Below are 56,621 nucleotides of genomic sequence, written 5' to 3'. Positions count from 1 at the left end.
TCAATTTTATTAAGCTGCACCAGCTCTTCTCTGATTTCGTTGGCTTCCACTTCAGGAAAATATTGAAATCCCATATCACCAATGGCAAAGCCAATATCTGATGGCGCTACGTGGATCAGGTAAATTCTGCCGTTAAGCTGTTTTGCAAATTTTATGGCACCGTCTACCAATTGGTCTGTCTTGTCCCCAAAATCTACGGGTAATACAATATTTATCATAACCTCTAATTTTGTTACCTAAAGATAGGAAAAATTTGTCAGACTTTGATGTTAAATACTTATAATATTCGGATATCAAGGATTTTTTCCTCTTCAAGGTAAGCTTCCAGAATATCATTTTCATCTACTTTTCCAACCCCTTTTGGAGTTCCTGTGAAAATAAGGTCACCTACTCTTAATGTAAAATACTGAGAGGCAAAAGCTACAATATCATCAAAGTTGAACATCATATCTTTCGTATTGCCATCCTGTACTTTCTCTTTATTTTTTAACAATGAAAACTGAAGGTTCTCAAGGCTGAAGTTCTCTTTTTTAAAGAAACTGCTTACCACAGCAGAACCATCGAAACCTTTGGCAAGCTCCCATGGAAGCCCTTTTGATTTCAGTTCACTCTGAAGATCTCTGGCTGTAAAATCGATTCCAAGACCAATTTCTTCGTAATGTTTGTGTGCTGTTTCTTTCTGAATGTATTTTCCACCTTTTGAAATTTTTAATACCACTTCAAGTTCGTAGTGAATATCATTGGAGAATTCGGGAATATAAAAATCATTGCCTTTTAAAACAGCGGTATCCGGTTTCATAAAGATAACAGGATTCTCAGGAATTTCATTTCCCAATTCTTTCGCGTGTTCACTGTAGTTTCTTCCTATGCAGATTATTTTCATAACTCTTTTTATTTATTTTTTAACCTCGTCATTGCGAGGGACGACGCAATCTTTTAGATGTGTTAAAGGCTATTTATCCTTAATAGATTAATGCGTAAACTCATTCCCGCAATAGTAACATTTGAATTTGTGACTCGTCAGAAATGAAATTCCAAAGAAGCTGGTAGCGCTGTCATCCCTGTAAATATGGTTGGAGCCACATTTTGGACAGACAAAATCAAACTCGGGATCTTCAATGGTATGTTCTACTTCCAGCGAATATTGCTCGTTGTCTTTATAATCCTGCAGGATTTGCTGAGCCTTTTCCAAATCTTCTTCAAACACCTGAAGCTGTATGCCTCCTACAGCCTGTGACAGAAGCCAATCCGACTGGATAAGCTGCTCATTCGCAATGAAACTATTGATACTGTTTTCAGCCAATATCTGTTTGTCCCTGTTAGCTTCAAGGGCAGTTTCATAAAATTTAAAACGAACCAGGTCAGACATATTTAAAATCTACTTGATAATTGAATCTTTGTAAAAACTTTCTTGGTATATAATGGAAAGTCAGCATTCTGAAGCCATCCGAAATATCCTAAGTCTTTTTGGAATACCGCTTTCACGCCCTGGCCTTTATATTTTCCAAAGTTGAAAACCTCTTCCATTTTTTCATTATATCCGATAAATCCGGCAAGATCTGCATTCTTATTATGGAATGTGAATTCACTTAACGGCGCTATTTCATTCGGGATATCATCATATTTTCCAACCTGAGCATCCAGAACTTCAAATGTAGCCAATACATCAGCTTCTGCAGAGTGTGCATTTTCCAATGTTTTTCCACAGTAGAACTGGTAAGCAGCACCTAAGTTTCTAGGCTCTTTTTTATGGAAAATAGTTTGTGCATCTACCAATCTGAATTTACTCAGATCAAAATCCATTCCTACTCTTAAAAGTTCTTCAGCCAAAAGCGGAACATCAAATCGGTTGGAGTTAAATCCTCCCAAATCACTGCCGGTAATCATTTCCATTACTTTAGAAGCAATGTCTCTGAAGGTAGGAGCATCTTTTACATCTTCATCATAAATCCCGTGGATCTCACTGCTTTCTTTAGGAATAAGCATTTCCGGGTTTACACGCCATGTTTTGCTTTCTCTGGAAGCATCCGGATTTACTTTTAAGATACAGATTTCAACAATTCTGTCTTTTCCTATGTTGGTTCCTGTGGTTTCCAGGTCAAAAATACAAAGTGGTTTATGGAGCTTTAAATTCATGTTGATTATTAATAATTTGAAACGTGTTTTATTTAAATGAGTTTATTTTAATTGTGCCTGAAAAATAAGAGACACCAATATATAATAAATAACAAGCATTGGAATTCCAACAACCTGGAATATCGCAAGAATAGCAATTCCTCCCACCAGTAATACAACTTTAGGGTAATTATCTTTTAATTGTTTGGATTTGAATTTCATCGCCATCATCTTGATCGGGCTGATCAGAAGCCATGACGTAAGAAGAGTCAGCAGAACCAATAGCAATTCGTTATCAAACAGGAAGCTGAAAGTTCCGGTTTCTTTAAAGGCATAATAAAGACCGAACAGTAAAACGGTGTTGGTAGGTGTATTCAATCCTTTAAAATAATAACGCTGTTCTTCATCAAGGTTAAAGATCGCAAGTCTCAGACAGGAAAATACGGTAACAATTAATCCCAGATACTTGATCTCAAATGGAAAATGCATTCCAAGCAGTTCTGAACCGAAAGGTTCAAGGGTTTTGTACATCGTAAGTCCCGGAATTACTCCAAAGCTTACCATATCTGCAAGAGAATCCAGCTGAAGTCCAAGATTAGAGTTTGATTTTACTGCTCTGGCTACAAAGCCATCAAAAAAATCGAAGATAGAAGAGAGAATAAGACAGATTGCTGTTGTCTGATAATCTCCTAAAATTAAATGTATTGCACCTACACAACCTGCAAATAAGTTAGCCAGGGTTAAGGCATTGGCAAGATTATTCTTTATAAAATCCATAAGCACAAAATTACAGTTTTTAAAAATTCTAACTCAAAATAATATGAACTAAAAAATGCATTAAAGTGATTTTGATGTAAATTTGCTCCATGAAATTTTTAAAAGGATTTAGAAAACAGGAAGTTCTGGCATTGGTTTACAGGATTTTTTTAGCCTATGTTTTTTATCAGATTGCCAGGCTTTTATTCTGGTATTTTAATAAAGATCTGATTAAAGTTGACTCTGTTTCAGAATATATAAAGCTGGCTTTCCATGGTACAGCTTTCGATACTACAGCTATTTTATATGTCAATGCACTATTCATCCTCTTGAGTTTATTGCCATTGGTGATCAATACAAAGAAAGTTTTTCAGAAGATTCTTTTCTGGCTGTATTTCATTACCAACGGGATTGCTTATGCCATGAATTTCGGAGATTTTATTTACTATAAATTTTCGCAGGCAAGACTTACTTCAGCCGTATTTCAAGTGGCAGAACATGAATCCAATGTTTCCAAAACATTGACGATCTCTGTGGGAGAACATCCTTTTGTACTCATTTGGTACGTGGTGTTGATGATCTTATGGGTTTTCCTTTACAAAAGGGTGAAAGTAGAAGATACAAAACCTGTGAAACTGCTTCCTTACTTTATCACTTCCATTCTTACGCTGTGTATTACAGCGGTGTTGGTTGTAGGAGGAATCAGAGGCGATTTTAAACATAGTACAAGACCTATTAATATGGTGGATGCAACCCGTTTTGTGACAAATCCACTTCAGGGAAATATGGTACTCAACAGTACATTCTCTTTTTTCAGGACGTTAAATACCAATAATTTTAAAGAAGTTCATTTTGTAGATGAAAAATATATTGAAGATTATGTACAGCCTTATAAAGTATACGACAGAAAAGTGGAGAACCGTCCCAATATTGTTATTTTCATTGTAGAATCTTTCGGAAGAGAATATTCGGGAGCTTTCAATAAAGATAAAAATATCAAAGACTACGTTTCTTACACTCCGTTTATGGATAGTCTGGCTGGACAAAGTCTTATTTTTCCGAATACTTTTGCAAACGGAAGACAGTCTATTCATGGGATGAGCAGTGTGTTGGCCGGAATTCCGAGTCTTACCGATGCATTTACAGGATCTCCATATTCCAATCAGAAAATTCAGTCTATTGTTTCTGTGTGTAATGATCTTGGTTATGATACATCTTTTTATCACGGTGCTCCAAATGGCTCTATGGGATTCCTTGGTTTCGGAAATATCTTAGGATTTAAACATTATTTCGGGAAAACAGAATACAATCATGATGAAGATTTTGACGGAATGTGGGCGATCTGGGACGAACCTTTCCTTCAGTACTTCGCAAAGAATGTTGGAAAGAAACAACCTTTTATGACGACTGTATTTACAGCATCATCACATCACCCTTTTAAAATACCTGAAAAATATAACGGGAAATTTAAAAAAGGAAAAATAGAAATCCATGAGCCGATGCAGTATACGGATTATGCGATCAAAAAATATTTTGAAACGGCTAAAAAGCAACCTTGGTACAATAATACCATCTTTGTTTTCACGGGAGACCATACCAATCAGGTGTATTATCCGGAATATGAAAGAGCAATGAATCGTTATGCTGTTCCGTTGGTTTTCTATTCTCCGAATCCTGCTTATCAACTAAAAGGAGTAAGCGAGGAAATTGCCCAACAGGCAGACATCTATCCTACATTGGCTGATCTTATCGGGTACAACAAACCGATCAGAAGTTGGGGGAGAAGCTTGGTGAGTGATAAAAAATACCCTTTTATTGTCGTAAACTCGGATGGAAGTACAGATCAGTTCATGATCGGAAATTATATTTACCGCTTTGATGGAAAAGAAATCATCGGAGTCTATGATAAATCTGATTTAAGTCTTGAAAAAAATATCATGAATGAAGCTAAAAACCCAGAAATAGAACAAGGAAAGAAAACCGCAAAGGCCTGGTACCAGGATTATATGGATAGGGTGATTAACAGAAAGCTTTATTAAGAAGAAAGAGGCGGCTTTGGATTGATTTTTTTGCTTTTCTTTACCTCTTTATGCTTTGTATAATAAAAGTTTTTGTTCGTTGAAAATTAATTTATATTTTTATCAATACGTAGATAAGAATATTATATAAAATTAAAACTATAAGAAATATGAAAAAAATATTGTTAACGTTCGCACTTTCTTTATGTGGTGTACTTACATTTGCACAGATAGAAGGTAAGTGGAAAACGATAGATGATGAGACAAAACAGGCAAAATCTATTGTTGAAGTATTCAAGAAATCAGACGGAAAATACTATGGAAAAGTTTCTCAGTTATTGATAAAACCAGCTGATCCAAACTGTACAGCTTGTAAAGATGACAGAAAAGGAAAACCAATTTTAGGATTGGAGATCATCAGAGGATTGAAAAAAGACGGTGATGAGTTCACAGGAGGAACTATCACAGACCCTAAAACAGGAAAAACATACAAATGTACCATTACAAGAAGCGGTGATAAACTGAACGTAAGAGGGTACTTAGGATTATCTTTATTAGGAAGAACCCAGGTTTGGGAGAAAGCTAATTAATATAAGTTTAAATAGAATTTTAGATGACATTTCAGAAATGGGATGTCATTTTTTGTGGATAAAAATTCTGTGAAAATTCTTCGGAACATAAAAAAGCCATAATAAGGAAGCATTTAAGAAGGAAAATTAATTTTAAATACAGTTAATATTATGACTTCTCATGGAAATGAAGAGCGTTTTTATGATGTGTATAATAAAAAAACACTATTTTTGTAGTCTAAATTTTTCGAATAAATATGGCAGAATATACTTTTCGTGAGGTAATTGCACAGGCAATGAGCGAGGAAATGCGTAAAGACGAATCCATCTTTTTAATGGGGGAGGAAGTAGCAGAATACAATGGTGCATATAAAGCTTCAAAAGGAATGTTGGATGAGTTTGGTCCTAAAAGAGTAATCGATACCCCAATTGCTGAACTTGGTTTTACAGGGATTGCTGTGGGTGCTGCGATGAATGGTAACAGACCCATCGTAGAGTATATGACATTCAATTTCTCATTGGTAGGAATTGATCAGATTATCAATAATGCTGCAAAAATCCGTCAGATGAGTGGTGGACAATGGAATTGTCCAATCGTTTTCCGTGGTCCTACAGCTTCTGCAGGTCAATTAGGTGCTACTCACTCTCAGGCTTTTGAAAACTGGTTTGCAAACATTCCTGGTCTTAAAGTAGTGGTTCCTTCAAATCCTTACGATGCGAAAGGGTTGTTGAAAACTGCAATTCAGGATAATGATCCGGTTATTTTCATGGAATCTGAGCAGATGTATGGAGATAAAATGGAAATTCCTGAAGAAGAATACTACTTACCATTAGGAAAAGCAGATATCAAGAGAGAAGGTACGGATGTTACTTTAGTTTCTTTTGGTAAGATCATGAAGCTGGCTTTACAGGCTGCTGAAGATATGGCGAAAGAAGGAATCTCTGTAGAAGTTATCGATCTTAGAACAGTTCGTCCTCTGGATTTTGATACTGTTTTAGCTTCCGTTAAGAAAACAAACAGATTGGTTATTTTAGAAGAAGCTTGGCCATTTGCTTCTATTTCTTCTGAAATTACTTATATGGTACAGCAAAAAGCATTTGATTACTTAGATGCTCCTATCAAGAGAATTACTACTCCTGATGCACCTGCACCTTACTCTGCTGCATTATTTGCAGAATGGTTCCCTAAACTTGAAAAAGTGAAAGAGGAAATCAAAAAAGCGATGTACGTAAAATAATTATAGAATAGTTATAGAAAAAAACTTCCGAAAGGAAGTTTTTTCATTTATTATATTCATGAAGAAAAATTCTTGACGTCATAAAATTAGTATAAATTTGCGCCTTTAAAATAAATTAAGCTGATATGGCAGAAGTTACAGAAGATGGCTACCACTTCGACATAAAGAAACTTTCCTTTATAGGAGTTTTAGTGTCTCTAGGAATTGTTTTTGGAGATATTGGTACCTCTCCGCTTTACGTAATGAAAGCAATTGTGAATGCAAGATCCCAAGGGAGCAATATGCCTTTCAATGAATACATAGAAGGAGCTCTTTCCTGTATTATTTGGACCCTTACCCTGCAGACCACGATAAAATATGTGATCATTGCTTTAAGAGCAGATAACAAAGGTGAAGGTGGTATCCTTGCTTTGTTTTCATTGGTAAGAAACCTTAAGAAGGGATGGTTGTATCTCATCGCGATTGTAGGAGCAGCAGCTCTTATTGCAGACGGAGTTATTACACCATCATTGACGGTTATGTCAGCTATTGAAGGTCTTGAAATTTATAACCCACACACACCTGTGGTACCTATCACCATTGGAATCCTGATTGCCATTTTTGTGGTACAGCAATTCGGAACCAGCTTTATCGGGAAATTCTTTGGTCCTGTAATGGTAGTTTGGTTCTTGGTATTAGGAGGTTTAGGTGTAATGCATTTAAGTGAAAACTTTGAGATTTTAAGATCTTTCAATCCTTACTATGCTTACAAACTTATTGTCAACTCTCCGAGTGCTATTGTGATCTTAGGAGCAGTTTTCCTTTGTACAACCGGAGCAGAAGCACTATATTCTGATTTAGGACACTGTGGTGCTAAAAATATCAGAATAAGCTGGGCATTCGTTAAGATTATGCTTATTCTTAACTATCTTGGACAGGGAGCATGGCTTTTAACCAATTATAACAAACCTGGGTTTTCTGTAGTGAATCCTTTCTTTGGAATCATGGAAGAATGGATGATTATTCCGGGAGTAATTTTGGCAACAGCTGCTGCAATTATTGCCAGCCAGGCGTTAATTACAGGTTCTTTCACCATATTTTCAGAAGCAATGTCTCTTAACCTTTGGCCTAATCAGAAAATTGATTATCCTTCCGGAGTTAAAGGTCAGATGTACATCCCAAGAATCAACTGGGGACTTCTTATCCTGTGTATCATTGTTGTTCTTCACTTCAGAGAATCAGGAAAGATGGAAGCGGCTTACGGACTTTCCATTACCGTAACGATGTTGATGACCACAGTTCTGTTGGTATTCTGGCTACTGAAACACAGAGTAAGCAAGGTCTTGATTCTGTTGTTCGCAATGGTTTATATGGCTATCGAATTAGGTTTCTTCAGTGCCAACATCATCAAATTCATGGAAGGTGGATGGATCACTGTTGTATTAGCAGGCTCTATCGGAGTTTCTATGTATGCATGGTATAACGGAAGACTGATCAAAACAAGATTTATCCAGTTTGTGAAAATAGAAAAATATGTGTCTATTCTTAAAGACATGAAACTGGACGAAACCATTCCAAAATATGCTACCAATCTGGCTTATCTGAGCAGAGCCAAAAGAAATGATGAAGTGGAATCAAAAATTATTTATTCCATCATCAAAAAACAACCGAAAAGAGCAGATCATTACTTTATCCTGAGCATCGTAAACCAGGAAGATCCATATACTTTCAGATATACCGTGGATGAAATTCTTCCGGGAACCGTATATAAAATCAACTTCCTGTTAGGATTTAAAGTAGACCGAAGAATTAACGATTATTTCAATATGGTTCTTAAAGACTTAATGGCAGACGGAACCATTCCTTCAAGAAGCAGCCACCCATCTTTAAGAGCTCATGATATACCACCGGATCTTAAATATGTGATCATAGATAACACCTATATCAACGATATCCTTTTAACTGTTAAACAGAAGATTACTCTTAACATTTATAACTTTGTGAAGTATATCGGAAGTGATGACTTTAAGGCTTGGGGAGTATCTTCACATAACGTAGAGGTAGAATCTGCACCGATCACAGAATTAACAGTTTATGATAATAAGATCGAGCAGTCCGGGTATTTCCGTCACAACTCGTAGCCACTCGTATTTAACCATACTATCTATTTAAATAAAATTCAATAAATTTGTAGATAATTTTTTTAATGGATACAATACAAAAAGAAAAAAATATAGCATTGATCAAGGATGTTTTGAGAAACTACTTATTAGAAAAAGGGTTCAGAAACACACCTGAAAGATATACGATATTGGAAGAGATTTATAATATGGATCATCACTTTAATGTTGATGATCTGTATCTTCTCATGATGCAGAAAAAATATCATGTTTCCAAAGCAACCATTTACAACACTATTGAAATTTTCCTTGATGCAGGCTTAATCCGTAAGCATCAGTTCGGAGAAAAAACATTGACTTCTTCGTCTTATGAAAAGTCTTATTTTGACAAACAGCATGACCATCTGGTGATCTACAAAAAAGACTCTGATAAAGAAATTGAAGAAATTATTGAATTCTGTGACCCAAGAATCCAAGGAATCAAAGAAGCCATTGAAGAAGCTTTTGGCGTAAAAATTGATTCTCATTCGCTATATTTCTATGGCACTAAGAATGACTAATTAATGAGAATAGCCCTTTTTCTGTTAATCTTTATTTCTACGCTCAACTTTGCGCAGGATAAAACTCCTGTGAAGAGAGATCCTTATTTGCAGGCTCCTTCACCGGCTCAGCCCAAACAGGTGAGACCTGAAGATAAAGTAAAGATCATCCATGCGGACGAGATCAAAAAAAGCCCTGAAAAATACGACGGGAATCAATATTTTACCGGAAATGTTCAGATAGAACACCAAGGCTCCATTCTTACAGCAGATGAAGTCGTTTTGTATAATGAAGAGAACTTTGTAAAAGCGATCGGAAATACAAGACTTCAAAATACCGATGGTTCTGTAATCACTGCAGGAGAAATGGAATATGATGCCAATACCCAGAAAGGTGTTGCCAGAAAAAATGTGGTTCTGACTGATCCTAAACAAACCATAAAAACAGATATTCTGTATTATGACAGGCTGGCTAATCAGGCTTATTTTAATACAGGAGGGACGATTTCCGACGGTCAGAATGTAACCTATGCCAAAGTAGGAACTTATTTTCTCAATACAAGAGTGGTGGATCTTACAGGAAATGTAAAAATTGAAACCCCTCAGTATATCATAGAAGGACCCAATATCAAGCAGAATCAGAATACAAAAATTGCTGATTTTCTAGGTCCTACAACCATTACCAGCAAAACCAATCCAAGAAACCGAATCTATACGGAAAAAGGAACTTACAGAATGGATTCCAAGGAGGCTTTTCTAACCAAAAACTCCAGAATCTTTTACAATGAGAAAATCCTTACCGGTGATGATATGTACTACAATCAGATCACAGGGTTTGGTAAAGCAACAGGAAATGTAACCCTTGATGATCCTATAGAAAAAAGATATATAAAAGGAGGTTACGGAGAAATTTTTGAGAAAAAAGACTCCGCCATGATGACGAAAAATCCTTATGCTGTAAAAGTAATGGAAAAAGATTCTATTTATTTTGCTGCAGAAAAAATTATCTCTTATCAAAGACCGGATACATTAGATATCAAAGTCAAAAAAAGCTATCTGAGAGCTTTCAAAAAAGCCCGTATTTTTAAATCCAATGCACAGGGAAGAGCAGATTCTATTGCTTTCAATGAAACAGACGGAATCATGCATATGTATACCAACCCGATTCTTTGGAGTGGTGAAAAGCAGGTTACCGGAGATAAAGTAGAAGCTTACTTCAATACCAAGACAGAAGATATTGACTCTTTAAAAGTAATCGGAAATGCCTTTGCCATCAGTAAAGTAGACTCACTTACCCTGAAAGACGAGTTCAATCAGGTGAAAGGAAAATTCATGACGGTTTACTATGAGAAAAACGCTATTAAAGAAGCAAGGGTTGTTGGAAACGCTCAGTCTATCGTGTATGTTGATGATACTGATCAGGAAACCAAAAAACAGGAAAGAATAGGAATTACGCTTTCTACCTGTGGAATTATCGGAGCATTGTTTGAAGAAAGAGCTTTACAGATTATTTCATGCAGTATCGGTGCAGCTTCAGACACTTATCCGATGAGCATGATAGAACCTTCGAAAAGGAAATTTCCGGATTTCAACTGGAATACCAAGGATAGAATCCGAAAATGGCAGGATATCCTTGTAGATACCCCAAACAACGAAGAAATACAATATACGGCTGATAGCGAATTGTTTGATAAAGCGCAGAAAGCGATTGATGACGAAAAAGCTAAAGAAGAAGCTAAGAAACCTAAACGTACCAGAAAATAATAGAAAAAGACCAGTAAGCACTGGTCTTTTTTGTGGATTAATTTTAACGTTTAATGAATCTTTTATAGCTTTGCTGAAATTTTTGGAGACAATGGAAATGCATAAAGATTTTTTTATATATCAGGCTCAAACCACCCAATTTGCTGCCGGCTTTGAAGTTGAAAAAGCAGTAGGAAGCTACATTTATGGAACAGACGGAAAAAGATATCTTGACTTTGTAGCAGGAGTTTCTGCCAACACTTTGGGGCACTCACATCCTAAAATAGTAGCTGCCATTAAAGAGCAGACCGATAAGTATCTTCACGTAATGGTGTACGGAGAATATGCACAGGAAAAACCTATCGCATTATGCAGACTGCTTGCAGAAGCTACTCCGGATCCACTGGAAGTTACTTACCTTGTAAATAGTGGTGCAGAAGCTATTGATGGAAGCTTAAAACTGGCTAAAAGATATACCGGAAGAGAAGAAATAGTTTCCTTTAAAAACTCTTACCATGGAAATACTCATGGGGCTTTGAGTGTTTCAGGAAATGAAACTCACAAGAGAGAATTCCGTCCCTTATTACCAATGGTTTCTTTTATTGAATTTAACAATGAAGAAGACTTTGATAAGATTACAGAGAAGACGGCTTGTGTTATCCTTGAAACCATTCAGGGAGCAGCAGGGTTTCTGGTTCCAAATAACGACTATCTGATCAAATTAAAAAGAAGATGTGAAGAAGTAGGAGCGCTTTTGATTTTGGACGAAATACAGCCAGGATTTGGAAGAACAGGAAAATTGTTCTCTTTTGAACACTTTGGTATCGTTCCTGATATTCTGGTAATGGGAAAAGGAATGGGAGGAGGAGTTCCTGTGGGAGCTTTTATGAGTTCCAGAGAAATCATGGAAACCCTTTCTCATTCACCAAAGCTTGGTCATATTACCACTTTTGGGGGAAATCCTTTAATTGCAGCAGCAAGTTATGCCACATTAAAAGAAGTTCTGGAAAGCGGTTTGATGAATGAAGTAGAAGAAAAAGAAAAGTTGTTCAGAGAACTTTTGGTTCATCCTAAAATCAAAAATATCAACGGTAAAGGGTTGATGCTTGCCGTGAACTTAGGAACTCCTGAATACACGCTGGAAGTGGCTAAGAAATGTATGGAAAGAGGGCTTGTTGTTTTCTGGCAGTTGTACAGAAATGAATACCTGAGAATCTCTCCGCCTCTTACATTATCCTTGGACGAAATCAGGGAAGGGTGCCAGATTATTCTTGATATACTGAATGAAAATTAAAGATAAAATCTCTCTCTGTAAATGAGAGGTTTTTTTATGTTTTGCATGGTAATTTTTAGCTTTAAAACCTGACATCACAGGGATTTAAATCCAGTGATAAATATCATACAGATTCTATAAAAAAGTAATTGTTTTTTTGCGTAATAAAAAAATTAATTTATATATTGCGGGACGATAAAACAAAGATTATATGGCGAAACATAAAGTCCATTACGAATTTCCAATGCACTGTTTATCAGAGATTTTATATGAATATCTGGCGACTGCAGAGGGATTGTCTGAATGGTTTGCGGATGAGGTAACAGAGAAAGGCGATGATTTCTTTTTTAGCTGGGGTGGAGGACCTGCTGAGAAGGCCACTTTGATCAGATATAAGCCTGAAGGTTTCGTGCGTTTCAGATGGGAAGAAGATGAAGGAACAAAAAATTTCTTTGAAATGACTATCACAATTGATGATATTACAGAAGACCTGGCTTTAAATATTACAGATTTCTGTGAAGAAGGTGATGAAGAGGAAAATGCAATGTATTGGGAAAATCTTATCGAAAACCTGAGAATAAAACTAGGTGCGGCATAATACCGGGCTATATGAAATGATAAAACTGATGAACGATTTATCGTTCATTATTTTTTTGTAAATAAATCACATCAAAAATTGGAAAATCAATATTTTACATCAGACGAGTTAAATGTAAAGAACAGAGCTTTTCTTTGGGGAGACTCAGTAAAAGTATCTTTCTTTGTAAGAAATGGTGGATTGATCATGGACGAAGAATGCTATTTTTTCCTGATGGCTTCCATGAGAAAGATGAGACTGAATATTCCTTTGACTTACACCCTGGAGTTTTTCCAGACCCTTTTTCAAAAAGAAATCATTGAAGGTAAAGGAGTAAAGAATGGAATTATCAATTTCCAGGTGTTCAGAAATAATGATGGAGTGACATTGGCAAAATCTTCTGTTTCCTATTTTTACGAAGTAACAGAAATGGAGGATGTGCTTGCGGTTCATCAAAGACCTTTGGAATTGGATTTGATTAAAGAAATTAACGTTAATAACAACCTTTTGAGCAATATCAGAGTTCACTGTCCGGAAAATATTTATGGAGTGATCTATGCCCAGGAAAATGACCTTGACGACGTGATTCTTCTGAATCCAAACAAAAGAATAGCGCGTACCACTGCCGGAAATCTTCTCTTTTTAGAAGGTGACGTGATTAAAGTACCAAAACAGACTGAAGGAGCTTACATTTCTCCTTTGATGGAAAACTTTGTAACTTTTTTACATAAAAATAACCTTGCTGATATCCAGGAACACGAGATTATCGCATTTGAATCTCAGAAAGCTGAAGAAATTTTAATGATTTCTGACGAGAAAGGTATGTTTTCTGTAGGTAAGATAAGAAACAAGACTTTTGAAACTTCCCGTTTCTCCGAACTGGTAGAAAGCTGGAAGAAAAGTTTTAATGTATAAAAATTGACAAACCCGGTAAACAACAATATTCCAGAAGTCCTTTACCGGGTTTTATTCTGAGTAAATCAGAAATTGTATTTTTTTTTATTTAGTATTCGTTGATAATCTCAACAAATTTTTGTGCGATTTCTTTTTGCCCCTTTTCACTGGTTATATAATTCCTGTTGTCAGAATTATTAATGAAGCCAAGTTCTACCAATACAGCTGGTGCTTTGGTTTCTCTTAGCATGTGAAGATTACTCTCCGATATTTTACGGGCATTGAATTTCTTATAGATTTTTCCGGCTAATTCCTTTGAAACATCAGAATTCTGAACGTAGACTTCAAATCCGTTGTCGGATCTTTCTTTTTCAGGAGAACTGTTCACGTGAAGGGAAATAACCATTTCAGGATTCAGTTTATTAATCTGCTCTGTTCTTTCTGCAAGAGTAGGATAGCTATCGGAATCCCTTGTTAAAATAACTTCATATTTGTCCTGGCTTTCATTGATTTTCCGGATTTCCTTAGCAACGCTTAATGCAATATTTTTTTCCAGAATTTCACCATAAGTGGCCCCAAAATCATTTCCGCCATGTCCGGCATCGATGACAATGTATTTTTTGTTGATAGGAGTAAATGATAAAAAAGCTGTAGAAAATATTGATAAAGCAAGTAATGTAATACCTTTCATATCAGTGATTTTAGTTTTCCAAAGAACGGAAAAACTTTCTTTAAAATTGGTTAAAAGAATCTTAAAGTTTGTTAATTATCAGAGTGATACGAAAAATATACTTTTAGTTTAGTGAAATATCTTCAGGAGAGTTGGCCCAGAGAAGAAATTCTCCTCCAAGATTCTGCATGATAGACTTCCAAAGCGTCTGATCGTTGGGAAGCGTATAATCAAGATTATAAACATCCACTACCGTCCACATTTTCCTCTGAACCTCGGTATCCAGCTGATTAGGAGACCACCCGGAATATCCTGAAAAGATTTTGATATGGTTAATATCCAGTTCACTGCTTAAAACCCCATTAATAATACGCTCAATATCTTCTGTAAGATAGTATTCATCAGTGATGTCTGTATAGATCTCTGTAACTCTTTTGCCTTTTACAATGAAGAATACCTTATCGTTTTCTACAGGCCCTCCATCATATACCTCAATTTTAAAGTCAAAAAAATCTTTGAACTTGCTACTCATCTGGCTGTTTTTTTTATTCAATATCAAACCAAATGCACCACTTTCATTATGTTCAATAACCAATACTACCGATCTTGAAAAAATATCGCCGGAAATGTCAGGTGTCGAGATTAATATTTTACCTTTGTATGAGTGATTCATACTCAAATTTAATAAAAAATATTTATGGAAAACCTGCACGACAAAAGAAAAGTGTACGAGAAATCCCAACTTATTGAAAGTGAGATAAAACAAAATCCAATTGAGCAGTTTAGAGACTGGTTTTTGGAAGCAAATGAGAGTCCGATGATCTCAGAAGCTAATGCTATGGCGGTTTCTACAGTAGAAGAAGATGGGTGTCCGAGAACAAGAATGGTGCTTCTTAAAGCATATACCCATGAAGGATTTATTTTTTATACCAATTATAACAGCAGAAAAGGAAAAGCAATAGAAAGCAATCATAAAGCTTGTTTGCATTTTTTCTGGCCTAATCTTGAAAGACAGATCATAATCAAAGCAGATCTTGAAAAGGTAGCAGAGAACCTTAGTGACGGCTATTTTCATTCAAGACCCAAAGGAAGTCAGCTGGGAGCTGTAGTTTCTCCACAAAGCCAGGTGATCCCCAACAAAGAGTTTTTGGAAGAAAAATTAAAAGAGCTGGAAAAAGAGTACGAAAATACGGAAGTGCCAAGACCTGCCAATTGGGGCGGATACCTGGCAAGACCTTACGAAATTGAATTCTGGCAGGGAAGACCAAACCGCCTTCATGACAGGATTATTTATCAGTTAGAAGATCTGGACTGGAAAATTTCAAGACTGGCTCCTTAATGGGAAAATGAGAAGTTAGAAGTGGCGGTTTTTAATATGAAACAAGCTACTTAAAATATAAACTCTAATTCAATAGAAGCGGGCTTTAGCCCGCTTATTTGTTTAAAAGGCTTTAGCCAAAACTTATTTAGTTTGAACAGAATAATGACAACATATGCTGTATTATATTACCTTTTAAGTTTTGGCTAAAGCCGTGGGAATTGATATTTATTTTTAAACGGGCTAAAGCCCGTTCCTATTGAATGACTATTTTTTCAAATAGATCATAGGTTTCCACTATCAATAGAAGCGGGCTTTAGTCCGCTTATTTTATGATGCATAATGATAGGGGCTTTAGCCAAAACTTATTTAGTTTGACCAGAATAATGACAACATATGTTGTATTATATTACCTTTTAAGTTTTGGCTAAAGCCGTGGGAATTGATATTTATTTTTAAACGGGCTAAAGCCCGTTCCTATTGAATGACTATTTTTTCAAATAGATCATAGGTTTCCACTATCAATAGAAGCGGGCTTTAGCCCGCTTATTTTATGATGCATAATGATAGGGGCTTCAGCCAAAACTTATTTAGTTTGAACAGAATAATGACAACATATGCTGTATTATACTACCTTTTAAGTTTTGGCTAAAGCCGTGGGAATTGATATTTATTTTTAAACGGGCTAAAGCCCGTTCCTATTGAATGACTATTTTTTCAAATAGATCATAGGTTTCCACTATCAATAGAAGCGGGTTTTAGCCCGCTTATTTTATGATACATAATGATAGGGGCTTTAGCCAAAACTTATTTAGTTTGACCAGAATAATGACAACATATGCTGTATTATACTACCTTTTAAGTTTTGGCTAAAGCCGTGGGAATTGATATTTATTTTTAAACGGGCTAAAGCCCGTTCCTATTGAATGACTATTTTTTCAAATAGATCATAGGTTTCCACTATCAATAGAAGCGGGTTTTAGCCCGCTTATTTGTTTACAATAGTAAAAGGCTTTAGCCAAAACTTATTTAGTTTGACCAGAATAATGACAATATATGCTGTATTATACTACCTTTTAAGTTTTGGCTAAAGCCGTGGGAATTGATATTTATTTTTAAACGGGCTAAAGCCCGTTCCTATTGAATGACTATTTTTTCAAATAGATCATAGGTTTCCACTATCAATAGAAGCGGGTTTTAGCCCGCTTATTTTATGATACATAATGATAGGGGCTTTAGCCAAAACTTATTTAGTTTGACCAGAATAATGACAATATATGTTGTATTATATTACCTTTTAAGTTTTGGCTAAAGCCGTGGGAATTGATATTTATTTTTAAACGGGCTAAAGCCCGTTCCTATTGAATGACTATTTTTTCAAATAGATCATAGGTTTCCACTATCAATAGAAGCGGGTTCTAGCCCGCTTATTTTATGATGCATAATGATAGGGGCTTCAGCCAAAACTTATTTAGTTTGACCAGAATAATGACAACATATGTTGTATTATATTACCTTTTAAGTTTTGGCTAAAGCCGTGGGAATTGATATTTATTTTTAAACGGGCTAAAGCCCGTTCCTATTGAATGACTATTTTTTCAAATACATCATAGGTTTCCACTATCAATAGAAGCGGGCTTTAGTCCGCTTATTTTATGATGCATAATGATAGGGACTTTAGCCAAAACTTAATAATTCTTACCCTCTTAAATCTTCTTAATGGTTTAATTTTCTATCACCATTGGAAATAAAAAAAGGCTGCTTCTAAGAAACAGCCCTTGAATTTTTGTAATCTGAATGATTATTTTTTCTTAGCACCTGAAACTGCATTTGATAAATCAGCTCCAGCTTTGAATTTAGCAACTTTTTTAGCAGCAATTTTGATTGGTTTTTTAGTTGCAGGGTTAATACCTTGTCTAGCCGCTCTCTCAGCTACTGAGAAAGTACCGAAACCTACTAAAGAAACTTTTCCGTCTTTTTTCTTTAAAGTAGTTGTAACGTTACCAATGAAAGATTCTAAAGCAGCTTTTGCTGCAACTTTAGTGATACCTGCATCTTTTGCGATTGCGTCGATTAATTCAGACTTGTTCATAATTTTTAATATTAAAGTTAGTTCGTAATTATAGCAAATATAGTACTATTTTCTAATTGTGCAATTTTTTTATTAAAACTTGTAAAATTTTTTTGCTTTTCACTGAAATCAGTTAAAATATGATAATTCCACTTTTCACAGAAAATCTACGTTACAGGTTACTAAAATCATGCCAAATGCTTATGTGTATTGACTTTAGCAAAAAGTTAATATTATTTTTCGTATTTATTAAATCCTAAATTGTGTATAAACAATTAATTTTTTTGACCATATGATTGTTAAATCTATAAGTAATTTTTAAATTTCTTATGTTTTGTGAAATTAAACCCCTGTGTTTGTGGGAGTTTTAAAATGATAATAAAGACCTGTTTTATTAATTTTTATTAATAAATTTGCAGCATGTTAATAGAAGTTTTCAAGTCTAAGATTCATAGGGTGAGAGTAACTGCCTCTGACCTTAATTATATAGGGAGTATAACGATCGATGAAGATCTTATAGAAGCTGCCGGTCTGGTAGTGGGAGAAAGGGTCTATATCGTCAATGTGAATAACGGAGAACGTTTTGATACCTACGTTATCAAAGGAAAAAGAAAATCAGGAGAAGTATGTCTGAATGGTCCTGCGGCAAGAAAAGTACAAAAAGATGATATCATCATCATTATTGCTTATGCTCAGATGACTCCGGAGGAAGCAAAAGACTTCCAGCCGAAGATCGTTTTCCCGGATGAAAAAACAAATCTTCTTACGTAGTACATGGAGAAAACATCAAAAAGTCCGGTAAAATCCATACTAACAATAGTAATATCGCTTGCTTTTGCAGGCTTTTTTTTATGGCTTGCCTTAAGAGGGCTGGATTTTAAAGTCATTCAGAAGTCACTGGCAAAGGCTAACTATATCTGGGTATTATTTGCTTCCGTATTTGGTCTTTTGGCATACTGGTTCAGGGCGATCCGTTGGAATCTTATGCTGGAACCTATGGGACACAGAATTTCAAATTCCAATGCACTTTGGTCCATATCATTTGGTTATCTGATGAATCTTACCATTCCTAGAAGTGGTGAAGTGGCAAGAGCTACTGCTTTGTATGGAGTGGAGAAAGTACCTGTGGATAAATCTTTTGGGACTATCATTTTGGAAAGAGTGGTGGATCTTATTTGTATGATGGGATTTTTAGGACTGACATTATTGTTCAAATATGATGCAATTCTGTCATTCTATAAAAATTCTGGAGTCAATATCAACCCTACTAAAATAATATTGATCCTTTCCATTCTGGTTGTAGGAACAGTCTTATTTTTTGTATTTAGAAAGAAACTGGCGGAAGTTCCGTTTTTAGGGAAAGTAGTCAACTTTATTGATGGTATTTTTCAAGGGATCACTTCCATCTTTAAATTAAAAGAAAAAGGGAAATTCATTCTTTATACATTAGGAATCTGGATTTGTTATTATTTAGCAGCTTACCTGGTATGTTTTGCTCTTCCTGAAACCTCAGCATTTACCTTTGCAGACGGATTTTTCATTATTGTAGTGGGAACACTGGGAATGATTATTCCTGCCAGTGGAGGAATCGGAGCATATAACCTTGCGATGAAGTATGGTTTTATGGCGCTATTCATTTCAGTAGGAAAAAGTGCAGATTTCGGAGGTGAAATGGGGCTTACCTATTCCTTTATTTCTTTACCGCTGCAGATTGTGATTATGCTGGTGATGGGATTAATTTCTATTCCTATGCTCGCAAAAGCAAGAAACAATGCTGTTTCAGATAAAGAATTTGAGAATTAATTCAACATACATTTATACTATACAAGGTTCAATTTTTTAATTGGACCTTTTTTTATAGCCATTTTGTGACTTAAAGAGTTTAAAATTAAGCGGTATGGAACATTTTTTTATCAATAAATTTGGTCAATTCGTAAATCACTTCTATCTTAATGCAAAAAATAATCATAATATAAAACACTATGGCAATTAATCTACAGAAAGGACAAAAGATCGAGATAGGATTGACGAAAATGACGATTGGATTAGGCTGGGATCCGAATGAAGGAACCGGCTACGACTTTGACCTGGATGCTTCTGCAATCATGATTGATTCTGACAGAAAATTAGTAAGCGAAGAATACTTCGTTTTTTACAATAACCTGAATTCTCCGGATGGAGCGCTTACCCATACAGGAGATGACCCGAGTGGTAAAAACAGTGATGGTGACGATGATGAAGCTATTATTATAGATCTTGATAAAGTAGACTCAAGAGTGGAAGAGATTCTTTTCGTGGTAACCATTGAAGACTTTGAAAGAAGAAGACAGAATTTCGGACAGGTACGAAACTCTTATATCAGAGTAGTAGACAATCATTCCAACCAGGAGATTGCAAAATATGAACTGGATGAAGATTTCTCTATTGAAACCGGAGTAGAATTCGGAAGACTGTACAAAAGAAACGGAAGCTGGAAATTTGAAGCTTCAGGAATAGGATACAGAGCAGATTTAGGCTTCTTCCTTGAAAAATACTACAAAGGACAAATCATCAAATAAATCCTCAAATACACAAAAACTATAACTATGGCAATTAATTTACAGAAAGGACAAACAATAGATTTAAGAAAGAATGACCGCGGAGAAAGCGTTTATGATCTTTCAAAAGTAACCATCGGTTTAGGATGGGATGTAAGAAAACAAAGCAGCGGATTCTTCGGTAAACTGTTCAGCAAGGAAGCAGAATATGATCTTGATGCAGTAGCATTTCTTTTAGATGGCAACGGAAAAGTAGCTAATCTTGGAAGAACGGTACAGACCAATGACGGAAGACAAATGGGGCTTTACCAGGGAGATGTGGTTTTCTTCAATTCTATGCAGCATCCAAGCGGAAATGTATGGCTTACCGGAGATAACAGAACCGGAGCAGGTGATGGAGATGATGAGCAGATCATTGTAAGACTGGATCAATTGGATCAGAGCTATCAGAAGATTGTGTTCATTGTTACCATTTATCAGGGAAGAACCAATAATCAGCATTTCGGAATGATCGAAAATGCATTTATCCGTGCGGTAGATGCTTCAGGAAAAGAAATTACAAAATACAGCCTTTCCGGCGATTCAAGTATGAATGGTAAATGTGCAATGGTTTTTGCAGAAGCATACCGTCACAATGGCGACTGGAAATTCCGTGCTGTGGGAGAACCGCATAATACAGATAACTTTATAGATATTCTGAGACAGCAGTACGCTTATTCCAACTAAAATTTAAATTTTTTTCAACTCAAATATAAGCCGGCTTGGAAGTCTCCGACTCCCTCCGCCGGCTTCAGAATTAATACTTGTCTATAATGAGCAGGAGATTATTAGCTTATTTTTTATTAGATACTTCGGGGTCTATGAACGGAGAACCTATTCAGGCACTGAACAATGGTTTCAACGGCCTTATCAGTATGCTTCGTGCAGATCCGCAGGCGATGGACAGCTTGCATTTAAGTGTCATTACCTTTGATAGAGATGTTAAGAATATTATACCCTTAACAGATCTGGCAAGTTTTTATCCAATGGAGATTACTTGTCCGGATAGTGGCCCAACGCATACAGGAGCTGCTTTGGAAATGGTTTCTGAACTGGTTCAGAGGGAGATTGTGAAAGAATCGGCCGATGCAAAAGGAGACTGGCAGCCGTTACTGTTTATATTTACAGATGGAAAACCGTCGGATATTCAGAAGTACAGGCAGATGATTCCTGTAATCAGAGGACTGGAATTTGGGGCTATCGTAGGATGTGCGGCAGGCCCGAAAGCAGATGAGCAATTTTTGAAAGAACTGACCGATCATGTAGTAAAACTGGATACTACCGATGCCATTACCCTTTCTTCTTTTTTCAAATGGGTGAGTTCTTCCATTACTCAGGGAGGGCAATCACAGAATACAGGAGAAAATATCACATTACCTCCGCCACCATCGGAGCTTAATATTATTATTTAAAAAATTGTCTTTACACCATGAGAAGACTGCCTATTTATTTTTTAGTAGATATCTCCGAATCTATGGTAGGAGAACCTATTGAGCAGGTACAGGAAGGTATCGCCAATATCATAAGGGAATTAAAAAAAGATCCTTATTCACTCGAAACCGTTTATATTTCTGTGATAGGTTTTGCAGGAGAAGCTGAAGTGATTACTCCGATGCAGGATATTATCAGTTTTTATCCACCTAAAATTCCTATTGGAAGCGGGACATCACTTTCTCAGGGATTAATTAAAGTGATGGATTGTATCGACAGGGATATTGTGAAAACAACGTATGAAAGAAAAGGAGACTGGAAGCCTATCGTCTTCCTTTTTACAGACGGAGTTCCCACTGATGATGCCACTAAAGCCATTGAAAGATGGAATACCAAATACAACGGAAAATCTAACACCATTGCCGTATCTATAGGAGAAAATACCAATTATAAGCTTCTCGGTTCTCTGGCAGACAATGTTTTACTGTTCAATAATTCTGACGAAAATTCTTATAAAGAGTTTTTCAAATGGGTAACTGATTCTATTAAAACTACCAGCCAGAGTGTAACAGAAGCAAAAAAAGAAGGAATTAATTTGTCTAAAATTGATTCCCTTATTCTGGAGAAAGTAGATCCGGAAATGGAACAGAGATTTCCTGATAATAACTTTGTCGTACTGAACGGAAAATGTCAGGAAACGGAAAAGCTTTATCTGATGAAATTTAAAAAAGCATTTGCCGAATCAAGTATACCAGGCATGGCTACAAGATATTACAGATTGGATGGAGCTTATAAAATTGACGAAAAGGCCTATTACAGACTTTCCTCCAATCAGAAAACGCACCTTAAAATCAATATCGAAGAACTGGACGGAGGAACTTCATGTCCTCACTGTGCTAACCCGATTGCATTAGCTACCTGTTCGTGCGGAGGTATTCACTGCCTTAGGGGAGAAGGATACAGCAAATGTCCATGGTGTGGAACTTCCGATTATTATGGATTTTCCGGAGGAGGATTTGATATTAACAGAACGCTGGGCTAATGATGGGGAAATTTTTCAGGAAGTCAGCTGATGAATCCAAACCAAAAAGTATGGAACAGGCTATTGTTTTTAAAGAAAAGGAAGAATTCAAAGACGTTCATTGGGTGTTGAAAAATGCCAGTGCCAAACAGTTCTATGAATTCAGTTTCGATATGGAAGAGTTTCCCAATATTAAGATTCAGGATATCGGAAACCTGCACGAAACAGGGCTAAGTTTTGAAAATAATACAATCTCAGGAACTCCGGTGACGAATAATATGTACCATCTGGATGTTCAGTTTTATCATACTCATGATCAGAATCAGCTTGAAACCAAAAAAATACAGCTATTTGTCAACGCAGATCCCAAAGACTTATGGAAAAATATTCCAAGTGATATAAACGCTGCTTTTTATAAATCGGAAGAAGACTCATACAAAGGTTCTTTTTCGGAAAAAAAAATTGTTGTAGCTTCCAAAAGAGGACGTTCTCACGCTCATGAAGGCAAATTTCGTGAAGATGATTTCGCAGTAAATACGCTTCCTGAAGGTTGGAATATTATTTCTGTTTCAGATGGAGCAGGTTCAGCAAAGGCAGCCAGAGAAGGTTCAAGACTGGCAACCACAACGATCAATCAGTTTTTCAACTCACAGGAAATTTTAAAACAGATTGAAAATCATATCAATATTCTGTACACTACTCAGCCTTCTGATCAGGAACAGCTTGAAGCGAAACAGAATATCATCAATATTTTATCGGAAAGTGTTTCACATGTTCATCACACATTAGAAAAAACAGCAGTAGAAAATGCTCTTTCTATGAATGATCTGCATGCCACACTTATTTTTACTTTGCTTAAAAAGTTCAGTTTCGGATATATTATTCTGAGTTTTGGAGTGGGTGACTGTCCGATCAATCTGATTAATACAGACTTTTCTGAAGTAAAATTGTTAAACCGGATGGATGTGGGAGAATTTGGTGGTGGTACCCGATTTATCACTATGAAAGAAATTTTTAATGATAGAATGGTTTCCCGTTTCCAAATTACCTGTGTCGAGGATTTTTCCTATCTGGTGCTGATGACAGACGGTATTTATGATCCTAAATTTACCACAGAAAATAAACTGGAAGATACAGAAAGTTGGAAAGCACTTTTTGAAGACCTTGCCGGAAATAATGATGACCGGACGAAAGCCGATTTTATCAACGATGAAAAAATTGATGAAGAACTTTTAATCTGGAGCGATTTCTGGAGCAGAGGAAATCATGATGATCGTACATTGGCCATAATCTATTAATACCATGAAAAAGACCATTAAAGTTGTTTCTGTTCTGGATGCAGCCAAATCCTATGAATATGTAGATGAAAACCCTATCAGGGGCGGAGTGAAAGATGTTTATTTTTCGCCCGATAAAGACTATGTAGTCGCTTTCTACCGAAATCCACTGGATGAAGGACAGAAGGAAAGAATCATGAGAATTGTTTCTACCTATCTGCAAAGTATACAGAGTGGTAATACTTCTGAATATTTTCTGAACGAAATATTCAGATGGCCTTATGATATCGTTGAAAGAAATAAACTCACAGGAATTGTAGTTCCTGTTTATCACCATAAATTTTATTTTGCTAAAGGCTATATTGGTTCAGATAACATCCAGGGACAGGATAAAGTGGGGAAGTGGTTTACCGCTCCCATGTTCAGAAATCAGCAATATCCGTTGAGATTGGATCAGTCAGAATTGGGAGATTGGCTGAGCTATTTCCAGATTGCGGTTAATATCAGCAGAGGCGTGAAAAAGCTCCATCAGATGGGGTTGGCACACTCCGATTTGTCTTATAACAATATTCTGGTAGATCCTGTGACAAAATCTGCCTGTATCATCGATATTGACGGTCTTGTGGTTCCCAAACTCTTTCCACCGGAAGTGATTGGAACTGCAGACTTCATTGCGCCCGAAGTTTTAAAAACCCAACATTTGAAGCTTCAGGATCCTGAAAGACATTTACCCAATCAAAAAACAGATCTGCATGCCCTTGCTGTTCTGATTTATATGTATCTGTTGAGAAGACATCCGCTGCGTGGAGGAAAAATCTGGGATTTAGATTCTGAACAGGACGAAATTTTATCCATGGGAGAAAAAGCGATGTTTGTAGAACATCCGGAAAATAATTCCAACCATGTAAAATCAGATCATCTCAGAAAATGGGATGCATTCTGGGGCGATCCTCAAAAAATCCCGTATACCGTTACAGGTCCATATATTTCAGAATTGTTCAGAAAAACATTCATTGACGGATTACACGATCCTATCAGACGTCCCACGGCCAATGAGTGGGAAACCGCATTACTGAAAACCGTAGATCTGATCCAGCCTTGCCAGAATTCCGGCTGTACAGAAAAATGGTATGTCTTTGATAATACCAGCAATCCAAAATGCCCGTTCTGCGGAACACCTCATCAGGGAACACTTCCGGTATTAGATCTGTATTTCAGGTTTGATGATGAGGTATGGAAGCCGGAAAATCACAGATTAATGGTGTATCATAATCAGTATCTGTTCAAATGGCATGTTTCCAGAAAAGTGATACGTAACGAAAACCTGACGATGCAGGATAAAATGCCTGTGGGATATTTTACATTCCATCAGGGGAAATGGGTATTGGTGAATCAGGGATTATCCGGTATGAAGGATGTCACAGAACAAAAAGAAATTCCACCAGGTTCTATGGTTGAACTCACCGATGGTAAAAAAATATTGCTTTCCTCAGAAGAAGGCGGAAGACTGATCTACGTAACGATGGCAAACCAATAACCCGTCATTGCGAACGTAGTGAAGCAATCTCATATTCTCAGATCTCGCAGATAATTGTGATCATTTGTGCTCATTTATTTGTGAGATTTGTGTTTAAATCAAAAAAAATAGAATGATAAGATTGATTTTAGCATTGTCCCTATTCAATAGAAACGGGCTTTAGCCCGTTTAAGAAATAGATTTAGATTCCAACGGCTTTAGCCAAAACTTAAAAAAAACATCTATTGCCTTTCCGTTTCCATAAAATAAGAATACTGATCTTCATCCACAATTCTGAACCCAAGACTTTTATAAAGATGCTGAGCCTTATTGGTTTTTAAAACACTTAATGAGACTGTTTTTCCTGCTAAAGAAGCTTCCTCTAAAATATCAGACAAAATCCTTTTTCCAAGCCCTTTACCTTGCTGGCTGGGATCTATCTGAAGTTGCAGAACCTCAATATTCGTAAACGTTCTGTCTACTTTTAACAGTCCGATGGGCTTATCATTTAAAAAAATAATATTAGCTTTTTCAAACTGATACAGAACTCTTTGCAGGGTCGTTTCTCTGTCAGTAGAAAGTCCTGAAGTTTCATAATGAGGATTCATGGTTTTCATTCTGAGATTGAGAAGAAAATCAATATCAGTTTCATCAGCTTGTTTATAATGCAGGTCAGGATTCATATTCAAAAATTAGAGTTTTTACTTTAATGCAATTTTCAGTCCCATTTCTTCTTTCATGTACAGCAAAACTTCTGCATTTCCTCTGGCATCATCTACCGGATTGTGCGTGTGTTCCGTCTTGCGGAGATGTTTCCATTGGGCAAAAGTATCTTTTTCCAGTCCGCAGTATAGATCAGAAAGTCGTCGGGAAGAAAAGCCAAAAGGATTCCTTCCGATAAAATGATGAAAATACCAGCAGATAAACATCCAGTCGAAGCCATTATTATCACTGACGAAAATAGGTCTGCCTTTGGAATGGGTTGTAATCCATTCTTCAAAAGCAAGCATTACAGCTTCAGGATCGTCAAAACTCATTGTTTCTTCTCTGCTGAAACCGGAAACTGCTAACGCATCAGGATTAAATCTCTCAGAAACAGGCTTTAATTTTCCATAAAAAGTAGTATCCAGTTCCTCATTCACGAGTACTGCTCCGAAGCAGATCATTGAAAAATCACCGGGAATCGGGCCGTCCGACTCTATGTCAACCATGATGTAGCTCATTGGAAATAGTTTTTAGCGGAACGAAGATATTGAAATAAGCTGAGAGATGGAAGAGGGAGGAGGGAAGCTGGAAGTTACTTTTTGTTTTATAAAGAACTTGTGTGTTTTTAAATCAATGAATATTTAAAAAAATGTCCCAATCAAAAAACTCAATAAGTTCATCGTCTGAAAAAACTTCCCTCCTCCTGCTCCCATTCTCCATCCTTAACGTCTCTGTATTCAGATCAATATTAAAAAAAATGTCTCTATCAAAGAACTCAATAAGTTCATCGTCTGAAAAAACTTCCCTCCTCCTGCTCCCATCCTCCCGCCTTAATGTCTCTGTATTCAAATCAATATTAAAAAAAATGTCTCTATCAAAAAACTCAATAAGTTCATCGTCTGAAAAACTTCCCTCCTCCAGCTCCCATCCTCCCGCCTTAAAGCCTCTGTATTCAAATCAATATTAAAAAAAATGTCCCAATCAAAAAACTCAATAAGTTCATCGTCTAAAAAAACTTCCCTCCTCCTGCTCCCATCCTCCCGCCTTAAAGCCTCTGTATTCAAATCAATATTAAAAAAATGTCTCTATCAAAAAACTCAATAAGTTCATCGTCTGAAAAACTTCCATCCTCCAGCTCCTATCTTCCATCCTTATACTAGCTCAAAAAAGCCCCTTTTCCCGATTTTTATTTTCGTTTGAGGAATCAGCTCCATTTCTTCATTTGAGTCCGTTATTTTGATTGTATTGATCTGAACTCCTCCATCCTCAATTAATCTTCTGATGGCAGATTTGCTGAGGTCTTTTTTAAGCTGATGACAAAGCTCTACAAGTGATATGTTGTTCTCCATACTTTTCAATGAACTGATCGCAACAGGTTCGTATACTTTCTCTTGAAAATTTTTATTCTGAAATTGGTTGATGAAAAACTGTTCCGCACTTTGAGCCGAAGCAGTATCGTGGTATTGACTGATGATATTTTTAGCAATCAGCTTCTTAATATTCATTGGGTTTTCCCCTTCTTGTATTCTGGAAAGAAGCGTTGTTTTTTCTTCAATAGAAAAATCGGTAGTCAGGTTGATAAATTCTTCAATCAAAGCATCCGGAATAGACATGGTTTTTCCAAACATTTCATTAGGTTCGTCCGTCAATCCAATAATATTGTTCAGGGATTTACTCATTTTTTCCTTTCCGTCAAGACCTCTCAGTAGAGGCATACACATCACAATCTGAGCCGGCATTTGATGTACTTCCTGGAGCTGCCTTCCCATGGTACAGTTGAAGAGCTGATCCGTGCCACCCATTTCAATATCACACTCTATTTTTACAGAATCAAAACCCTGAAGAATCGGGTAAACCAGTTCATGCATGGCAATAGGTGTATTTTCTGTGAATCTTTTATTGAAATCATTGCGGTGCATCAATTGGGCAACAGTCACTTTTGAAAGCAGCTGGATGACCTCAGAAAAGTTCAATGTGTCCAGCCAGTCAGAATTGAAAACAATCTTTGTCTTCTGTACATCAATTACCCTGGAAAGCTGATTGATATAAGTCTGGGCATTATGCTGAACATCTTCAGCGTTTAAAGGTTTTCTGGCTTTATTTTTTCCGGTGGGATCGCCAATTCTTGCCGTAAAGCTTCCCACAACAATAATGATCTGATGGCCCAGATCCTGAAACTGTTTCAGTTTTTTTAAGACGACTGCATGTCCCAGATGCAGATCCGGAGCGGTAGGATCAAATCCCAGTTTGATGGAAAGTTTTCTGTTTTCTTTTTCGGCTTGAGCCAATTTTTCTTCCAAACCGTTTTCAGGCAGGATGATAGCCACATTTTCTTGTAATGGATGAATCATGTTTGAATAGTTTTAAAATGAAAAAGAGGCTGTCTAAAAAGTCCAAAAAAATATCCCCGTTACTTAAAAAGTTTCGGGGATTTTTTTGTTGTTTGTCCTTTAAGATTTATCTTTAAGGTGCACCCAAACAAACATTGATATGAAAGTACGGTTTAAATCTTTACCCACCAATACTCCCAGCTTATTTCCTGAAGATATTTTTGATAAGATAGGTGCTAATGATCCGGTACGTCTTATCAATGAATTAGTGGATAACTTGAATATCGATCATATTATAAGTGAATATAAAGGCGGTGGAACGACAAGTTTTCACCCCCGGATGATGATCAAAGTTTTATTCTATGCCTATTTCAACAATATTTATTCATGCCGTAAAATAGAAAAGGCACTTGGAGAAAATATTCATTTCATGTGGCTTTCCGGCAACAGTAAGCCTGATTACAGAACCATCAATTACTTTAGGAGCAAACGGCTTAAAAACCATATTCACCGTCTTTTTGCAGATGTTACCGTTGTTTTGCAGAATTTAGGTTACGTAAGTTTAAATGTTCAATATATAGATGGTACAAAAATAGAATCATCTGCCAACCGATACAGCTTTGTATGGAAAAAATCTGTAGAAAAGAATAAATTAAAACTGGAAGCTCAAATTCATTCCGTACTTGAAGATATTGAATCCCAAATCAAAGAAGAGCGTTATGAATCCCATGAAAAGACCCTTCCAAAATCTATTGACAGCAGAGAGCTTCAGGATAAAATAGCAGAACTTAATCACTCTGTGGCACAGGACAATAAAACCGGTAAGAAGCTCATTAAAAAGCTTCAGCATCAGGACCTGCCCAGATTACAGAAGTATGAAGATCAATTAAAAATACTCTCAGGCCGCAACAGTTATAGTAAGACAGATCCCGACGCCTGCTTCATGCGGCTCAAAGACGACCATATGAAAAATGGGCAGCTTAAGCCAGCCTATAATGCACAGATCAGTACTGAAAACCAGTTTATCACCCATTACAGCATTCATCAGACTCCTGGAGATACCACTACATTGAAGGATCATCTTAACAGCTTTGAAAATCAGTATCACAAACAAAGTAAAGAGGTAGTAGCAGATGCCGGATATGGAAGTGAAGAGAATTACGAAATGATGGCAGAAAAAGCTATAGAGGGCTATGTAAAATATAATAATTTTCATAAAGAACAGAAGCGCAGTGAGAAGAACAATGCGTTTGCTGTACAGAACTTATATTATAATGAGGAAAATAACTTCTATGTATGTCCCTGCGGACAGCAAATGAACTTTATCGGTAAAGGCAAAAGAATCAGCAGTAACGGATATGAATCTCAGGTACATTATTATCAGGCTTTCAGATGTCAGGGTTGTCCTCTTAGAGAAAGCTGCCATCAAAGCCAGGATAATCGATTAATCGAAGTGAATTATAATCTGAACCATCACAGAATGAAAGCCAGACAAAGGCTGATATCTGAAAAAGGGCATTACCACAGAAGTAAACGGCCTATAGAAGTAGAAGCTGTATTCGGGCAATTAAAAAGCAATAATAAATTTTCAAGATTTACTCTAAAAGGACTTGAAAAAGTAAATATTGAATTTGGATTAATGGCATTGGCACATAATCTTAGAAAATTAGTGAAAAACAGAAAACTTAACCGTAAAAATTGGCTAAATACACTTAAATGCAAACAACATATGCATCTTTTCCATAAGTATATGAAAATCCAAAAGTATAAAATTGCTGCATAACTATACGCAGTCCCAAAACAAAAAAAAAGAGGCTGACCTTTTTGGACAGCCTCCTATATATACGTTAGATTATTTTATTGGATTACAGATATAGAAAGTCTTCCCGAACGATAGCTCGGTGTATAATATTCACTGAAGAATGGAAGACGTAATATACTGTTCAGATGTTTCATTGTGATGCAAATATACAGGAGTTTCCTGAAGATCCAATATTTAAACCATTAAGACGCATTGTAGGGTTATAACAAGATTTGTTTTAAAAGAAAAACTTAACCATCCATCAATCTTAATGGCTTAAAATAATGGTTCAAAACAATTTTACTTGCGGTTTTTGAAGCTAATTTCATGCCATAAATCCCTTAAAAATAAAATACAGGATAAAGATGTAAAAACTGTATTTTATTATTTTCTTTGCTATTTTATAAGAAGTCCGAAAAACAGGGAGGATCTTCCGGTTTTCAGTTTGCGGTTTCACGGAAAAAAATTAATAATTTAAGGTATATAGCCACCTAATTGAATACATGTTCAGTGTATAAATTTTTAATCTGATCTTTCCAGTTTTCCAAATCTTCGGGAGAAGCTTTATCTGCTTTGTCAAAAAATAAATGTCTGATAATTTCCAGTCCGGAGTAGATGAAAATGCCATGGTCGGAAGTTAGGGTAAGCGCTTTATCCATTCCCATTTTTTCATATTCATCATGAGATTTTCCATGGGTGTTGATGATGACAGCTTTTTTATCTTTCAGAAGCCCTTTCTGTATACCCTGATCATAGCGGTAAGCAAAACCATAACTGAAAACACGGTCTATATATCCTTTCATCATAGCGGGAAGACCTGTCCACCAGATAGGATAAATAAAAGTAATCTGTTCTGCCCACGAAATATGATCCTGTTCGTTTTTTACATCATCTGATACTTTTCCCATCCGTTGTCCCTGCGTATCATTCAAAGAAAGAACAGGATCGAAACCGATTTTGTAAAGATCTCTCACGATAATTTCCTCGTTGTGAGATTGAAGGGTTTCCACAACAGAGTTTAAAAGATGATGATTTAAACTGTTTTCATTGGGGTGCGCGTAAATGATTAAATGTCTCATTGTTTTGATTGTTAAGATTAATGAGACAAAAGTAGTACGACGTACCTTTCAAAAATTGTAAGAAAACGAAACAGATTATTTTGATTTTGGGTTGCAGATCTCCTGCTGGAACTTTAAATACTGAGACGGTGAAATGTTGATAAAATGCTTAAAATCATGGATAAGCTGGCTCTGATCATAGTAACCGCATTCATCAATGATAGTAAACCATTTGACCTGATTTTGTTTTTCAGTTTCTTTTTCGATGAGTTGTATTGCTTTTAAAAAACGGTTGTAACGGGTTAGCTCTTTTAAGGAATATCCAAACTGTTCTTTCTGTTTCCGCTGTATGTTTCTTTCCGTCTGTTGAGTCTGCTCTGCAATGACTTTAACGGGATTTAAAAGATCGTTCTCAAAACTGCTCAAAAGCTGGCTGGTAATATCCCGATCCTGCAGATAAGGTTCACAGAACTCAAGAATATGATTCACCTGTTCTGTGACTGAATTTAATCGGGTAAGCTGATGCCAAAGGTCTGTAAAGCAGTTTTCTTCCAGCAATTCATCCGGATGCCTTACCAATTGTTCAATGGATATTTTTCCAAAAAATCGAAAAAACGCATCATCTTTAAAATTAGCAACCAGGATAGAGCAGCCAGCGGGAAGTGTGTATTCAAAAGCTTGTCTCACTGGCCCGAACACCATACATTTATCTACATTTATGATGGTCTTTTCCCGGGTAGACATGGTAGCATTTTCTCCAAAACAAAATAAGAGAATGGTCTGATAAGTAGGGAGAAGGGTCTTAGTTATTGAGGATTCAGAAGTATTTTCAGCAAAATAGAAATGAGTAAATACATTTTCAAATTCCTGTGGAACTGAAATTCTGTACTCGTTATATTCTGAACGTAATTCCATAATCCTGAAAGTTAATAGATGAGGTTTTTTACCATTTTATAATTGGTCATGGAAACTCCTTTTACGTTGACAGTCTGCTCCTGGACAACCTTAAAACCAGATTTTTCAAAAAATGATCTGGCTGTTTTGCTTACATCTGCAGTAAGCTCTTTCTTCTTATTCAATAAAGCTTCTTTTTCAATCTGTTGATAAAGCAGGGTTGCAATTCCTCTGTGCTGAAAATCTTTGTGTACAAAAAGCAGATCAATATAATTTCCCTGATCGAGTGTACAGAAACCTGCTATTTTATTCTTTATTTCGGCTATCACAACATATTGATCTCTGATTACTTTTATCCATCTTTCCTCATTTTCTGCACCGGATTTCCAGGCTTCAAGTTGTTGAAGATCATAGTCTCTTTTACACACCTCATCTATTGTTGCAGTAAACAGCTCCAGCATTGTCGGAAGATCATCGTAAATTCCTTTTCTGAGGATGATATGATTATCTGATGTATTGCTGTTCATAAAATTTTTGCTGTTCTTTATTGAGAAGTGGATAGAAAAGATTCATTTGTAACAGTGTATAATGCTGAATGGCTTCTTTTGGATTGAGTTTCAAAATAAGTCTGTTATGGGTAAGCCAGTTGTCGGCAATGATGAAAATCTGCTCAACAAGACCATCTATAATAAAATGAGGTACATCTTTCTGAAATATATTGTTCTTCTGAAGATCTGAAAAGATCATTTGAAATTCCTCTTTTCTGCTGAAATTAATCCCTTCATAATTGGCTTTGATGTCAGGATTCCGATTCAGAATATCTATAAAATTGATAAATATAAAACGGTAAGAATAAAAAATTTCACAGGTAGAATAGGTAAACTGATAAAGATCTTCAAGACTTTTATTTTCTTTTTTTTTCATCTGGTTCAGCAGCTCATCCATTTCCAGGGTAAGCTCTGAGAAAAGGATTGTGATGATGTCTTCTGAGTGCTTGAAATGATAATGCAGGTTTCCCGCACTGATATGAAGTTCAGCCGCAATATGTCTTGTGGTAATATTGTTATACCCTTTATCATTAAATAATTCCAGTGCTTTAGACAGAATTTTATCCTTTGTCTTCATAACCCAAAGATAAGAATATCAGAGTGGATATAAATCATATTTTTAAAATTAGAACAATTGTTCTAATTTGATATCTTTGCAGTATCAAATCTTATGACAATGGAAGGTAAACCAAAATTCAATTATGAATCAGCAGAAAATACTGATCAAGAAAGTAAAACAGATCCTCAGGAAGTTATATCAAAAATATTGCAGGTGATTCTTGGGGTGATAATGGCTGTTTTGCATATGTGATGAAAAAAAGAATTTCCTTTTGGTTTCTGCTGGGACTGTCTGCCTGGGCAATTATTATTCTGCTGAGAAGAAAAGGAATTGTAATTCCCGTAATCAACAATCATTTCACAGATTGTATAACGGTTCCCATGTATTGCTATCTGATAGAATATATCATGAATGGAGTGCTGGGCTATCAATGGAAACCTGATTTTAAATTTGTACTGACTTCAATCCTGTACCTTTCTTTTTTATTTGAAATATTATGCCCTAGAATATCATCCCGTTTCACTGCAGATTTTTTTGATGTGCTGGCTTATTCTGCAGGAGGTATGCTATACTATTTTATGGCAGTCAGGCAGGTTCATAAAAAAGCCAACAGTTCTGCATCGTAAAGAAGACTGTTGGCTGTGTTATAGTTTTTATCCTGGTTCAATAATTATAATTGCTGCATTTTGAGCAGCGGTTTTCATACGGTTATGTATAGAAGACAATTATTGAAGGCAAGATGTTACATGAATGCAAAAAAAATCTATTCCTGTTCCAGCTTGATGATAGGTCCTTTGTAAAATTTGGTCAGGTCATACAGATCTGTAAAATAATGCTGAAGATCCGGGATGATTGCAGGATCAAAATCTTTCAAACCACATTGGTCTTCTGCCAGAAGGTATAAAGACTGGTTATCCGGTTTCAGATATTCACAGAGTATATTATCAGGATGCTGTTTTCTGTTGATTATTTCTGTCAGAAATATTCCGTAGATCAGAAACTGATTGAAGTTTTTAGAATCCACAATATAATTCATATCCTGTTTCAGCAGTTTTTCATAATCTGAAAGAATCTGAAGAAAATTTTCGGCATGAACGTTTGTCGGAATTTCATAAAAAAGATCAATACCATTGATGAAAAGCTGTGTTTTGGTTTCCTCGTGATCTGAAGAGTATACTTTATGAAACCATTGAAAAATAAGCAGAAGTTCTTCCTGTGTAAGTTCTTCAACGGAATCCTTTATTTTTTCTTTAATCGTTTCAAGGGTATTTTTCGCTTCAGGCTGAAGAAATTTTAAAATATTTTCTTCTTCACGGCTCAGCTTATTGTACAAATTAATTTTGGCAACAGTTGGATTGGTCTTGATGAAATAAAGTTCTTCCGCCATAATTATTTACCCAATTAGATTTCAAATGGTTGTTTAAATATACAAAATATGCGTCAACTGTATTAAAAAAAATAATATGCAGTGAATGGGATGGCTATTTTACCGTTTCATGCAATGCTATTCTGTTTCCTTCTGAGTCTTCAAATTCTGCTACGGCAAATCCATATTTTTCGTCTATCCTTTTAGGGTAAAGAACAGAACCTCCATGCTGAACAGCTTTTTCTAATGTCTGATCAATATTCTCTGTTTTAAAATAAATGATCACTCCGTTTTTAGAAGGTTTGTAAACTTCTCCTTTAGCCAAAGCTCCCGTGATGCCACTGTTTTTCTCTTCAAAAGGAAACAAAGCCATCTCATAGCTGTCTATAATCTCTTTATCAAAACTAAAGTTGAAAACTGCAGAATAAAACTTTTCAGCACGTTCAAGATCATTCACAGGAATTTCAAAGTAGACAACAGGATTGGTAGATTTCATATTTTTTACAGGATTGGTTTTCTGCGACTGTGTGCAAGATATGCCTATTAGCAATAAAAAAGTCAAAAAACAGGATAACAGTTTCATGATTTCAGAGTTTAAACGAGGGAATGATTTACAGAATCTAAAATAGAGTTTTTATCTCAATTTTAAAAATAGATAGACTTATCTATTTTTTTATTTACATTTGTAAAAATTTTCAAGATGAAAAAGGAAAAAGTACGCGAAAGAATTATCAGGGTTGCCTCAGATTTGTTTTATAAGCAAGGATACAATTCTACGGGAATCAATCAGATTATTGCGGAAGCTGATATTGCGATTGGTTCTTTGTACAATCACTTTTCATCTAAGAATGATCTTCTTCAGGCTTATCTTATCAAAGAAGAAATTCAGTGGTTTGAAGGATTTGAAAACAGCACATCCAGAATTTCAGATCCAAAAGAAAAGATTCTTGCGCTTATTGATTACAGAAAAAAGCTGCAGCAGACTTCAAAGTTTGCAGGATGTCATTTCATTAAAATTGTCTCTGAAATAGGAGAGGGCAATCCTTCTGTTTCCGGTTTTGCCAAACAGCATAAAGAAAAACAAAAAGATTTGATCAAGACCCTTGTTAATGAATGTGCTACAAAAGGTCAAATAGCTGATCCCGGTTTAATAGCAGAAAATATTTTCCTTTTAATAGAAGGAGCAGTTGTCACCTCTACCATCAACAGACAAAATGATTCTTTTGATCAGGTGAAAAAAATGGTACAGGGTTTATTACCCTAATTTTTTTGAATATTAAAAAATAGATATATCTATATAAAAATGGAACGTAAGTATTTGAAATTAATGGTTGTATTGTTTGGTCAGTTGTTGACGATTATGGATATTTTTATCATCAATGTATCCATACCATCCATACAGCGTGATCTTCATGCTTCTCACGGAGAAATGCAGTTTATGATTGCGGCTTATCTTATTGGATTTGCATCTTTACTGATTACCGGAGGAAGACTTGGAGATTTGTACGGAAGAAAAAAAATGTATGTGATTGGATTATTAGCTTTTATGATAAGCTCTGTTGCCTGCGGGATTTCTGTAGGAGCAGGTCAGTTGGTTATTTCAAGATTTGTGCAGGGAATAAGTGCGGCAATGATGGCTCCTCAGGTACTTTCAATGATACAGATCCTGTTTTCTGACCATAGGGAGCGCACCAAAGCAATGGGCTGGTACGGAATTACCATTGGTATAGGAACTGTTTTGGGACAGTTTCTTGGCGGCTATTTTTCATCCCTTACAGTAATGGAAGAGCCATGGAGACTTATTTTTCTAATGAATATTCCTATAGGTTTACCAGCAATTTTCCTTACCCTGAAGCTATTGGACGAATCTAAAATTCCTGTGAAACAACCCTTTGATGCAGGCGGCGTTTTAATTCTTTCTGCAGGATTGTTCTGTGCTACTTATGCTTTAACCCTATCTGAGCATGATGGACTGCATTTCAAAAATGTTTCATTAGTGATGGTTTCGGCCGGAATTTTATTCACTTTTATTAAAAATCAGAAGAAAAAAATCCAAAAGGAACATGCTTATCTGATTGATTTTGAGTTGTTCCGTTTTAAAAATTTCAATCTCGGGATCATAGCGGTGTCATTCTTTTTTATCATGCTTGATTCCTACTTTTATATTTTGTCACTCTTTTTTCAGGACGGATTAAAGATCAGCCCGTTAGCAGCGGGAGAGATTATCGGTTTTCAGGGATTGGGTTTTATCCTTGCGTCATTCATTTCCGTAAAACTGATTTTAAAATATGGCAAAAAAGCCCTGATAGCAGGACTTAGTTTTATCATTATAGTTCTTATTGTTCAGTTGTTTTTATTCAGGGTACAGACTAATTTTACGGTTTTCTGTCTGCTGTTGTTTCTGCATGGATTGGGAATAGGATCCGTCATTCCTTCACTGGCTAACATAGCGATGTCTGGAATGTCTGAAAAACTGATTGGAAATGCTTCCGGTGTTTACAATACTTTTCAGCAGATTGCTGCTATAGTCGGAATTGTTGCTGTAGGAAGTGTTTTCTATTATGTTTTGGGAGTAAAGCCTTCTGTAGAGTATTATCACGAAGCTTTTTCCGTTGCATTACTGATTAATATTTTTTGTCTGATTTTTGTGATGATCTGTGTTTTCAAAGTTCCAAATCATGTTCTTCCTGAAATGAGACATCGAAAATGAAAATCAGGGTTTCTTTGATGAGGTTTTCATTTCCTGTAAAGTAGCTTTTGCCATATTTTTGGTCACCTCAGTAGGAGAGTGGCAGTCGCAGTTGCTGAGCCCAATCACATAAACATCTTCAGCAGGAATGTAAACTCCCATACTTTTAAATCCGAAGACACTTCCTCCATGCTCACGGTCAGGAATTCCATTGATATCTTTCAAATACCATCCGTAGCCATAAGTAAATTCTTCACCATTATTCAGTTTATATTTCTGAAAGGCTTTTTGAGTTTCCTTTAAATCCAATATTAAATTTTGATTTAAAGCCTGCTGCCATTTCAGCATATCATCTGCTGTAGACATCAGTGATCCGGAAGAAAATGGAACACTGAAACTGATGACTGTTTTATTCACAAATCCTTGTTCCTTTTTGTGATATCCATAAGCTCTTTGAGGAATAACTTTTCTGTCGGAAGCATAATAAGAATGAGTCATTCCTGCTTTATCAAAGATATTTTTCTTAATAAAGTCTTCATAGGAAATTCCTGAAACAAGCTCAATGATATATCCCAATACCACATATCCGGAATTGTTATAATCAAACTTTTCTCCGGGTGCGAAATCAACAGGTTCGTTTTTGAAAAAATTCACTATTTCTTCGGGTTTCATTTCTTTTTGGGCAATGGAAGAGATTGACTTCATTTTTGTAAAGTCCTTTATTCCTGAAGTATGGGTCAGAAGATGATGAAGGGTGATCTTATCTCCGTTAGGATAATCTTTGATGTATTGGGAAACAGGATCAGTGACACTAAGTTTTCCCTGTTGCTCAAGCAGCAGAATAGCCACGGCAGTAAACTGTTTGGTCATTGAACCAATTTGGAAAACATTCTCAGGGGTCATATTGACGTTAAGTTCAAGATTCGCTTTCCCAAATGCTTTTCGATACAGATTTTTTCCGTTTTGAGTAATCAGAAAAACTCCGCCAGGCTCATTTTTATTCCCGAATTCTGTCTGGATAATGCTGTCAATCTTCTTTTCATATCCTTTTGATAATGTCTGTGCATTAATTGTATGGGGTACAAATGAAAGCAGAATAAGTGGGGTTATCAGTTTTTTAATAATCATATCTATGTATTTTGTTATACAAAGATATAATTTATTTTAATTACTATGTTATACAATATAGTAAGGTGTGTTTTATTTTTTAAATTTTAAAATTGATTTTCTAAAAATTATTTCAATACAGAGATTAATAACATCATAGGTCTGCGGAGTTCTTCTTTCATTTCAGGAATTTCTTTCAACATTTCCTGACTTGGCTCCGGCTCGATAATTTCCTTGATGGTGAAGCCGTGTTGTAATAAAGTATTCAGATAGGAAGTTAAAGTACGGTGATATTTAATGACATTTTCCCCGAGGAAAGTTGTATTCCTTTTTCCTTCAATAAAATAGCGGTCTACCGGCCAGCTGATTTTTTCACCATTTTTATCATATACCCAATCCTGGCTACCTTCCGCAGTGAAAACAGGATGCTCTACTGAAAATATAAAAGATCCTCCCTGAGTAAGCCATTTGTAAATATTATGTACCAAATTACCAAAGGATTCTACATAATGTAACGTGAGTGAACTGAGTATCAGATCAAATTTTTCGGCAGGATAATCCACTTCTTCCAGAGCTTTTCTTTCATATTGAATTCCTTCCAGATTATTGATCTCTTGTGCTTTTGCCAGCATTCTTTCTGAAAGATCAATTCCAATCACAGATTTTGCTCCATTTTCTATAGCATAGCGGCAATGCCAGCCGAAACCACAACCGAGATCAAGGATATTTTTACCCTGAAAATCCGGTAGCATATTTTTCAAAGTATGCCATTCTCCGGCTCCTTCCAGCCCAATCTGAGAACGAAGCATTTTTTCGTACTGGTTAAAAAATGATGGATTGTCGTATTTATTTTCTTTCATAGCTTGCAATTTTTCGGTTACTTAAAAGGAATTACAGTATTCAAATAAGGTTCTTAACTTATGGAACTTTCAATTGCAGATCATGTGCCTAGCGTTTGTTTTCCCGCATTGCTTTAATGAGTTTATCGTTTCGTTTTTCAGCTCTTTCATTATTTAAAGAAAGTACAGCCCAAATGGCAGCTGGAAGCCATCCGATCAACGTAATTTGTAAAATAAGGCAGATAATTCCGGTGAAGACTTTTCCACGGACCATGAAAGATAAGAAGGGAAGTAAGATGGCTAATAACATGATTCTAAGTTTTTATTTGAATTAATTTTAACGGGACTGAGGATCGAAATAGGCTTTAAAAGTGAGAGGATCTTCCGTTTTATCCTCCGCTTCTTCAAGATATTCCAAATACTCTTCCTGATGTTTCTCCATATAAACAAGCACAATAGCGAGGTTTACAAAAAGATTTTTGTCTTGAGAACCCAAATTTAGTGCCGTTTTTAAATACTCCAGCGCCATTTCATTTTCTCCCATATCAGAGTAAATAGCACCAATATTGATTAAAGCCGCTGTATTTTTAGGCTCAATCAATAAAATTTCATCTAATTCTTTAACCAACAGATCATTTAAAGTATCCCAATGGTCTTCATTTTCCCATCTTTTAGCCTGAAGTTTTTTTACGTTTTCTAATCTTGTTGTTATCGTACTCATTATTTAGAATTACAGAATGGATGTTTACTTATAAGGTGCAAATTTAGCTTTTTACTCTTTAAGTCCATCCAGTATGGCCGCTTTCAGGATTTCAATGTTGATATCTTTCAATGCTTTGAATTTAATACAATACCCAGTGACGCTTGCTTTCCCTATTTTATCTCCGTAGGTTTCAGATAAATAGGTTTTATCACCGATATTCATGATATAAACGGAGATGCCTGTTGTATTGGCACTCATACCAATCTGATAAAAATCTCTTGTTTTTCCACCAGCATATTGCATGACATACGATCCATACCCGATATTAGGATTGGAAACGGTTTTGTTCTCATCGTTTTTACCATCGAGGAACCACAGCTGGCAATCCGATATCAGTTCCAGAATAATGTTGTGAAGTTCCTGCATATCATTACGCTTAAGTTCCGGCTGACTGTTGATGTAGTCCTGGATTTGTTCTTGGGTGGTCATAGATCATGAGATTATTGAGCGACTAATTTAAAACAAAAAAGAACAGCAATCACTGTTCTTTTATATTGTATTTTCCTGATTTATTGAATCAGTTCTTTCATTGTTTTCTCTGTTTTCATCAGTTCACCTTGTGGAATCTGATGATGAAGATAAGTGAAAAGCAAATTGGTGACCCAGCTGTTTTCAATCTGATGAATGTAGTAAGAGCAGATCAAACCAAAATCATCGGAAATATAAGCCGGAAGATCTGAAGAACCGGTACTTCTGAATGTGGAAACAAAAATTTCCTTTCGGATATCACTTATTTTGTCTTCTGTTTCCTCATCAAAAGGCATTTCTTCAATCATCTGATACGCTTTCATCCATTCATCTGAAAACTCTGCAGAATCTCTGCTATCAAGAATTTCATCAATCTTTTCTGAAGTAATATGGTCAAGAACTGTTTTTAAAGATTGATTAAAAACTGCTTCCAGCATGTTAATTTTTTCTGTCGTCATCTCAGCCTGTATTCTATCCAAATGCTCTTTTCAGTAAGCTTTCTACTTTTGGTTCACTACCTCTGAAATTTTTGTAAAGCTCCATCGGATCTTTCGTTCCCCCTGAAGAAAGCAGTACTTTATATTTAGCTGCAATCTCAGGATTGAAGATTCCGTTTTCTTTGAAATACTGGAATGCATCAGCATCCAGAACTTCCGCCCATTTGTAAGAATAATATCCTGCGGAATATCCTCCCTGGAAAATATGTGAGAAACTTGGGCTCATTGCCGTTTCTGCGTTGGAAGGATAAAGAGTGGTTGCTTTGGTATATTTGTCTTCAAACTCTTTTACACTCTCGTTCTCCAGTTCTGCCACTTTTGTGTGATAGTTCATATCCAGAAGTCCGAAACCAAGTTGTCTTAAAGTCTGATACCCTTCCATGAAATTTTTAGACTGTTCTATTTTTTCAATTTTTTCGTCGGGAAGTACTTCTCCTGTCTTATAATGTTTTGCAAACGTTTTTAAGAATTCCGGTTCATAGCAGAAGTTTTCCAGAAACTGTGACGGAAGTTCTACAAAATCCCATTTCACAGAAGTTCCGGAAAGAGTAGGATATTGAGTATCTGCCATCATCCCGTGAAGTGCATGCCCAAACTCGTGGAATAGAGTAGTCACTTCCTGGAAAGTCAGTAAGCTAGGTGTATCTTTTGTCGGTTTGCTGAAGTTGCAGACAATTGAAATATGCGGACGGGAATTTTCACCGTTTTGTTTGTACTGATTTTTGTAGCTGGTCATCCATGCACCGGCTCTTTTTCCTTTTCTTGGAAAATAATCAACGTATAATAATGCCTTGTATCTGTCAGCCTGAGCGGAGTCGAAGGCTTCTTTTACTTCATATACTTTTACATCTTCGTGGTATTTTGGAATGTCGTTTCTTTCTTCAAACGTCAGCCCGAAAAGTTCTCCAGCCAATCCAAATACAGCATCCTGTACCTGATTTAATGGAAAATAAGGTTTCAATTCTTCATCATTAAGATCGAATTTTGCCTTACGAAGTTTTTCAGCATAGAATGCATGGTCATAACCTTGCATTTCTTCAATTCCGTCAGCTTTTGCTAAAGCTTTTAATTCTTCAATTTCCTGATCAGCATAAGGTTTTGCTTTGGTCAGAAGTTCATTTAAAAAATCTAAAACTTTTACCGGAGACTTAGCCATTCTCTCTTCCAATACGAAATCTGCATAGTTTTTATACCCGATAAGTTCTGCTTTTTGTTGCTTTAAATTCAAAAGCTCCTTAATCAGATTCTGGTTATCAAATTCTCCACCATCGAAAGATTTTTTACCATTGGCTAAAGCCAGTTCTTTTCTCAGTTCACGGTTTTCAGCATATGTCATGAACGGAATATAGCTTGGATACTGTAAAGTGACTACCCAGCCTTCAAGATTTCTTTCTTTCGCTTCTTCAGCATATTGATCGATGATCGCCTCAGGAATTCCTGCAAGATCTTCTTTATTGGTGATATGTTTAAAATAAGCATTGGTGGAAGCCAATACATTCTGTCCGAATTGTAAAGATTTTAAAGAAAGATCCATGCTGATTTTCTTTAATTTTTCTTTGTCTTCCTCATTCAGTAAAGCTCCGCTTCTTACAAAACCTTTGTAGGTTTCATTCAAAAGCATTTCCTGCTCTTCGTTGAGATTATATTTTTCCTTTTCATCATATACTTTTTTGATTTTGTTGAAAAGGGCTTCGTTTTGAGAAATTTTTGAAGAATATTCTGTTAAAATTGGAGAAACTTCCTGAGCAATCTGCTGGATTTCGTCGCTGGTCTCTGCAGAATTTAGGTTGAAAAAAATATTCGAAACCACATCCAGCTGTTCTCCGGAATATGCCAATGCTTCAATTACATTTTCGAAAGTAGGAGCTTCGGGATTGTTAACAATCGCATCAATTTCTGCTTCAGATTTTTGTATCAATTCTTTAAATGCAGGAAGATAATCTTCATTTTTAATACTGTTGAATGGGGCTGAATGATATGGTGTGTTAAATTTTTCTGTTAAAATATTCATTTTTTGATCTTTTTATATAAGGTAAATTTAATGATTCATCGGGAATCACAGCTGAAACGCTCAAAAATAATGCCTTACTGGCAAGTTATGACAAAAATACCTTATCTTTAATTAATCTTGTCATATGGAAAGAGGGAGTGATGTGGGAATATTTAATTTTGAGAACAGATTTAAAAGTCATCATTAAAATAAACAACCTTAAATATATAGACTATGAAAACACTCTTAAAAATTATCGGTATCATCATTGTACTGATTCTTATCTATGCTGTTATTGCCATACTGGCTTTCAGTAAAGATTATCACTATGAAAAATCTATTGTTATCAATGCATCACAGGAAAAAGTATGGGCTTATACAGGTAATCTAAAAGGATATAACCAATGGGATCCTTTTTCCAAAGCTGATAAAAACATTGTCATTACTTATTCAGGGAACGGAGATAAAGTAGGAGATTCCTATCACTGGAAGGGAGATAAAAATGTAGGAGAGGGTGAACAGGCCATTACAGAACTGGTTCCCAACCAAAAAATGGGAACGAAACTTCATTTTATAGAACCTTTTGAAGGAGATATGAAAGCGAATTTCATTATGGCTCCTGAAGGAAGCGGAACGAAAGTGACATGGATGATTGATAATGAGCTTACTCCTATGATGAAGATTATGAAGCCGATGATGAATGGCAATATGGACAAGATGTTCAGTCAGGGGCTGGGCGATCTGAAAAAACTTGCTGAAAAATAAGAAAAAAGAGGCTGTCCCAAAAGGACAGTCTTTTTTTATGCGTCCGATCAAAAGTATAAATACATTGGAAATATCAATATTTATGGCATGAATTAACAGGTCGCTCCTCCGGAGCTCTAATTTTAAAATAAATACGTCCTATTAACAGCCAGCTCCTATTGGAGCTGGATTTGATCCCATCGGGATCAACTGTTAGTAGAAAAAATGAGATCGCCGTAAAATAAAGCTCCGGAGGAGCGACCTGTTAATTCTATTTAAATTTTATCGAACAAGAATGGTTTTTTATATAAAGTGTCAGATCCAAGGTTAATTCAAGACATTTATATGACTCTCAAACTCTCCTAAATCTATAACAACAATGCTGGTCATTATTTTCTATAAAGTGAAAGAAATATTATTCTAAAATATTATCTTTATATAAAGAATAGATTGTATGGAGAAGATCGTATTTGAAAAAAGTGATATCAGAGACTTTGTGAAAACTACCATAACAGAGAAAATTGAAAAGCTTAAAAACTTTATCGAATTTACCCTGGAAGCCAGCCGTGACATCAAAAAAACTCCGAAATATGACAGTATGAGAGAAGAAATGCAAGAAGAAATTTATCAGATGCAGCGACAACTAGGAGCTTTGAATGATCTTAAAAGAAATATGGCAAAAGTCCTGAATACGGCTACTGAAAGAGTACAGCTTGGTTCACTGGTCATTACCAATAAGGCAAGGTTTTATATTTCTGTGTCACTGGGAGAGTTCTTTTTTGAGGGAGACCGGTTCTACGCCATCTCTCCGGAAAGCCCCATGGCTAAAAAGATGATGGGTATGAAATCCGGTGATGAATTTACCTTAAACAAAATCCATCAGAAGGTGATAGAGGTTTTGTAAAAGTAAAAAGTAAAAAGTAAAAAGTAAAAAGTAAAAAGTAATGTTGATAAGCTTCCGGAATTTTTATCACTTGTCAAGCATTAAACTTCCTTCATTCTGTTTCCTGCTTCCATCTTTTTTGTAATTTTGTTACATGAATAATGCATCCATTTTAAAAGAAATTATAGAGCAAAGAAGAAGTATTTTCCCAAAGGATTATACAGACTCAGAAATATCTCAGGAAGTTTTGGAGGAGATTGTAAACTCTGCCACATTTGCTCCCAATCATAAACGTACTAAGCCCTGGCGTTTCAAAATATTCAAAGGGGAAGAAAAAGCACAGCTTGCATCAGAAATGCAGGCTATCTATAAAACCGTTACTCCAGAACAGCTTTTCCTGGAAAAAAAATACAACGATATTGGTTTTAAAATCAATAAAGCAGATGTTGTGGTTTCCATTGTGGTGAATTTCAGCGGAATGGTTCCTGAATGGGAAGAAATAGCAGCGACTTCAATGGCGGTTCAGAATATGTATCTTACCTGTACAGCAAATAATATAGGGTGTTACTGGAGTTCTCCCAAAATTGTAGATGAATTGAAAGATTCTCTGACTATTGAGGAAAACCAGAAGTGTCTGGGATTATTTTATATGGGTAACTTGGAATAAATAGCCCTGATGGAGCGGTTTGTCTGAGCTCTTTTTCTTTGCGGAAGAAAAAAGCGAGTAGCGAGAGCAGGTTCCCGGCTTCTGAAAAAAATGAATTTTATAAAACTTTTTGCCTGGAGCTTTTTACTTCAAACTTTTTTACTATCTTTGCACTCTTAAATATTTAACTGGGACGAGTTCCCGTAAAATTCAAACATTATGTCAGTAAAAATCAGATTACAAAGACACGGTAAAAAAGGAAAACCTTTTTTCCACATCGTGGTTGCAGATTCTAGAGCTAGAAGAGATGGTAGATTCATCGAGAAACTAGGTACTTACAACCCAATTACTAACCCGGCAACTATCGAATTGAACGTTGATTCTGCTGTACAGTGGTTAAACAACGGTGCTCAGCCTACTGATACTGCTAGAGCTATTCTATCTTACAAAGGTGCTCTTTACAAAAAACACTTACAAGGTGGTGTAGCTAAAGGTGCTTTTGACGAAGCTGAAGCTGAAAAAAGATTCAATGCTTGGGTAGAAGCTAAAGATTCTAAAGTACAAGGTAAAGTAGAAGGTTTAGCAACTGCTAAAGCTGACGCTAAGAAAGCTGCTTTAGAGGCTGAAGTAAAAGTAAACGAAGCTAGAGTTGCTGCTGCTGCACAAGCTGAAGCTGATGCTAAAGCTGCTGAAGAAGCTGCAAACGCACCTGCTGAAGAAGTTGTTGCTGAAGCTACAGAAGGAGAAGCTCCTGCTGCTGAAACTGAAGAAAACACTGAAGCTTAAGAACAAACCCTGTTATGCGTAAAGAAGATTGCTATTTTTTAGGAAAAATCACACGCAGACATGGACTTGCGGGTAACGTGATCCTTAAATTGGATACCGATCAACCCGAGCTTTACAATAAATTGGAATCAATATTCGTTGAAATCAACGGATTATTGGTTCCATTTTTTATTGAAAAATCATCATGGAGCAAACTGGATGCTCTGAATCTTGCATTCAAAAACTCTTCTGAAGCGATGGTAGATCAGGTGTTGGGTAAAAGTGTTTACCTTCCACTTGCTTCACTGCCTAAACTTTCAGGAAAACAATTCTATTACCACGAAATCATCGGATTTGAAATTTTTGATCAGAATGATAACAACTGTGGAGTAATCAGATCGGTAAACGATCAGACTGCGCAGGTGTATTTCATTACCAATCTGGATGGGAAAGAAGTGGTAATTCCTATGATCAAAGACTGGATTCTTGAAGTTGACAGAGAAGAAAGAATCATCAAAATGGAACTTCCTGAAGGTCTTATTGATGTATTTCTGGTTCCTTCGAAAAAAGACGAATAGCTTTGCGATAAGCGATAAGCAATAAGCTATTCTTTCTCACTTTTCTACATTACTATTACTTCATTACTCATTATTCATTACTCATTTTTTAAGGCGGGTAAAAGATATTCCTGTACCATTTTTTCAACTTGTGAATGGGCATAAGGTTTATTGTAGGCTTGTGCGGTAATTACCATTACAACTGGTATTTTGGTGAAGATGATGATTTTGTTTCCACCATTTCCGCTGGATTGGAAAGCTTCATAACTGCTGTTTCCCACTGTATAAACTTTTCTCCAGAATAAATATCCATACCCTTCAAAATCCTGACGATCCGGAAAATAATTGGTAAAAGATTTCTTTATCCATTCCTTACTCAATAAGGTTTTTCCATTCCAGATCCCGTTATTTTGATATAATTGCCCGAATTTTGCAAAATCAAGTGCTTTCATACGAAGTCCTCCCGCCAGTGAAGGCTTTTGCTGTGGGGTAAACTGCCATTTGTAGTTTGTAATTCCAAGAGGTTGAAACAATTTTTGATCGGCATAATTTTTTAATCCGTGTGGAACACTTTTATCCAGAATATCTCCGGATAATACCACGCCTGCGGTGAAATAATTCCAGTTTTTTCCAATGGGATTCTCCGTCATCGGCAGATCCAGCGTAAACTTTACCCAGTTTTCAGTCGGGTACATATTTTCTTCATTTCCGGGAGATTCATAGTTCTCATCATTCCCGTCAAACCCTGAACTCATTGTCAGTAAACTTTTGATGGTGACATTATCTTTTTGAGAAGAATAATTTTTAAAAAGCTTAAGGTCATAAAACTCACTCAGCTTCTGGTTTTCACTTTTTAAATATCCGTCTTTGATGGCAATTCCCGTTAAAGCTGAAGAAAAAGATTTTCCTACAGATCTTGTATCCTGCAACGAATCTCTTCCTGACCCGTTGAAATACTCTTCAAGAAGTAATTTTCCTTCCTTTATAACAATAATTCCGGTGATATTTTTAAATCTGTTTTCTGCAATTTTCTTATTCAGGGTTCTGATGGCTTCAGTATTGATTTTTTCCTGTGAAGCCTTCCATCCGCTATTGGATTGAATAGGTTGGATGGCGATTTGCTGCTCCGTAATATTTTGAGCAGGAACCGTAAGATTGATTTGTCCTTCTGCAATGACTGATCCCGTTTTGATTGTAGCAGTATTGAGATAAGGTCGGATTTCAATTTTTAAAATATGATTTCCTGCTGTCAGTGCATCAATTCCGTTATGAGCCATATAAAAACGCATCCATAAATACCTTCCCCAGGAATCTTCATTTTTACTGCTGAGAAGAGGAATTTGTAATGTAGTTTTTACTTTTTTATGGTCCGGAGTACCTGCACCTGTATTGAGATTTTCTTTATATATAAGCTTTCCGTCTACGTAAAATGTGAATTGATAATTTCCTTTTTTCAGTAATTCATCCGCAGACCAGCTGGGTTCAAGCTGATGCAGATAATTGACCAGAGAGTTATCAAAGAAGGCATGAATTCTGAGATCTCCATTCTCCTGCAATACCGTAGAGGGAACAATATCAGAATCTCTCATATTTTCCGTTGCCATGTTTTGGGTTAGAAAAATAATTTTTCCAGCGTACTTTTTCTGAATGGGATTCTCAATTTTTTCAGGATTGACTATATTTTTATTTTGCCCGTGATAATAATAAAAGGTAAAAATAAAGATCAATAGTAGAAATGGTTTCATTTTAAAGAAGTATTTAAACAAAAATACAGAACTTCCTTCTCACAAAATAGAATGAAATTAACATTTCTATTGTAGTATTGATCTCTTCCGGAATCTAATTGAATAGCTTTCTGAACTCTCCCGGAGACTGATTGGTCTTCTGTTTGAAGAGTTTACTGAAAGACTGTGGATGCTCAAATCCTAATTCATAAGCAATTTCACTTACAGATAAACTTGTGGTGCTTAAACGTTCTTTGGCAGATTCAATTAACTTATTCTGAATGTGCTGTTGTGTATTTTGCTGAGTGTGAAGACGCAAAAGTGTTCCCAGATAATTAGGGGAAATATTCATCTGTTCGGCAATACACTTTACAGATGGAATCCCGTTTTCAAGGAGATTTCCGCTTTCGAAATATTGAGAAAGAATGTCTTCAAATTTGTACAATAATTCGTGACTTGATTTCTTTCGGGTAAAAAACTGACGTTCATAAAAACGATCGGAATACACCAGTAATAATTCAATCTGAGCAATGATCAGATCCTGTGTGAACCTATCAGTGTTGGTCTGATATTCCCGTTCAATATTTTTAAAAATATCAACCAGGATTTTCTCTTCCTTATCGGAAAGAAAAAGGGCTTCTTTCACCTGATAACTAAAGAAATCATATGATTTTATTTTTCTGGTTAATGAAGTATTCCACAGAAAATCAGGATGAATCAACAATAAAAATCCTGTGGGTTCTACTTCTACATCAGGATTGATTTCAAGGCTTAAATATTGTTGCGGCGAAACAAAACACAGTACTCCAGAATCGAAATCGTATTGCTGCTGTCCATAATTGAACTTTGGGCTTACATTCTTTTTCAGACCAATGGAATAAAAATTCTGAATCCATTTCAGTTCTTCGTGGTCTACAATATAGCGGACTTTACTGTAATCTACCAAACTGATCAGTGGATGCTCAGGATGGGGAAGACCACAGAAAGCATGAAAATCTGAAATAGAATTAAAACGAACAGGTTGTTTCATAGAGCGAAGTTAATTGTTTTTATAAAAAGTATAACGCATTGATTCAAAAAGTCTTCGACTCTGATCAGACAAACTTTCCTAAAATTTTATACTTTATTCATGTCTATAAATTGAACATAAAGTATTAGGAATGTCATCCGAGCGGAGTTGAAGGATATTAGCAGATTAAATTGCTGTAGAAACAGTAAGGCTTTCCCATTTCTCAGCGTCTTTCTTTAAAATATCAATTTTATTATTCAGAAATTCCACCGTTCCTACCCCTAATAATAGATGTACCGGAGGATTTTTTTCTTTACTGATCTGGATCAGTACATCGGCTGCTTTTTCAGGATCATTAGGCTGGTTTCCATTGATTTCGTTAAGGTGCGCCTGTTCTGAATTTCTTGCAGCCTCATAAGCCTGAATAGGATTTGCTGGTGTTTTCACAGAATCTTTAGTTAAGAAATCAGTGCGGAAATATCCGGGATAAACAACGGTAGCATAAACTCCGAAGTCTTTTACTTCTTCAGCCAGTGCTTCCGTAAATCCGGCAACGGCAAATTTTGTGGAGCAATAGATTCCCCAGCCTGGAAAATTAGCAGAATAGCCGCCAACAGAAGAAATATTGAAGATATTTCCTGATCTTTGTTCACGAAGATAAGGCATGGCGTTTCTGATGACATTTAAAGTTCCGAAAACATTCACTGCATAATTTTCTCTTGCCTCTTCATCTGTCAGTTCTTCCAGTGTTCCGATTTGTCCATATCCTGCATTGTTAACTACTACATCAATTCGTCCGAAATGCTTAACTGTTTTTTCAATGGAAGATTTGATGTCATCATTATCTGTGATGTTGACACTGAGTGGAAGGAAGTTTTCTGAAGTTTCTCCGATGGTGGAGATCAGGGATTCAACGGTACGGCTTGTAGCAGCAACCTGAAATCCTTCGGATAGTAATTTTTTTACCAACTCGAATCCTAAGCCTTTTGAAGCTCCTGTCACGAACCATACTTTTTTTGTTTCCATTTTTAAATATTTTTTTGTTTAAATGATGGTACAAAGATGGAAACTTACGAAAAGGTAAATGTAGCCGAATCGGGGAATGATGTATCCAAATCGTGAATGATGTTATTTAACACATGCCATTCTGAATAAAATGTAATGTAATGAAGAATCTCAAACAATTGATGAATAACAAGATTCTTACCTTTTCAGAAATCGCAGATTGGGTCTGTCAATGACAAAAGCCAAATCCCTCTCTAATTTTGAACAAATTTCAATAATTTTTCAACAGATTCCTGTATTTCAAAGGAGTGATGCCTATATTTTCTTTAAAACATCTGATAAAATGACTTTGATCTGAAAAACCGCATTCCATCGCAATATCCGTTAAAGAATGGGATGAAGGGAGAAGCTCAAGAGATTTATTGAGTTTTAATTTTCTGAGATATTCACCCAGATTACAGTGGAAATATTTGTGAAAATCTCTGCTGAGATGAATAGGATGGATGTTCAGGGTTTTGGAAAGTTCCGTAAGATTAAGGCTTTCTGTAAAGCTTTCATGCAGAATTTCATTAATCTGACCTACCCATAAAGGTTTTCTTTCTGTGCTTTCTTTTTGATGGGTCAACCGACTGAAAAGATGTAGCAATAGTTGATTAAAAGCCAGTTCAAATGAAATATCATCACCTTTGGTTTCTTTGAACATCTGATAAACCAATAATTTTAAGGCAGGATTTTTTATGTTAAAACTACCTTCCACTTTATTTTTCTGAATATCAAACCGGTCAAACCAGCTTTGCGAAAGCTCAATATGAAAACCTCTTGTGAAAATATCCGGTTTAATATTATAATGTGGATCTTCCCAATGATGATACAATAATGTTCCGGCAGAACAGCCATAGACTTCCTTTCTGTTTCCTTCCGTCATATTCCCCTGAAGAAGAAAAGTGAAATAAGCATTTTCATGATAATGCCAGTCTACATAAGGATGAGTATACTCCGTATCGGTGATGGTCAATCCTTCTAAATTGACCCTTTGATTGGTATCTCCAAAATATTCGCCGTTACGAAGCGTATTCATGATAAATTCTGTTTTAATCGGTCAATCTGTTCATACATTTTATTAAAAAACATTTTCCTCTCTCTGTTCCCGGATTCATTCATTGATCTGGAGTTTTTGATCTGATGCTCAAAATAGCTCAGAGAATCTTCACACGTTATTTTATCATTGGTCATCATATATCCGAACATGCTGAAAGGTACAAAAAAGGAACATTGTTCTTCGTTTTTGAATAAAATAGCATTGTTTAAAATGACCAAATCATTCACATAGATTTTAAAATTACTTTTTTCCAGTGTTTTCATTTCCAGTCCTTCCAGTAACTTTTTCAGGTCTTCCAGGATAAGATCTGCATCATTTTTCTTTAATAAACCCATTTCATAATAAAACGAGATTTGTCTCAACGCACTCATAATCGTGGTGTCATTCCAGATTTCCGTTACGTTTTGTTTATCATAAAGATCTTTCAGCATTTCATTTTTTACAGAATGATATTCCATCGTGAATTCATGAAACGGACTTAAAAACTTATCCTGATTCAACAAATTCATCCAGACATAAAACTTGAAACGGGACAGAACTGAATCTGAAATGGTATAAAAAAACGGGATGTCCTTTGCGGAATAAAATACTTTGGAATTAGTGATATTTTGAAAAACATTCAAAATCTTCAAGGAGTTCTCGAAATAGTTTAAAAGATCTTCAGTGGTTTTTACAGGTTGTGTTCTCTTGACTACCAATTGATTTTCCGTTCCCAAAAACTGATCCAGTGAGATCTGATAGTATTTGGCAAGTTCCAGAGCTTCCTCAAAACTGAACTTGGCTTTCATAGAAGTTCTTCTGTGAGCCGCATCATAGCTGATATTAAGAATATTGGCGATCTCATCATTTAAAGATTTTTCACCGATTTTTCTTCGGATTTCCTTCAATAAAGCTTCCTGGTGCATAGTTTTGTGATTTTCACAAATGTAGTATTTTTTTGTGGAAAGAGTTGTTGATTTGAAGGTTTGAAGCTTGAAGCTGGGAGAAGGGAAGTAGTAAAAGTTGAAAGAATAAATAACGATTTAACAGTAGTTGGATTTATAATCACTATTGCTATTGATCACTGAAAGTAACTTCCAGCATCCTTCTTCCGGCTTCCAACCCCTGTTTTGTGATTTTCGCAAACAGAATGTTTTTTTTAATTTTTTTTCACATTCGGAACTGAGTCTTCTGCTGATAATTTTGAACTGTAATTTTAAAATAACGAGTTATGAAAACACGAATTTTATTAACAGCAGTTCTTTTAGTCAACAGTCTGGTTTATGCATCAGACCGTTTAAAAACAGATTCTTTAAAACCAAGACTGATTGCAGCTTCACCTTCAAAGACTGTCAGAAATGTCAACGGAATTTTATTTAAATATTTTGACGAGGAAGAACATTTTAAGCCTAAAAAAGTAAATGGCTTAGGTATGGGATTCAATTTTGTGGGCATTTTTCTTCCGCCATTGATGCTTTTCACTTTACAGCCACCAGGAAACCATGATTATGTCATTGTTCCCCGTGAAAAGATGAATACCATTAATGGTTTGCAGTTGTCAATCATCAACATGGAACCCACAGTTACCAATGGTCTGGAAATCAATATTTCAAGCAATGTCAGCACGTATGCAGTGACCAACGGAATGTCTGTCTCTCCATTTTTTAATCTGCATCATGAGATGAAAGGGGTTTCTGTAGCGCCATTGGCCAATATCGGGCAGAAATGCAGAGGAATCCAGATCGGTTTGTACAATCAATGTAAAGATTTCAGAGGAATCCAGATTGGTGGATGGAATGAGAACGGCAGAAGGAAACTGCCTTTGATCAACTGGAATTTTAAGCAACAGAAAGTAAATAAAAAGTGATTATGAAACCAAAAATAAGATTTAAAAAAGCAACCTCCTTTCTATTCGGAATTGCGTGAAGAGGTGAATATATTGCTGACAGATGAAGTGACTAAAAAGGCTGAAAGATTAATGATTATAAAATTTCTGTTTTATTCTCTTACTTTTTTCCTTTTGTATGCCAATCTTTTTAATCCTTATATATCAGACAAGAACTGGCTGGTAACTTTGAATTATATTGCTTTAGGGCTTACCGGAATATTGCTGGCTTTTAATTGCGCTCATGATTGTGTGCACAATACATTCTCAAAGTATAAAAAACTCAACCGGATTATTTACTATATCACTTTTAATTTGCAGGGCGTAAATGCAAGATTGTGGAGAAAAAGACATATTGCTTCTCATCATGTATTTCCTAATGTGGATGGCTGTGATGCTGATATCGATGATAATATTTTTTTGCGTCTGTCTGTACATCATCCCAAAAGAAGAATTCATGCCTACCAACATTTATATGCTACTTTGCTGTATTGTTTCTACACTTTGCATTGGATTATGATTAAAGATTTTATTTATGTAAGGAAAAAAGACCTGGCTAATCTCAGAAATCAGAAACATTCTATGATGTCTGTAGCAGAAGTTATCCTGCTAAAATTAGCTTACTTCGGTTATATGTTGCTTTTGCCGATGCTTTTTACTGAGATTCCGGTGATCATGATCATAGTATCTTTTATCGTTATGCATGTTACCATTTCACTGTTTTTTGTTCTTACTCTGATTATTTCTCACCTGAGTCTTGAAACCGATTTTCCCCAAGCAGATGAAAATGGATATCTGCCTTATGATTATTATGAACATCAGCTGGCGGTTTCATTGGATTATCATCCAACCAACAGTTTCGCCAACTGGATTTTCGGAGGGTTCAATTCCCATGCGGCACATCATCTTTTTCCCGGTTTACCACACACAGTTTATACCATTATTACTCCTGCAATCAAAAGAGCAGCAGCCAGAAACAATTTTCCATACCATGAGAAAAGTATTGTGGATGCTGTAGCTTCACACTATCAATACCTGAAACAATTAAGTAAATAATCAAACCATGAAAAATTATAAACTAATAGTATTTTTATTCCTGTTTTCAGTACGTATTTTTTCACAGAATACTACGAATGACACAGTGAATACCCAAACAGAAGAACCTTTTGATTATAAAAAATATTATGACTGTGATTTCGGAGAAGGAAATGTTTTGATTGTCATCAAGAAAGGAAAAGAATTTACGGACCTTAAAGATTTAAGAAAATCCGGTAAAGGTTTTGCCATTAAAATGGAAGCCATATACAGTATGGAATTTGCAGATGGCCAGAGATATGAATCAAGTGTGGTGAAAACTATTACACAGGATAGTATTTCGATCACGAATTTTTTCAATGAGAATGCTGCGAAGCTTGCAGGAAAGCCTTTTAAGTTAATTACTTATCCTCTTTCATCTTTAAAATATATTCGTTTTATTAATGATCGGATGTTGTCTCTGTACAATAAAAAAAATATTCAGAAGGATTTTAATCTTATTGTGAAGAAAATGGATCAGGCTAAAATGTGTCCTGCAGTTCTTCAGTTTAAAGAAAGGAATGGTGAAATGAAGGTCTGTCATTTTTATCTGACCTCTCAAGGATATGATCTTCTTTATGAAAGCAATGGAAGAGTGTACTATCTGGAAGGTAAAGTAGAATGGAAATGATATTTGAAAAGAGTATAATTTTTATTTAGTATTCACTTTTTATTGAATTATTATTCTGAATTTTAATGAAAATATGGATGAATACATGGAAAAAAAGCAAAAGGAGTGGTGCATCTACTGAAGAAAAATAATATTTTTGTAATATAGCTAGGATGAATGATGAAAATAAAATCTTTACTACTGTTTTTGATTATAGGGGTTGTGTTTTATCATGCACAAACTCTTAATATTAAAAAAAATTCTCTGGAAGAACGCACTTATGAGGAATTGGAAAAGGAATTCTATGGCAATCATACGGATGAGGAAAACAGTAAAAGTATTGCCAATTATTATCTTAAAAAGGCAAAAGCTGAAAAAAATACCACTCATATTGCTGAAGGATATGTTATGCTTCACTTTGATGAAGACTTACCCAACGCATTAAAATACTTAGACAGCTTACAGTACATCACAAAAAATTCTAAAGAAAACACCTATCCGGCGAGAATTTATTTGCTAAGAGGAAATTTATACTCTAAGAATGACAATCTTCAATCTGCATTCAATAATTATATCCTGGGACTGAAATATGCAAAAGAAAAAGGAAATAAGAGGCAGATTGCTATGGCCCATATCAGTATTGCCTACCTGAACAATTATATCGGAAAACATGCAGAGACAGCAAAAGTACTGAGACACTATGCTTATGATGCAGATTACATGAATGAAGATGAGAAAAATTCTCTCAAACTGAATCTGGCAGATGCTTACATAGAGATCAATAAAATGGATTCTGCTTATGTATTGATAAAGGATGGGTTACTGGATTCTAAAAAAAATAAAGATGTTTACCGATATCATCAGAATCTTGGGCTGCTTGGATATTATAATCTGCATTCCAGAAATTATCAGAAAGCCATCGATGGTTTATTGGAATGCGAAAAATATTTCTTTACAAAAAATAATGGCAGTAAAAGAAATCATAATTATACGCTTTTGTATTTAGGAAAATCCTATGCCGGAATTCAGGAAAAAGAAAAAGCAGTAGGATTTTTCAGGAAGATAGATTCTCTGGTTCTTAAAACCAACTACATCTATCCTGAGCTGCGAGATGTATATACCTATCTTATTGATTATTATAAAGAAAACGGTGATAAGGAAAAACAACTGTATTATGTAGACCGTTTTTTAAAAGTAGACCAGGTGCTGGATATGCAGTTCAGGTATATTTCCAGAGAACTTCCGAGAAGGTATGATACTCCGGAACTTCAGCAGGAAAAAGAAAGCATTACCAATGAGCTTACGAAAAGAAAAAGTCTTTTCTAT

At 35.7% G+C, this 56,621-nt stretch carries 62 protein-coding genes (2 of these 62 only partly in view); 32 read left to right on the top strand and 30 right to left on the bottom strand.

What is annotated here, in order from left to right; all coding sequences use genetic code 11:
- The 5 genes from ACKTTZ_RS03180 to ACKTTZ_RS03160 all read right to left on the bottom strand — a co-directional run.
- Positions 1-218 carry the beginning of a universal stress protein gene (locus ACKTTZ_RS03180; protein ID WP_034696860.1) on the bottom strand. The gene continues 220 nt to the left of window position 1, outside the view, so the window shows 218 of its 438 coding nt (coding positions 1-218); its start codon is at positions 216-218; its stop codon lies off the left edge, out of view.
- 59 nt (positions 219-277) lie between these two features.
- Positions 278-883, bottom strand: a complete 606-nt coding sequence (locus ACKTTZ_RS03175) for a fumarylacetoacetate hydrolase family protein (protein ID WP_034696861.1) — start codon at positions 881-883, stop codon at positions 278-280.
- Positions 884-970: 87 nt separating this feature from the next.
- A complete protein-coding gene (locus ACKTTZ_RS03170; protein ID WP_034696862.1) occupies positions 971-1,369 on the bottom strand; it encodes a putative signal transducing protein in 399 nt (132 codons plus the stop codon).
- Positions 1,370-1,371: 2 nt separating this feature from the next.
- Positions 1,372-2,136 carry a 3'-5' exonuclease gene (locus tag ACKTTZ_RS03165; RefSeq protein WP_034696863.1) on the bottom strand — a complete coding sequence of 255 codons (765 nt, stop codon included), beginning with the start codon at positions 2,134-2,136 and terminating at the stop codon, positions 1,372-1,374.
- Between the two features lie 42 nt (positions 2,137-2,178).
- A complete protein-coding gene (locus ACKTTZ_RS03160; protein WP_407847294.1) occupies positions 2,179-2,892 on the bottom strand; it encodes a CDP-alcohol phosphatidyltransferase family protein in 714 nt (237 codons plus the stop codon).
- 89 nt (positions 2,893-2,981) lie between these two features.
- Between ACKTTZ_RS03160 and ACKTTZ_RS03155 the strand changes: the two genes are divergently transcribed.
- The 9 genes from ACKTTZ_RS03155 (at position 2,982) to ACKTTZ_RS03115 (ending at position 13,842) form a co-directional block, all read left to right on the top strand.
- A complete protein-coding gene (locus ACKTTZ_RS03155) occupies positions 2,982-4,910 on the top strand; it encodes an LTA synthase family protein (RefSeq protein WP_034696865.1) in 1,929 nt (642 codons plus the stop codon).
- Between the two features lie 149 nt (positions 4,911-5,059).
- Positions 5,060-5,479 (top strand): DUF2147 domain-containing protein, encoded by a 420-nt coding sequence (locus ACKTTZ_RS03150; protein ID WP_079242999.1) that lies wholly within the window; start codon positions 5,060-5,062, stop codon positions 5,477-5,479.
- A 236-nt stretch (positions 5,480-5,715) separates the two neighbouring features.
- Positions 5,716-6,696 (top strand): pyruvate dehydrogenase complex E1 component subunit beta, encoded by a 981-nt coding sequence (locus tag ACKTTZ_RS03145; RefSeq protein WP_034696867.1) that lies wholly within the window; start codon positions 5,716-5,718, stop codon positions 6,694-6,696.
- Positions 6,697-6,821: 125 nt separating this feature from the next.
- On the top strand, positions 6,822-8,816 hold the full coding sequence (locus tag ACKTTZ_RS03140; protein WP_034696868.1) for a KUP/HAK/KT family potassium transporter: 1,995 nt from the start codon (positions 6,822-6,824) through the stop codon (positions 8,814-8,816).
- A 65-nt stretch (positions 8,817-8,881) separates the two neighbouring features.
- Positions 8,882-9,355: a Fur family transcriptional regulator gene (locus ACKTTZ_RS03135; RefSeq protein ID WP_002976876.1), complete on the top strand. Its 474-nt coding sequence runs from the start codon at positions 8,882-8,884 to the stop codon at positions 9,353-9,355.
- Positions 9,356-9,358: 3 nt separating this feature from the next.
- Positions 9,359-11,098 carry an OstA-like protein gene (locus ACKTTZ_RS03130; RefSeq protein WP_253318100.1) on the top strand — a complete coding sequence of 580 codons (1,740 nt, stop codon included), beginning with the start codon at positions 9,359-9,361 and terminating at the stop codon, positions 11,096-11,098.
- A 97-nt stretch (positions 11,099-11,195) separates the two neighbouring features.
- On the top strand, positions 11,196-12,371 hold the full coding sequence (locus tag ACKTTZ_RS03125; protein ID WP_407849131.1) for an aspartate aminotransferase family protein: 1,176 nt from the start codon (positions 11,196-11,198) through the stop codon (positions 12,369-12,371).
- Between the two features lie 190 nt (positions 12,372-12,561).
- The gene (locus ACKTTZ_RS03120; protein WP_034696870.1) at positions 12,562-12,948 is read left to right on the top strand and encodes an START-like domain-containing protein; all 387 of its coding nucleotides are present in this window, start codon (positions 12,562-12,564) and stop codon (positions 12,946-12,948) included.
- A gap of 78 nt (positions 12,949-13,026) precedes the next feature.
- Positions 13,027-13,842, top strand: a complete 816-nt coding sequence (locus ACKTTZ_RS03115; RefSeq protein ID WP_034696871.1) for an aminotransferase class IV — start codon at positions 13,027-13,029, stop codon at positions 13,840-13,842.
- 88 nt (positions 13,843-13,930) lie between these two features.
- On the opposite strand, the gene ACKTTZ_RS03110 is transcribed toward ACKTTZ_RS03115, so the two are convergent.
- A complete protein-coding gene (locus ACKTTZ_RS03110; protein WP_253318098.1) occupies positions 13,931-14,512 on the bottom strand; it encodes an N-acetylmuramoyl-L-alanine amidase in 582 nt (193 codons plus the stop codon).
- Positions 14,513-14,615: 103 nt separating this feature from the next.
- Entirely contained in the window at positions 14,616-15,164 is a 549-nt protein-coding gene (locus ACKTTZ_RS03105; protein ID WP_034696873.1) for a YqgE/AlgH family protein, read from the bottom strand.
- 24 nt (positions 15,165-15,188) lie between these two features.
- Here ACKTTZ_RS03105 and pdxH point away from each other — a divergent pair, with 24 nt between their 5' ends.
- Positions 15,189-15,830, top strand: coding sequence for a pyridoxamine 5'-phosphate oxidase (pdxH, locus tag ACKTTZ_RS03100; protein ID WP_034696874.1), 642 nt, complete (start codon positions 15,189-15,191; stop codon positions 15,828-15,830).
- A 1,780-nt stretch (positions 15,831-17,610) separates the two neighbouring features.
- Here pdxH and ACKTTZ_RS03095 read toward each other — a convergent pair.
- A complete protein-coding gene (locus tag ACKTTZ_RS03095) occupies positions 17,611-17,901 on the bottom strand; it encodes an HU family DNA-binding protein (RefSeq protein ID WP_002976900.1) in 291 nt (96 codons plus the stop codon).
- A gap of 399 nt (positions 17,902-18,300) precedes the next feature.
- Between ACKTTZ_RS03095 and panD the strand changes: the two genes are divergently transcribed.
- The 8 genes from panD (at position 18,301) to ACKTTZ_RS03055 (ending at position 25,722) form a co-directional block, all read left to right on the top strand.
- Entirely contained in the window at positions 18,301-18,651 is a 351-nt protein-coding gene (gene panD / locus ACKTTZ_RS03090) for an aspartate 1-decarboxylase (RefSeq protein WP_002976902.1), read from the top strand.
- A gap of 3 nt (positions 18,652-18,654) precedes the next feature.
- Positions 18,655-19,683, top strand: coding sequence for a lysylphosphatidylglycerol synthase transmembrane domain-containing protein (locus ACKTTZ_RS03085; RefSeq protein WP_034698931.1), 1,029 nt, complete (start codon positions 18,655-18,657; stop codon positions 19,681-19,683).
- A 179-nt stretch (positions 19,684-19,862) separates the two neighbouring features.
- Positions 19,863-20,438, top strand: a complete 576-nt coding sequence (locus ACKTTZ_RS03080; protein ID WP_034698933.1) for a TerD family protein — start codon at positions 19,863-19,865, stop codon at positions 20,436-20,438.
- A 27-nt stretch (positions 20,439-20,465) separates the two neighbouring features.
- A complete protein-coding gene (locus ACKTTZ_RS03075; protein ID WP_034698935.1) occupies positions 20,466-21,143 on the top strand; it encodes a TerD family protein in 678 nt (225 codons plus the stop codon).
- Positions 21,144-21,229: 86 nt separating this feature from the next.
- A complete protein-coding gene (locus ACKTTZ_RS03070; protein ID WP_034698937.1) occupies positions 21,230-21,868 on the top strand; it encodes a VWA domain-containing protein in 639 nt (212 codons plus the stop codon).
- Between the two features lie 17 nt (positions 21,869-21,885).
- Positions 21,886-22,929 (top strand): TerY-C metal binding domain-containing protein, encoded by a 1,044-nt coding sequence (locus tag ACKTTZ_RS03065; protein ID WP_034698939.1) that lies wholly within the window; start codon positions 21,886-21,888, stop codon positions 22,927-22,929.
- Complete coding sequence (locus ACKTTZ_RS03060) at positions 22,929-24,206, top strand: PP2C family serine/threonine-protein phosphatase (RefSeq protein ID WP_253317992.1); 1,278 nt, start codon at positions 22,929-22,931, stop codon at positions 24,204-24,206. The genes ACKTTZ_RS03065 and ACKTTZ_RS03060 overlap by 1 nt, the downstream gene beginning before the upstream one ends.
- A 4-nt stretch (positions 24,207-24,210) precedes the next feature.
- Positions 24,211-25,722 (top strand): helix-hairpin-helix domain-containing protein, encoded by a 1,512-nt coding sequence (locus ACKTTZ_RS03055; RefSeq protein WP_034698941.1) that lies wholly within the window; start codon positions 24,211-24,213, stop codon positions 25,720-25,722.
- A 221-nt stretch (positions 25,723-25,943) separates the two neighbouring features.
- Here the strand turns inward: ACKTTZ_RS03055 and ACKTTZ_RS03050 are convergent, their stop codons facing one another.
- The 4 genes from ACKTTZ_RS03050 to tyrS form a co-directional block, all read right to left on the bottom strand.
- Positions 25,944-26,384: an N-acetyltransferase gene (locus ACKTTZ_RS03050; protein WP_034698943.1), complete on the bottom strand. Its 441-nt coding sequence runs from the start codon at positions 26,382-26,384 to the stop codon at positions 25,944-25,946.
- Positions 26,385-26,402: 18 nt separating this feature from the next.
- Positions 26,403-26,924, bottom strand: a complete 522-nt coding sequence (locus tag ACKTTZ_RS03045; protein ID WP_034698945.1) for a 3'-5' exoribonuclease domain-containing protein — start codon at positions 26,922-26,924, stop codon at positions 26,403-26,405.
- Between the two features lie 112 nt (positions 26,925-27,036).
- On the bottom strand, positions 27,037-27,255 hold the full coding sequence (locus ACKTTZ_RS03040) for a hypothetical protein (RefSeq protein WP_253317990.1): 219 nt from the start codon (positions 27,253-27,255) through the stop codon (positions 27,037-27,039).
- Positions 27,256-27,557: 302 nt separating this feature from the next.
- Positions 27,558-28,757 carry a tyrosine--tRNA ligase gene (gene tyrS / locus ACKTTZ_RS03035; RefSeq protein ID WP_407847284.1) on the bottom strand — a complete coding sequence of 400 codons (1,200 nt, stop codon included), beginning with the start codon at positions 28,755-28,757 and terminating at the stop codon, positions 27,558-27,560.
- Positions 28,758-28,896: 139 nt separating this feature from the next.
- Here tyrS and ACKTTZ_RS03030 point away from each other — a divergent pair, with 139 nt between their 5' ends.
- Entirely contained in the window at positions 28,897-30,519 is a 1,623-nt protein-coding gene (locus ACKTTZ_RS03030) for an IS1182 family transposase (RefSeq protein ID WP_407845762.1), read from the top strand.
- Positions 30,520-31,028: 509 nt separating this feature from the next.
- Here the strand turns inward: ACKTTZ_RS03030 and ACKTTZ_RS03025 are convergent.
- The 4 genes from ACKTTZ_RS03025 to ACKTTZ_RS03010 all read right to left on the bottom strand — a co-directional run bounded on the left by ACKTTZ_RS03025 (position 31,029) and on the right by ACKTTZ_RS03010 (position 33,614).
- Complete coding sequence (locus ACKTTZ_RS03025) at positions 31,029-31,616, bottom strand: NAD(P)H-dependent oxidoreductase (protein WP_407847282.1); 588 nt, start codon at positions 31,614-31,616, stop codon at positions 31,029-31,031.
- Between the two features lie 75 nt (positions 31,617-31,691).
- The gene (locus ACKTTZ_RS03020; RefSeq protein WP_034698957.1) at positions 31,692-32,510 is read right to left on the bottom strand and encodes a helix-turn-helix domain-containing protein; all 819 of its coding nucleotides are present in this window, start codon (positions 32,508-32,510) and stop codon (positions 31,692-31,694) included.
- A gap of 11 nt (positions 32,511-32,521) precedes the next feature.
- Entirely contained in the window at positions 32,522-33,016 is a 495-nt protein-coding gene (locus tag ACKTTZ_RS03015; protein ID WP_051934588.1) for a GNAT family N-acetyltransferase, read from the bottom strand.
- Positions 32,994-33,614 (bottom strand): TetR/AcrR family transcriptional regulator, encoded by a 621-nt coding sequence (locus tag ACKTTZ_RS03010; protein ID WP_034698960.1) that lies wholly within the window; start codon positions 33,612-33,614, stop codon positions 32,994-32,996. Before ACKTTZ_RS03010 ends, ACKTTZ_RS03015 begins: the two co-directional genes overlap by 23 nt.
- Positions 33,615-33,713: 99 nt before the next feature.
- Between ACKTTZ_RS03010 and ACKTTZ_RS03005 the strand changes: the two genes are divergently transcribed.
- Together ACKTTZ_RS03005 and ACKTTZ_RS03000 are read left to right on the top strand one after the other, a co-directional pair.
- Positions 33,714-33,848 carry a hypothetical protein gene (locus tag ACKTTZ_RS03005; protein ID WP_301288022.1) on the top strand — a complete coding sequence of 45 codons (135 nt, stop codon included), beginning with the start codon at positions 33,714-33,716 and terminating at the stop codon, positions 33,846-33,848.
- The gene (locus tag ACKTTZ_RS03000) at positions 33,848-34,222 is read left to right on the top strand and encodes a hypothetical protein (RefSeq protein ID WP_034698963.1); all 375 of its coding nucleotides are present in this window, start codon (positions 33,848-33,850) and stop codon (positions 34,220-34,222) included. The genes ACKTTZ_RS03005 and ACKTTZ_RS03000 overlap by 1 nt, the downstream gene beginning before the upstream one ends.
- Before the next feature lie 137 nt (positions 34,223-34,359).
- Here the strand turns inward: ACKTTZ_RS03000 and ACKTTZ_RS02995 are convergent, their stop codons facing one another.
- A complete protein-coding gene (locus ACKTTZ_RS02995; RefSeq protein WP_034698966.1) occupies positions 34,360-34,983 on the bottom strand; it encodes a hypothetical protein in 624 nt (207 codons plus the stop codon).
- Positions 34,984-35,077: 94 nt separating this feature from the next.
- Positions 35,078-35,458, bottom strand: a complete 381-nt coding sequence (locus ACKTTZ_RS02990) for a VOC family protein (protein WP_034698969.1) — start codon at positions 35,456-35,458, stop codon at positions 35,078-35,080.
- A 204-nt stretch (positions 35,459-35,662) separates the two neighbouring features.
- On the opposite strand from ACKTTZ_RS02990, the gene ACKTTZ_RS02985 reads away from it, so the two are divergent.
- Both ACKTTZ_RS02985 and ACKTTZ_RS02980 read left to right on the top strand, forming a co-directional pair.
- Positions 35,663-36,226: a TetR/AcrR family transcriptional regulator gene (locus ACKTTZ_RS02985; protein ID WP_034698971.1), complete on the top strand. Its 564-nt coding sequence runs from the start codon at positions 35,663-35,665 to the stop codon at positions 36,224-36,226.
- 39 nt (positions 36,227-36,265) lie between these two features.
- On the top strand, positions 36,266-37,672 hold the full coding sequence (locus ACKTTZ_RS02980; protein ID WP_407847277.1) for an MFS transporter: 1,407 nt from the start codon (positions 36,266-36,268) through the stop codon (positions 37,670-37,672).
- 3 nt (positions 37,673-37,675) lie between these two features.
- Here ACKTTZ_RS02980 and ACKTTZ_RS02975 read toward each other — a convergent pair whose 3' ends face one another.
- From ACKTTZ_RS02975 to ACKTTZ_RS02945, 7 genes are all read right to left on the bottom strand, one after another.
- The gene (locus ACKTTZ_RS02975; protein ID WP_407847275.1) at positions 37,676-38,779 is read right to left on the bottom strand and encodes a serine hydrolase domain-containing protein; all 1,104 of its coding nucleotides are present in this window, start codon (positions 38,777-38,779) and stop codon (positions 37,676-37,678) included.
- A gap of 107 nt (positions 38,780-38,886) precedes the next feature.
- On the bottom strand, positions 38,887-39,618 hold the full coding sequence (locus tag ACKTTZ_RS02970; RefSeq protein ID WP_253317984.1) for a class I SAM-dependent methyltransferase: 732 nt from the start codon (positions 39,616-39,618) through the stop codon (positions 38,887-38,889).
- 88 nt (positions 39,619-39,706) lie between these two features.
- Positions 39,707-39,907: a YqaE/Pmp3 family membrane protein gene (locus ACKTTZ_RS02965; RefSeq protein ID WP_202971504.1), complete on the bottom strand. Its 201-nt coding sequence runs from the start codon at positions 39,905-39,907 to the stop codon at positions 39,707-39,709.
- Between the two features lie 27 nt (positions 39,908-39,934).
- On the bottom strand, positions 39,935-40,318 hold the full coding sequence (locus ACKTTZ_RS02960; RefSeq protein ID WP_407847272.1) for a hypothetical protein: 384 nt from the start codon (positions 40,316-40,318) through the stop codon (positions 39,935-39,937).
- Between the two features lie 51 nt (positions 40,319-40,369).
- Positions 40,370-40,789, bottom strand: a complete 420-nt coding sequence (locus ACKTTZ_RS02955; RefSeq protein ID WP_407847270.1) for a DUF1801 domain-containing protein — start codon at positions 40,787-40,789, stop codon at positions 40,370-40,372.
- 80 nt (positions 40,790-40,869) lie between these two features.
- On the bottom strand, positions 40,870-41,286 hold the full coding sequence (locus ACKTTZ_RS02950; protein ID WP_034698985.1) for a hypothetical protein: 417 nt from the start codon (positions 41,284-41,286) through the stop codon (positions 40,870-40,872).
- Between the two features lie 13 nt (positions 41,287-41,299).
- Complete coding sequence (locus ACKTTZ_RS02945) at positions 41,300-43,336, bottom strand: M3 family metallopeptidase (protein WP_253317982.1); 2,037 nt, start codon at positions 43,334-43,336, stop codon at positions 41,300-41,302.
- Positions 43,337-43,549: 213 nt separating this feature from the next.
- Between ACKTTZ_RS02945 and ACKTTZ_RS02940 the strand changes: the two genes are divergently transcribed.
- The 5 genes from ACKTTZ_RS02940 to rimM all read left to right on the top strand — a co-directional run bounded on the left by ACKTTZ_RS02940 (position 43,550) and on the right by rimM (position 46,931).
- Positions 43,550-44,080: an SRPBCC family protein gene (locus tag ACKTTZ_RS02940; protein WP_407847268.1), complete on the top strand. Its 531-nt coding sequence runs from the start codon at positions 43,550-43,552 to the stop codon at positions 44,078-44,080.
- Between the two features lie 433 nt (positions 44,081-44,513).
- Positions 44,514-44,963, top strand: a complete 450-nt coding sequence (locus ACKTTZ_RS02935) for a hypothetical protein (RefSeq protein WP_034698989.1) — start codon at positions 44,514-44,516, stop codon at positions 44,961-44,963.
- A gap of 133 nt (positions 44,964-45,096) precedes the next feature.
- Complete coding sequence (locus ACKTTZ_RS02930) at positions 45,097-45,609, top strand: nitroreductase (protein ID WP_407847266.1); 513 nt, start codon at positions 45,097-45,099, stop codon at positions 45,607-45,609.
- A 198-nt stretch (positions 45,610-45,807) separates the two neighbouring features.
- Complete coding sequence (locus ACKTTZ_RS02925; protein ID WP_034698991.1) at positions 45,808-46,374, top strand: 30S ribosomal protein S16; 567 nt, start codon at positions 45,808-45,810, stop codon at positions 46,372-46,374.
- Positions 46,375-46,388: 14 nt separating this feature from the next.
- A complete protein-coding gene (rimM, locus tag ACKTTZ_RS02920) occupies positions 46,389-46,931 on the top strand; it encodes a ribosome maturation factor RimM (RefSeq protein WP_407847263.1) in 543 nt (180 codons plus the stop codon).
- Between the two features lie 77 nt (positions 46,932-47,008).
- On the opposite strand, the gene ACKTTZ_RS02915 is transcribed toward rimM, so the two are convergent.
- From ACKTTZ_RS02915 to ACKTTZ_RS02895, 5 genes are all read right to left on the bottom strand, one after another.
- Positions 47,009-48,655 (bottom strand): serine hydrolase domain-containing protein, encoded by a 1,647-nt coding sequence (locus ACKTTZ_RS02915; protein WP_407847261.1) that lies wholly within the window; start codon positions 48,653-48,655, stop codon positions 47,009-47,011.
- A gap of 94 nt (positions 48,656-48,749) precedes the next feature.
- Entirely contained in the window at positions 48,750-49,664 is a 915-nt protein-coding gene (locus ACKTTZ_RS02910; RefSeq protein WP_407847259.1) for a helix-turn-helix domain-containing protein, read from the bottom strand.
- Positions 49,665-49,829: 165 nt separating this feature from the next.
- Positions 49,830-50,669, bottom strand: a complete 840-nt coding sequence (locus ACKTTZ_RS02905; protein WP_407847257.1) for an SDR family NAD(P)-dependent oxidoreductase — start codon at positions 50,667-50,669, stop codon at positions 49,830-49,832.
- A gap of 250 nt (positions 50,670-50,919) precedes the next feature.
- The gene (locus ACKTTZ_RS02900; RefSeq protein ID WP_407847255.1) at positions 50,920-51,726 is read right to left on the bottom strand and encodes a helix-turn-helix transcriptional regulator; all 807 of its coding nucleotides are present in this window, start codon (positions 51,724-51,726) and stop codon (positions 50,920-50,922) included.
- Positions 51,723-52,652, bottom strand: a complete 930-nt coding sequence (locus ACKTTZ_RS02895) for a helix-turn-helix domain-containing protein (protein WP_034698999.1) — start codon at positions 52,650-52,652, stop codon at positions 51,723-51,725. The genes ACKTTZ_RS02900 and ACKTTZ_RS02895 overlap by 4 nt, the downstream gene beginning before the upstream one ends.
- A 305-nt stretch (positions 52,653-52,957) precedes the next feature.
- On the opposite strand from ACKTTZ_RS02895, the gene ACKTTZ_RS02890 reads away from it, so the two are divergent.
- The 4 genes from ACKTTZ_RS02890 to ACKTTZ_RS02875 all read left to right on the top strand — a co-directional run.
- Positions 52,958-53,593 carry a hypothetical protein gene (locus tag ACKTTZ_RS02890; protein WP_407847253.1) on the top strand — a complete coding sequence of 212 codons (636 nt, stop codon included), beginning with the start codon at positions 52,958-52,960 and terminating at the stop codon, positions 53,591-53,593.
- 111 nt (positions 53,594-53,704) lie between these two features.
- The gene (locus ACKTTZ_RS02885; RefSeq protein ID WP_407847251.1) at positions 53,705-54,667 is read left to right on the top strand and encodes a fatty acid desaturase family protein; all 963 of its coding nucleotides are present in this window, start codon (positions 53,705-53,707) and stop codon (positions 54,665-54,667) included.
- A 7-nt stretch (positions 54,668-54,674) separates the two neighbouring features.
- Positions 54,675-55,316, top strand: coding sequence for a hypothetical protein (locus ACKTTZ_RS02880; RefSeq protein ID WP_407847249.1), 642 nt, complete (start codon positions 54,675-54,677; stop codon positions 55,314-55,316).
- Between the two features lie 156 nt (positions 55,317-55,472).
- On the top strand, positions 55,473-56,621 hold the 5' portion of the coding sequence (locus ACKTTZ_RS02875) for a helix-turn-helix domain-containing protein (RefSeq protein WP_407847247.1). The gene runs 585 nt beyond the window's last position; only the first 1,149 of its 1,734 coding nucleotides appear in the window; its start codon is at positions 55,473-55,475; its stop codon lies off the right edge, out of view.

This window comes from Chryseobacterium sp. KCF3-3, from assembly GCF_045865955.1.
GTDB lineage: Bacteria > Bacteroidota > Bacteroidia > Flavobacteriales > Weeksellaceae > Chryseobacterium.
The sequence above is the reverse complement of the archived record's forward strand: the minus strand, read 5'-3'. Positions and strand labels throughout refer to the sequence as shown.

What these genes read in the sequence shown, in the direction of transcription:
- ACKTTZ_RS03175 (WP_034696861.1), bottom strand. Translation starts at nt 883, where the DNA reads ATGAAAATAATCTGCATAGGAAGAAACTACAGTGAACACGCGAAAGAA.
- ACKTTZ_RS03170 (WP_034696862.1), bottom strand. Translation starts at nt 1,369, where the DNA reads ATGTCTGACCTGGTTCGTTTTAAATTTTATGAAACTGCCCTTGAAGCT.
- ACKTTZ_RS03165 (WP_034696863.1), bottom strand. Translation starts at nt 2,136, where the DNA reads ATGAATTTAAAGCTCCATAAACCACTTTGTATTTTTGACCTGGAAACC.
- ACKTTZ_RS03160 (WP_407847294.1), bottom strand. Translation starts at nt 2,892, where the DNA reads ATGGATTTTATAAAGAATAATCTTGCCAATGCCTTAACCCTGGCTAAC.
- ACKTTZ_RS03155 (WP_034696865.1), top strand. Translation starts at nt 2,982, where the DNA reads ATGAAATTTTTAAAAGGATTTAGAAAACAGGAAGTTCTGGCATTGGTT.
- ACKTTZ_RS03150 (WP_079242999.1), top strand. Translation starts at nt 5,060, where the DNA reads ATGAAAAAAATATTGTTAACGTTCGCACTTTCTTTATGTGGTGTACTT.
- ACKTTZ_RS03145 (WP_034696867.1), top strand. Translation starts at nt 5,716, where the DNA reads ATGGCAGAATATACTTTTCGTGAGGTAATTGCACAGGCAATGAGCGAG.
- ACKTTZ_RS03140 (WP_034696868.1), top strand. Translation starts at nt 6,822, where the DNA reads ATGGCAGAAGTTACAGAAGATGGCTACCACTTCGACATAAAGAAACTT.
- ACKTTZ_RS03135 (WP_002976876.1), top strand. Translation starts at nt 8,882, where the DNA reads ATGGATACAATACAAAAAGAAAAAAATATAGCATTGATCAAGGATGTT.
- ACKTTZ_RS03130 (WP_253318100.1), top strand. Translation starts at nt 9,359, where the DNA reads ATGAGAATAGCCCTTTTTCTGTTAATCTTTATTTCTACGCTCAACTTT.
- ACKTTZ_RS03125 (WP_407849131.1), top strand. Translation starts at nt 11,196, where the DNA reads ATGCATAAAGATTTTTTTATATATCAGGCTCAAACCACCCAATTTGCT.
- ACKTTZ_RS03120 (WP_034696870.1), top strand. Translation starts at nt 12,562, where the DNA reads ATGGCGAAACATAAAGTCCATTACGAATTTCCAATGCACTGTTTATCA.
- ACKTTZ_RS03110 (WP_253318098.1), bottom strand. Translation starts at nt 14,512, where the DNA reads ATGAAAGGTATTACATTACTTGCTTTATCAATATTTTCTACAGCTTTT.
- ACKTTZ_RS03105 (WP_034696873.1), bottom strand. Translation starts at nt 15,164, where the DNA reads ATGAATCACTCATACAAAGGTAAAATATTAATCTCGACACCTGACATT.
- pdxH (WP_034696874.1), top strand. Translation starts at nt 15,189, where the DNA reads ATGGAAAACCTGCACGACAAAAGAAAAGTGTACGAGAAATCCCAACTT.
- ACKTTZ_RS03095 (WP_002976900.1), bottom strand. Translation starts at nt 17,901, where the DNA reads ATGAACAAGTCTGAATTAATCGACGCAATCGCAAAAGATGCAGGTATC.
- panD (WP_002976902.1), top strand. Translation starts at nt 18,301, where the DNA reads ATGTTAATAGAAGTTTTCAAGTCTAAGATTCATAGGGTGAGAGTAACT.
- ACKTTZ_RS03085 (WP_034698931.1), top strand. Translation starts at nt 18,655, where the DNA reads ATGGAGAAAACATCAAAAAGTCCGGTAAAATCCATACTAACAATAGTA.
- ACKTTZ_RS03080 (WP_034698933.1), top strand. Translation starts at nt 19,863, where the DNA reads ATGGCAATTAATCTACAGAAAGGACAAAAGATCGAGATAGGATTGACG.
- ACKTTZ_RS03075 (WP_034698935.1), top strand. Translation starts at nt 20,466, where the DNA reads ATGGCAATTAATTTACAGAAAGGACAAACAATAGATTTAAGAAAGAAT.
- ACKTTZ_RS03070 (WP_034698937.1), top strand. Translation starts at nt 21,230, where the DNA reads ATGAGCAGGAGATTATTAGCTTATTTTTTATTAGATACTTCGGGGTCT.
- ACKTTZ_RS03065 (WP_034698939.1), top strand. Translation starts at nt 21,886, where the DNA reads ATGAGAAGACTGCCTATTTATTTTTTAGTAGATATCTCCGAATCTATG.
- ACKTTZ_RS03060 (WP_253317992.1), top strand. Translation starts at nt 22,929, where the DNA reads ATGATGGGGAAATTTTTCAGGAAGTCAGCTGATGAATCCAAACCAAAA.
- ACKTTZ_RS03055 (WP_034698941.1), top strand. Translation starts at nt 24,211, where the DNA reads ATGAAAAAGACCATTAAAGTTGTTTCTGTTCTGGATGCAGCCAAATCC.
- ACKTTZ_RS03050 (WP_034698943.1), bottom strand. Translation starts at nt 26,384, where the DNA reads ATGAATCCTGACCTGCATTATAAACAAGCTGATGAAACTGATATTGAT.
- ACKTTZ_RS03045 (WP_034698945.1), bottom strand. Translation starts at nt 26,924, where the DNA reads ATGAGCTACATCATGGTTGACATAGAGTCGGACGGCCCGATTCCCGGT.
- tyrS (WP_407847284.1), bottom strand. Translation starts at nt 28,757, where the DNA reads ATGATTCATCCATTACAAGAAAATGTGGCTATCATCCTGCCTGAAAAC.
- ACKTTZ_RS03030 (WP_407845762.1), top strand. Translation starts at nt 28,897, where the DNA reads ATGAAAGTACGGTTTAAATCTTTACCCACCAATACTCCCAGCTTATTT.
- ACKTTZ_RS03025 (WP_407847282.1), bottom strand. Translation starts at nt 31,616, where the DNA reads ATGAGACATTTAATCATTTACGCGCACCCCAATGAAAACAGTTTAAAT.
- ACKTTZ_RS03020 (WP_034698957.1), bottom strand. Translation starts at nt 32,510, where the DNA reads ATGGAATTACGTTCAGAATATAACGAGTACAGAATTTCAGTTCCACAG.
- ACKTTZ_RS03015 (WP_051934588.1), bottom strand. Translation starts at nt 33,016, where the DNA reads ATGAACAGCAATACATCAGATAATCATATCATCCTCAGAAAAGGAATT.
- ACKTTZ_RS03010 (WP_034698960.1), bottom strand. Translation starts at nt 33,614, where the DNA reads ATGAAGACAAAGGATAAAATTCTGTCTAAAGCACTGGAATTATTTAAT.
- ACKTTZ_RS03005 (WP_301288022.1), top strand. Translation starts at nt 33,714, where the DNA reads ATGGAAGGTAAACCAAAATTCAATTATGAATCAGCAGAAAATACTGAT.
- ACKTTZ_RS03000 (WP_034698963.1), top strand. Translation starts at nt 33,848, where the DNA reads ATGAAAAAAAGAATTTCCTTTTGGTTTCTGCTGGGACTGTCTGCCTGG.
- ACKTTZ_RS02995 (WP_034698966.1), bottom strand. Translation starts at nt 34,983, where the DNA reads ATGGCGGAAGAACTTTATTTCATCAAGACCAATCCAACTGTTGCCAAA.
- ACKTTZ_RS02990 (WP_034698969.1), bottom strand. Translation starts at nt 35,458, where the DNA reads ATGAAATCTACCAATCCTGTTGTCTACTTTGAAATTCCTGTGAATGAT.
- ACKTTZ_RS02985 (WP_034698971.1), top strand. Translation starts at nt 35,663, where the DNA reads ATGAAAAAGGAAAAAGTACGCGAAAGAATTATCAGGGTTGCCTCAGAT.
- ACKTTZ_RS02980 (WP_407847277.1), top strand. Translation starts at nt 36,266, where the DNA reads ATGGAACGTAAGTATTTGAAATTAATGGTTGTATTGTTTGGTCAGTTG.
- ACKTTZ_RS02975 (WP_407847275.1), bottom strand. Translation starts at nt 38,779, where the DNA reads ATGATTATTAAAAAACTGATAACCCCACTTATTCTGCTTTCATTTGTA.
- ACKTTZ_RS02970 (WP_253317984.1), bottom strand. Translation starts at nt 39,618, where the DNA reads ATGAAAGAAAATAAATACGACAATCCATCATTTTTTAACCAGTACGAA.
- ACKTTZ_RS02965 (WP_202971504.1), bottom strand. Translation starts at nt 39,907, where the DNA reads ATGTTATTAGCCATCTTACTTCCCTTCTTATCTTTCATGGTCCGTGGA.
- ACKTTZ_RS02960 (WP_407847272.1), bottom strand. Translation starts at nt 40,318, where the DNA reads ATGAGTACGATAACAACAAGATTAGAAAACGTAAAAAAACTTCAGGCT.
- ACKTTZ_RS02955 (WP_407847270.1), bottom strand. Translation starts at nt 40,789, where the DNA reads ATGACCACCCAAGAACAAATCCAGGACTACATCAACAGTCAGCCGGAA.
- ACKTTZ_RS02950 (WP_034698985.1), bottom strand. Translation starts at nt 41,286, where the DNA reads ATGACGACAGAAAAAATTAACATGCTGGAAGCAGTTTTTAATCAATCT.
- ACKTTZ_RS02945 (WP_253317982.1), bottom strand. Translation starts at nt 43,336, where the DNA reads ATGAATATTTTAACAGAAAAATTTAACACACCATATCATTCAGCCCCA.
- ACKTTZ_RS02940 (WP_407847268.1), top strand. Translation starts at nt 43,550, where the DNA reads ATGAAAACACTCTTAAAAATTATCGGTATCATCATTGTACTGATTCTT.
- ACKTTZ_RS02935 (WP_034698989.1), top strand. Translation starts at nt 44,514, where the DNA reads ATGGAGAAGATCGTATTTGAAAAAAGTGATATCAGAGACTTTGTGAAA.
- ACKTTZ_RS02930 (WP_407847266.1), top strand. Translation starts at nt 45,097, where the DNA reads ATGAATAATGCATCCATTTTAAAAGAAATTATAGAGCAAAGAAGAAGT.
- ACKTTZ_RS02925 (WP_034698991.1), top strand. Translation starts at nt 45,808, where the DNA reads ATGTCAGTAAAAATCAGATTACAAAGACACGGTAAAAAAGGAAAACCT.
- rimM (WP_407847263.1), top strand. Translation starts at nt 46,389, where the DNA reads ATGCGTAAAGAAGATTGCTATTTTTTAGGAAAAATCACACGCAGACAT.
- ACKTTZ_RS02915 (WP_407847261.1), bottom strand. Translation starts at nt 48,655, where the DNA reads ATGAAACCATTTCTACTATTGATCTTTATTTTTACCTTTTATTATTAT.
- ACKTTZ_RS02910 (WP_407847259.1), bottom strand. Translation starts at nt 49,664, where the DNA reads ATGAAACAACCTGTTCGTTTTAATTCTATTTCAGATTTTCATGCTTTC.
- ACKTTZ_RS02905 (WP_407847257.1), bottom strand. Translation starts at nt 50,669, where the DNA reads ATGGAAACAAAAAAAGTATGGTTCGTGACAGGAGCTTCAAAAGGCTTA.
- ACKTTZ_RS02900 (WP_407847255.1), bottom strand. Translation starts at nt 51,726, where the DNA reads ATGAATACGCTTCGTAACGGCGAATATTTTGGAGATACCAATCAAAGG.
- ACKTTZ_RS02895 (WP_034698999.1), bottom strand. Translation starts at nt 52,652, where the DNA reads ATGCACCAGGAAGCTTTATTGAAGGAAATCCGAAGAAAAATCGGTGAA.
- ACKTTZ_RS02890 (WP_407847253.1), top strand. Translation starts at nt 52,958, where the DNA reads ATGAAAACACGAATTTTATTAACAGCAGTTCTTTTAGTCAACAGTCTG.
- ACKTTZ_RS02885 (WP_407847251.1), top strand. Translation starts at nt 53,705, where the DNA reads ATGATTATAAAATTTCTGTTTTATTCTCTTACTTTTTTCCTTTTGTAT.
- ACKTTZ_RS02880 (WP_407847249.1), top strand. Translation starts at nt 54,675, where the DNA reads ATGAAAAATTATAAACTAATAGTATTTTTATTCCTGTTTTCAGTACGT.